Origin of the sequence: Paenibacillus oryzisoli, assembly GCF_050467285.1 — a bacterium.
Lineage (GTDB): Bacteria > Bacillota > Bacilli > Paenibacillales > NBRC-103111 > Paenibacillus_E > Paenibacillus_E oryzisoli_A.
This window is the reverse complement of record NZ_JBCMUN010000038.1, coordinates 1-57,671: the sequence shown is the minus strand read 5'-3', so window position 1 is coordinate 57,671 and position 57,671 is coordinate 1. Positions and strand designations below refer to the sequence as shown.

59 protein-coding genes and 1 pseudogene (1 of these 60 running past the window's edge) are annotated in these 57,671 nt (G+C 49.6%); 1 reads left to right on the top strand and 59 read right to left on the bottom strand.

The features are described from left to right. The 56 genes from ABE504_RS32620 to ABE504_RS32345 all read right to left on the bottom strand — a co-directional run. Positions 1-3,217: the 5' portion of a PolC-type DNA polymerase III gene (locus ABE504_RS32620; RefSeq protein ID WP_430096859.1), read on the bottom strand. 1,097 nt of this gene lie to the left of the window's left edge; the window shows 3,217 of its 4,314 coding nt (coding positions 1-3,217); it begins with the start codon at positions 3,215-3,217; the stop codon falls past the left edge of the window. 68 nt (positions 3,218-3,285) lie between these two features. Beyond that, positions 3,286-4,734 carry a proline--tRNA ligase gene (gene proS / locus ABE504_RS32615; protein ID WP_430096858.1) on the bottom strand — a complete coding sequence of 483 codons (1,449 nt, stop codon included), beginning with the start codon at positions 4,732-4,734 and terminating at the stop codon, positions 3,286-3,288. A 22-nt stretch (positions 4,735-4,756) separates the two neighbouring features. Further along, the gene (rseP, locus tag ABE504_RS32610; protein WP_430096857.1) at positions 4,757-6,016 is read right to left on the bottom strand and encodes an RIP metalloprotease RseP; all 1,260 of its coding nucleotides are present in this window, start codon (positions 6,014-6,016) and stop codon (positions 4,757-4,759) included. Between the two features lie 165 nt (positions 6,017-6,181). Further along, positions 6,182-7,327: a 1-deoxy-D-xylulose-5-phosphate reductoisomerase gene (locus tag ABE504_RS32605; RefSeq protein ID WP_430096855.1), complete on the bottom strand. Its 1,146-nt coding sequence runs from the start codon at positions 7,325-7,327 to the stop codon at positions 6,182-6,184. 25 nt (positions 7,328-7,352) lie between these two features. Continuing rightward, positions 7,353-8,153, bottom strand: coding sequence for a phosphatidate cytidylyltransferase (locus tag ABE504_RS32600; protein WP_430096853.1), 801 nt, complete (start codon positions 8,151-8,153; stop codon positions 7,353-7,355). Between the two features lie 29 nt (positions 8,154-8,182). Further along, positions 8,183-8,956 carry an isoprenyl transferase gene (locus ABE504_RS32595; protein ID WP_430096851.1) on the bottom strand — a complete coding sequence of 258 codons (774 nt, stop codon included), beginning with the start codon at positions 8,954-8,956 and terminating at the stop codon, positions 8,183-8,185. 70 nt (positions 8,957-9,026) lie between these two features. Further along, on the bottom strand, positions 9,027-9,581 hold the full coding sequence (gene frr / locus ABE504_RS32590; protein WP_126145009.1) for a ribosome recycling factor: 555 nt from the start codon (positions 9,579-9,581) through the stop codon (positions 9,027-9,029). 3 nt (positions 9,582-9,584) lie between these two features. Further along, positions 9,585-10,310 (bottom strand): UMP kinase, encoded by a 726-nt coding sequence (pyrH, locus tag ABE504_RS32585; protein WP_430096849.1) that lies wholly within the window; start codon positions 10,308-10,310, stop codon positions 9,585-9,587. An 89-nt stretch (positions 10,311-10,399) separates the two neighbouring features. Further along, a complete protein-coding gene (gene tsf, locus ABE504_RS32580) occupies positions 10,400-11,050 on the bottom strand; it encodes a translation elongation factor Ts (protein ID WP_430096847.1) in 651 nt (216 codons plus the stop codon). 113 nt (positions 11,051-11,163) lie between these two features. Then, positions 11,164-11,862: a 30S ribosomal protein S2 gene (rpsB, locus tag ABE504_RS32575; protein WP_126145006.1), complete on the bottom strand. Its 699-nt coding sequence runs from the start codon at positions 11,860-11,862 to the stop codon at positions 11,164-11,166. Positions 11,863-12,084: 222 nt separating this feature from the next. After that, complete coding sequence (locus ABE504_RS32570; RefSeq protein ID WP_430096846.1) at positions 12,085-12,612, bottom strand: hypothetical protein; 528 nt, start codon at positions 12,610-12,612, stop codon at positions 12,085-12,087. Next, complete coding sequence (locus ABE504_RS32565; RefSeq protein ID WP_430096845.1) at positions 12,605-13,204, bottom strand: DUF6115 domain-containing protein; 600 nt, start codon at positions 13,202-13,204, stop codon at positions 12,605-12,607. The genes ABE504_RS32570 and ABE504_RS32565 overlap by 8 nt, the downstream gene beginning before the upstream one ends. Before the next feature lie 32 nt (positions 13,205-13,236). After that, positions 13,237-13,566 carry a hypothetical protein gene (locus tag ABE504_RS32560; RefSeq protein WP_430096843.1) on the bottom strand — a complete coding sequence of 110 codons (330 nt, stop codon included), beginning with the start codon at positions 13,564-13,566 and terminating at the stop codon, positions 13,237-13,239. Between the two features lie 18 nt (positions 13,567-13,584). Next, positions 13,585-14,994: a DUF342 domain-containing protein gene (locus ABE504_RS32555; protein WP_430096841.1), complete on the bottom strand. Its 1,410-nt coding sequence runs from the start codon at positions 14,992-14,994 to the stop codon at positions 13,585-13,587. Positions 14,995-15,027: 33 nt separating this feature from the next. Continuing rightward, the gene (locus tag ABE504_RS32550; RefSeq protein WP_430096898.1) at positions 15,028-15,816 is read right to left on the bottom strand and encodes a FliA/WhiG family RNA polymerase sigma factor; all 789 of its coding nucleotides are present in this window, start codon (positions 15,814-15,816) and stop codon (positions 15,028-15,030) included. Between the two features lie 21 nt (positions 15,817-15,837). Then, positions 15,838-16,269 (bottom strand): hypothetical protein, encoded by a 432-nt coding sequence (locus ABE504_RS32545; protein ID WP_430096839.1) that lies wholly within the window; start codon positions 16,267-16,269, stop codon positions 15,838-15,840. A gap of 2 nt (positions 16,270-16,271) precedes the next feature. Beyond that, positions 16,272-16,766: a chemotaxis protein CheD gene (locus ABE504_RS32540; protein WP_430096838.1), complete on the bottom strand. Its 495-nt coding sequence runs from the start codon at positions 16,764-16,766 to the stop codon at positions 16,272-16,274. Continuing rightward, complete coding sequence (locus tag ABE504_RS32535; protein ID WP_430096837.1) at positions 16,753-17,385, bottom strand: chemotaxis protein CheC; 633 nt, start codon at positions 17,383-17,385, stop codon at positions 16,753-16,755. The genes ABE504_RS32540 and ABE504_RS32535 overlap by 14 nt, the downstream gene beginning before the upstream one ends. A gap of 4 nt (positions 17,386-17,389) precedes the next feature. Continuing rightward, positions 17,390-17,851, bottom strand: coding sequence for a chemotaxis protein CheW (locus ABE504_RS32530; RefSeq protein WP_430096835.1), 462 nt, complete (start codon positions 17,849-17,851; stop codon positions 17,390-17,392). 27 nt (positions 17,852-17,878) lie between these two features. Further along, complete coding sequence (locus tag ABE504_RS32525; RefSeq protein ID WP_430096834.1) at positions 17,879-19,954, bottom strand: chemotaxis protein CheA; 2,076 nt, start codon at positions 19,952-19,954, stop codon at positions 17,879-17,881. Positions 19,955-20,007: 53 nt separating this feature from the next. Then, positions 20,008-21,132, bottom strand: a complete 1,125-nt coding sequence (locus ABE504_RS32520) for a protein-glutamate methylesterase/protein-glutamine glutaminase (RefSeq protein WP_430096832.1) — start codon at positions 21,130-21,132, stop codon at positions 20,008-20,010. Positions 21,133-21,180: 48 nt separating this feature from the next. Further along, the gene (locus tag ABE504_RS32515; protein ID WP_430096830.1) at positions 21,181-22,050 is read right to left on the bottom strand and encodes a MinD/ParA family protein; all 870 of its coding nucleotides are present in this window, start codon (positions 22,048-22,050) and stop codon (positions 21,181-21,183) included. Continuing rightward, positions 22,047-23,405 carry a flagellar biosynthesis protein FlhF gene (gene flhF / locus ABE504_RS32510; RefSeq protein WP_430096828.1) on the bottom strand — a complete coding sequence of 453 codons (1,359 nt, stop codon included), beginning with the start codon at positions 23,403-23,405 and terminating at the stop codon, positions 22,047-22,049. Before flhF ends, ABE504_RS32515 begins: the two co-directional genes overlap by 4 nt. Then, entirely contained in the window at positions 23,402-25,435 is a 2,034-nt protein-coding gene (flhA, locus tag ABE504_RS32505) for a flagellar biosynthesis protein FlhA (protein WP_430096827.1), read from the bottom strand. Before flhA ends, flhF begins: the two co-directional genes overlap by 4 nt. A 22-nt stretch (positions 25,436-25,457) precedes the next feature. Beyond that, a complete protein-coding gene (gene flhB, locus ABE504_RS32500) occupies positions 25,458-26,552 on the bottom strand; it encodes a flagellar biosynthesis protein FlhB (RefSeq protein WP_430096825.1) in 1,095 nt (364 codons plus the stop codon). A gap of 14 nt (positions 26,553-26,566) precedes the next feature. Further along, entirely contained in the window at positions 26,567-27,364 is a 798-nt protein-coding gene (gene fliR / locus ABE504_RS32495; RefSeq protein WP_430096823.1) for a flagellar biosynthetic protein FliR, read from the bottom strand. A gap of 12 nt (positions 27,365-27,376) precedes the next feature. Then, the gene (fliQ, locus tag ABE504_RS32490) at positions 27,377-27,646 is read right to left on the bottom strand and encodes a flagellar biosynthesis protein FliQ (RefSeq protein WP_430096821.1); all 270 of its coding nucleotides are present in this window, start codon (positions 27,644-27,646) and stop codon (positions 27,377-27,379) included. A 26-nt stretch (positions 27,647-27,672) separates the two neighbouring features. Further along, the gene (fliP, locus tag ABE504_RS32485; protein WP_430096820.1) at positions 27,673-28,446 is read right to left on the bottom strand and encodes a flagellar type III secretion system pore protein FliP; all 774 of its coding nucleotides are present in this window, start codon (positions 28,444-28,446) and stop codon (positions 27,673-27,675) included. Beyond that, positions 28,443-29,075 (bottom strand): flagellar biosynthetic protein FliO, encoded by a 633-nt coding sequence (gene fliO / locus ABE504_RS32480; RefSeq protein WP_430096818.1) that lies wholly within the window; start codon positions 29,073-29,075, stop codon positions 28,443-28,445. The genes fliP and fliO overlap by 4 nt, the downstream gene beginning before the upstream one ends. 47 nt (positions 29,076-29,122) lie before the next feature. Continuing rightward, positions 29,123-29,485 (bottom strand): response regulator, encoded by a 363-nt coding sequence (locus ABE504_RS32475; RefSeq protein WP_126144987.1) that lies wholly within the window; start codon positions 29,483-29,485, stop codon positions 29,123-29,125. 20 nt (positions 29,486-29,505) lie between these two features. After that, the gene (gene fliY, locus ABE504_RS32470) at positions 29,506-30,783 is read right to left on the bottom strand and encodes a flagellar motor switch phosphatase FliY (protein ID WP_430096896.1); all 1,278 of its coding nucleotides are present in this window, start codon (positions 30,781-30,783) and stop codon (positions 29,506-29,508) included. Beyond that, complete coding sequence (fliM, locus tag ABE504_RS32465; RefSeq protein WP_430096816.1) at positions 30,776-31,774, bottom strand: flagellar motor switch protein FliM; 999 nt, start codon at positions 31,772-31,774, stop codon at positions 30,776-30,778. The genes fliY and fliM overlap by 8 nt, the downstream gene beginning before the upstream one ends. A gap of 34 nt (positions 31,775-31,808) precedes the next feature. Then, positions 31,809-32,294, bottom strand: coding sequence for a flagellar basal body-associated FliL family protein (locus tag ABE504_RS32460; protein WP_430096814.1), 486 nt, complete (start codon positions 32,292-32,294; stop codon positions 31,809-31,811). Further along, positions 32,295-32,516: a flagellar FlbD family protein gene (locus tag ABE504_RS32455; RefSeq protein WP_126144984.1), complete on the bottom strand. Its 222-nt coding sequence runs from the start codon at positions 32,514-32,516 to the stop codon at positions 32,295-32,297. A 56-nt stretch (positions 32,517-32,572) separates the two neighbouring features. Next, positions 32,573-33,394 (bottom strand): flagellar basal body rod protein FlgG, encoded by an 822-nt coding sequence (flgG, locus tag ABE504_RS32450; protein ID WP_430096812.1) that lies wholly within the window; start codon positions 33,392-33,394, stop codon positions 32,573-32,575. A 91-nt stretch (positions 33,395-33,485) separates the two neighbouring features. After that, positions 33,486-33,875, bottom strand: coding sequence for a TIGR02530 family flagellar biosynthesis protein (locus ABE504_RS32445; RefSeq protein WP_430096811.1), 390 nt, complete (start codon positions 33,873-33,875; stop codon positions 33,486-33,488). Beyond that, entirely contained in the window at positions 33,872-34,312 is a 441-nt protein-coding gene (locus ABE504_RS32440) for a flagellar hook capping FlgD N-terminal domain-containing protein (RefSeq protein ID WP_430096809.1), read from the bottom strand. The genes ABE504_RS32445 and ABE504_RS32440 overlap by 4 nt, the downstream gene beginning before the upstream one ends. Positions 34,313-34,347: 35 nt before the next feature. Next, entirely contained in the window at positions 34,348-35,823 is a 1,476-nt protein-coding gene (locus ABE504_RS32435; RefSeq protein WP_430096807.1) for a flagellar hook-length control protein FliK, read from the bottom strand. 31 nt (positions 35,824-35,854) lie between these two features. Then, the gene (locus ABE504_RS32430) at positions 35,855-36,772 is read right to left on the bottom strand and encodes a MotE family protein (RefSeq protein ID WP_430096805.1); all 918 of its coding nucleotides are present in this window, start codon (positions 36,770-36,772) and stop codon (positions 35,855-35,857) included. 22 nt (positions 36,773-36,794) lie between these two features. Continuing rightward, positions 36,795-37,238, bottom strand: a complete 444-nt coding sequence (gene fliJ, locus ABE504_RS32425; protein ID WP_430096803.1) for a flagellar export protein FliJ — start codon at positions 37,236-37,238, stop codon at positions 36,795-36,797. A gap of 9 nt (positions 37,239-37,247) precedes the next feature. Beyond that, a complete protein-coding gene (gene fliI / locus ABE504_RS32420) occupies positions 37,248-38,573 on the bottom strand; it encodes a flagellar protein export ATPase FliI (RefSeq protein WP_430096801.1) in 1,326 nt (441 codons plus the stop codon). A gap of 2 nt (positions 38,574-38,575) precedes the next feature. Then, positions 38,576-39,397: a FliH/SctL family protein gene (locus ABE504_RS32415; protein WP_430096799.1), complete on the bottom strand. Its 822-nt coding sequence runs from the start codon at positions 39,395-39,397 to the stop codon at positions 38,576-38,578. After that, the gene (gene fliG, locus ABE504_RS32410; protein WP_126144975.1) at positions 39,390-40,406 is read right to left on the bottom strand and encodes a flagellar motor switch protein FliG; all 1,017 of its coding nucleotides are present in this window, start codon (positions 40,404-40,406) and stop codon (positions 39,390-39,392) included. Before fliG ends, ABE504_RS32415 begins: the two co-directional genes overlap by 8 nt. Before the next feature lie 12 nt (positions 40,407-40,418). Beyond that, positions 40,419-42,005 (bottom strand): flagellar basal-body MS-ring/collar protein FliF, encoded by a 1,587-nt coding sequence (gene fliF, locus ABE504_RS32405; protein WP_430096797.1) that lies wholly within the window; start codon positions 42,003-42,005, stop codon positions 40,419-40,421. Positions 42,006-42,047: 42 nt separating this feature from the next. Then, entirely contained in the window at positions 42,048-42,356 is a 309-nt protein-coding gene (gene fliE, locus ABE504_RS32400; protein ID WP_430096795.1) for a flagellar hook-basal body complex protein FliE, read from the bottom strand. A gap of 21 nt (positions 42,357-42,377) precedes the next feature. Then, positions 42,378-42,827, bottom strand: a complete 450-nt coding sequence (gene flgC / locus ABE504_RS32395) for a flagellar basal body rod protein FlgC (protein WP_430076807.1) — start codon at positions 42,825-42,827, stop codon at positions 42,378-42,380. A 6-nt stretch (positions 42,828-42,833) separates the two neighbouring features. After that, positions 42,834-43,241 carry a flagellar basal body rod protein FlgB gene (gene flgB / locus ABE504_RS32390; protein WP_430096793.1) on the bottom strand — a complete coding sequence of 136 codons (408 nt, stop codon included), beginning with the start codon at positions 43,239-43,241 and terminating at the stop codon, positions 42,834-42,836. 233 nt (positions 43,242-43,474) lie between these two features. Continuing rightward, entirely contained in the window at positions 43,475-44,260 is a 786-nt protein-coding gene (gene codY / locus ABE504_RS32385) for a GTP-sensing pleiotropic transcriptional regulator CodY (protein WP_430096791.1), read from the bottom strand. 39 nt (positions 44,261-44,299) lie between these two features. Continuing rightward, positions 44,300-45,700, bottom strand: a complete 1,401-nt coding sequence (gene hslU / locus ABE504_RS32380) for an ATP-dependent protease ATPase subunit HslU (protein WP_430096789.1) — start codon at positions 45,698-45,700, stop codon at positions 44,300-44,302. A gap of 46 nt (positions 45,701-45,746) precedes the next feature. Then, complete coding sequence (gene hslV, locus ABE504_RS32375; protein ID WP_430076801.1) at positions 45,747-46,301, bottom strand: ATP-dependent protease subunit HslV; 555 nt, start codon at positions 46,299-46,301, stop codon at positions 45,747-45,749. 192 nt (positions 46,302-46,493) lie between these two features. Next, positions 46,494-47,810 (bottom strand): FADH(2)-oxidizing methylenetetrahydrofolate--tRNA-(uracil(54)-C(5))-methyltransferase TrmFO, encoded by a 1,317-nt coding sequence (gene trmFO / locus ABE504_RS32370; RefSeq protein ID WP_430096787.1) that lies wholly within the window; start codon positions 47,808-47,810, stop codon positions 46,494-46,496. A 12-nt stretch (positions 47,811-47,822) separates the two neighbouring features. Beyond that, the gene (gene topA, locus ABE504_RS32365) at positions 47,823-49,931 is read right to left on the bottom strand and encodes a type I DNA topoisomerase (RefSeq protein ID WP_430096785.1); all 2,109 of its coding nucleotides are present in this window, start codon (positions 49,929-49,931) and stop codon (positions 47,823-47,825) included. 72 nt (positions 49,932-50,003) lie between these two features. Then, complete coding sequence (gene dprA / locus ABE504_RS32360) at positions 50,004-51,095, bottom strand: DNA-processing protein DprA (RefSeq protein ID WP_430096783.1); 1,092 nt, start codon at positions 51,093-51,095, stop codon at positions 50,004-50,006. Positions 51,096-51,213: 118 nt separating this feature from the next. Then, positions 51,214-52,146, bottom strand: a complete 933-nt coding sequence (gene sucD / locus ABE504_RS32355; protein WP_126144964.1) for a succinate--CoA ligase subunit alpha — start codon at positions 52,144-52,146, stop codon at positions 51,214-51,216. A 51-nt stretch (positions 52,147-52,197) separates the two neighbouring features. Continuing rightward, positions 52,198-53,358, bottom strand: a complete 1,161-nt coding sequence (sucC, locus tag ABE504_RS32350) for an ADP-forming succinate--CoA ligase subunit beta (protein ID WP_430096781.1) — start codon at positions 53,356-53,358, stop codon at positions 52,198-52,200. A gap of 305 nt (positions 53,359-53,663) precedes the next feature. Then, positions 53,664-53,816: a hypothetical protein gene (locus ABE504_RS32345; protein WP_430096779.1), complete on the bottom strand. Its 153-nt coding sequence runs from the start codon at positions 53,814-53,816 to the stop codon at positions 53,664-53,666. A 297-nt stretch (positions 53,817-54,113) separates the two neighbouring features. On the opposite strand from ABE504_RS32345, the gene ABE504_RS32340 reads away from it, so the two are divergent. After that, entirely contained in the window at positions 54,114-55,691 is a 1,578-nt protein-coding gene (locus ABE504_RS32340) for a YifB family Mg chelatase-like AAA ATPase (protein ID WP_430096777.1), read from the top strand. A 490-nt stretch (positions 55,692-56,181) separates the two neighbouring features. On the opposite strand, the gene ABE504_RS32335 is transcribed toward ABE504_RS32340, so the two are convergent. From ABE504_RS32335 to ABE504_RS32325, 3 genes and pseudogenes are all read right to left on the bottom strand, one after another. Further along, positions 56,182-56,556, bottom strand: coding sequence for a YraN family protein (locus tag ABE504_RS32335; protein WP_430096894.1), 375 nt, complete (start codon positions 56,554-56,556; stop codon positions 56,182-56,184). Next, on the bottom strand, positions 56,553-56,876 hold the full coding sequence (locus ABE504_RS32330; protein WP_430096775.1) for an EscU/YscU/HrcU family type III secretion system export apparatus switch protein: 324 nt from the start codon (positions 56,874-56,876) through the stop codon (positions 56,553-56,555). Before ABE504_RS32330 ends, ABE504_RS32335 begins: the two co-directional genes overlap by 4 nt. Beyond that, positions 56,873-57,671 (bottom strand): annotated as a pseudogene (locus ABE504_RS32325) (hypothetical protein); the annotation flags it as partial. The pseudogene ABE504_RS32325 and the gene ABE504_RS32330, both read right to left, overlap by 4 nt.

Genomic DNA, 57,671 nt, shown 5'->3' with positions numbered 1-57,671 from the left:
TCATCCACTCGGAATTTTTATCATCAGCCGGAAATTGCACCGGTGTAATGTCGTCGACTTCCATATAGTCAGGTACGACGACGATCCCGCCGGGATGCTGGCCCGTACTCCGCTTAACGCCGGTACAGCCGCCGGCCAATCGATTAAGCTCAGCGCCGCGCCATTTTGCGCCGATTTCTTCTTCGTATTTTTTAACGAAGCCGAACGCCGTCTTCTCCGCTACCGTACCGATCGTTCCGGCACGGAATACGCTCTTCTCGCCGAACAGCACTTTCGTGTAGTTGTGCGCCACAGGCTGATATTCGCCCGAAAAGTTAAGGTCAATATCGGGAACCTTGTCCCCTTTAAAGCCAAGGAACGTTTCGAACGGAATATCATGCCCATCGCCTTTCATCGGCTCGCCGCAGTTCGGACAAATTTTGTTCGGCAAGTCGAAACCGCTCGGCACACTGCCGTCCAGGAACCATTCGCTGTGCTGGCAACTGTAGCAAATGTAATGGGGCGGCAGCGGATTAACTTCGGAGATGCCGAGCATCATCGCAACGACGGATGAACCTACGGATCCCCGGGACCCTACGAGGTAGCCGTCCGCATTCGATTTTTTTACGAGACGTTCGGAAATGAGATAGTTCGCGGAGAAGCCGTATTTGATGATCGGCACAAGCTCTTTTTCAAGCCGCGCCACGATCACTTCCGGCAGTTCTTCGCCGTAGATGCTTTTCGCCGTGTTGTAGCAGGTCGTCCGAATTTCATCGTCCGCGCCGTCAATAATCGGTGTAAACAGCTTGTCCGGGAACAGCTCGATCACTTCGAAGCGGTCCGCCAACTCGTTCGTGTTGCGAATGACAACTTCATGCGCTTTCTCTTGGCCAAGAAACTTAAACTCCTGGAGCATTTCCTTCGTCGTCCGAAAATGTGCATCAGGCTTTTTGGTGCCCTTGAGCGGACTAAAGCCGGTAATCCCGTTAATCGTAATGTCTCGGCACATTTTTTCTCGCGGATGCAAGTAGTGCACGTTGCCAGTCGCAATCACCGGCTTGCCGGTTTTGGCTCCGATTTCGCACACACGTCGAACGGCGTTTTCCAGATCTTCGGCACTGCCGACGAGCCCTTTCTCGACCAAATGCATGTTATAGCTGACTGGTTGAATCTCCAGAATATCGTAGAACTCGGAAACCTGTTCGGCCTCCTCGACCGATTTGTTGAGCACAGCCTCGAAAAACTCGCCTTTTTCGCAACCGGAGGTAATCAGCAGCCCCTCTCGGTGCTCGACGAGCACACTTTTCGGAATCGTTGCGGAACGCTGTAAATATGTTGTATGAGATAATGAGATCAGTCTGAATAAATTTTTCTTCCCCGTCGCGTTCAGTGCATAAATACAACAGTGGAACGGGCGCTGATTCGACAAATCCTTGCCGACATAATCGTTGAGTCTCGCCAAGGAGACGATTTGCCGATCGTAGGCTTCATTGATCAGATGGAATAAAACAAAACCCAGCGCGATCGAGTCGTCGATCGCACGGTGATGATTGTCAAGGCTTACCTTGAACTTGTCCGAGAGCGTGTTCAACCGGTGGTTTTTCATCGCCGGGAACAGGAAACGAGCAAGCTCCAGCGTATCGAGCACGGCATTATTCACTTCCGGCAGCCCCATGCGCTTCAGGTTCGCTTGCAGAAAGCCCATATCGAAGCGCGCGTTATGCGCAACTAAAATGCTGTCGCCGACAAAGTCAATGAACTTCGGCAGTTCTTCTTCAATATCCGGCGCATCCGCGACCATTTCATCCGTAATGTTTGTGAGCTGCTGAATGTTATATGGAATTCGCTCATGCGGATTAATAAACGTTGCAAACCGGTCGATTTCTTTCCCGTCCTGCATTTTGACGCCGGCGAGCTCGATAATTTTATTATTCGTCACCGAGAGCCCCGTCGTCTCCACGTCGAAAATGACATACGTGCCTTGCTTCATTTCGATATCAATTGGATTCATGACAATCGGTACCGCATCGTTCACGACATTGGCTTCTAAGCCATAGATAACTTTGATGCCATGTTTTTTTGCTGCTTTACCCGCATCCGGGTAGCATTGAATGTTGCTATGGTCGGTAATCGCAATCGCTTTATGGCCCCATTTGGCTGCCGTCTTCACGAGTTGGTCCACAGGCGTGAGCGCATCCATCGTGCTCATATTGGTATGCAAATGGAACTCGACCCGCTTCTCCTCGGCATCGTCCATGCGGTCCTTCGGTGCCATGACTTCCGTCAAGTCGTTCGGAATCATAACCAGCTCAGGGACTTGCATAAAGCGGTCATACTCGACCTTCCCTCTTGCGCGCACCCATGTCCCATTCGACAGAAGGCTGAGAATCTTGACGTCTTCCTTCGTCTTCGCGAACATCTTCATCGCCATGGAATCGGTAAAGTCGGTGAGGTTAAAGGAGAACAGCGTATTGCCGTTCCTCAGTTCCTTGACTTCCAGACCGAAAACCATTCCTTGCACGGTAATTTTCTTTTCTTCTTCCTGAATGTCTTTGAGCGGTGTCGGAACCTCCTTGATTTCGTAGCCCATGACCAGCTTCAGCTCGTCATCCGAAACAAGGGTATCCTCGTCTTCCATCTCAATCGACATCATGATCTCTTGCGTGAACGATTTTTCCCCTTCGGCACGCTGTTTGGCGAACTTCTCATATTCCGCTTCGGTTTCAGAAGCGGCGCCGAGCGAATATTTGACAGATAATTCCATTTGAAAATAGTTATGAAAAAAGTTCCTAACATACATGTCGATATTTTTCTTCCGGGCCAGCTCAAGCCCAATGTTGTCGAGCAAAATCAACGAAAGCTGCGTACCCTGCACGTCAACTCTCGCCTTGGCCATCCATCCGTTGATAGATGGGACCTCCCGCTGCAGCCACTCCATGAAGAGGCTCCAATATTCGGCGACCAAGGCGTCCGCACCTGCCTGCTCAAACTTCCAAATGAATCGGATTTTGGCAATGGACGCGAACTTCTCTTGAATCATTTTGCAAAACGAACGGTAAATCGGCTGAGGGACGAGTTCTTCCTTCACCAAATAAAACGTCCAGTCCCGATTCTTACGACTGATTTCTACTTGATCGATATAACCGTCCGTAAAATAGGTCCGCACCATATCGCCTGGAATCTCGGCTTGCTGCATCAAAAGCTCAAAGCGATTCCGTTTATCAGCCAGATTACTCATGAACAGCCTCCCCATAAAAAATACGAAGGGCAATGGAGCCTAGACTCCAAGTGCCCTGGATTTGACAATTAATAGCTTCGACCAAAAACAACCGTATGCTTCGCGGCTTCCCCGCAAATGAGACATGTCGACTTCGTTTCGGACGGTTCGAAAGGGATGTTGCGGCTTGTCGCCCCAGTCTCTTCTTTGACCTGCGCTTCGCACGCATCCGAGCCGCACCAACCGGCTAACGCGAAACCGCGCTTCGTCTCGAGGAACGTTTTGAACTCGTCGACTGTATCGACCGCAATGTAATGTTCATCGCGGAATTGCTTCGCTTTATCATACATCTGCTGATGAATCTCGGCAAGCAGATTTTGCACTTCTTCTACAAAATTCGCCTGCTGCACGACTTTCTTCTCACCGCTGACGCGGGAAACGAGAACAACTTGTCCGTTCTCCATGTCGCGGGGTCCAAGCTCAACACGAATCGGAACGCCGCGCATTTCGTATTCATTAAACTTCCAGCCCGGGCTTTGATCGGTGCGGTCATCCACTTTGACACGAACACCGGCTTTTTTCAGTTCCGCGTACAGCTCGTCCACACGTCCGATGACTTGTTCACGCGTTTTTGGCGGTCCAATCGGAATCATGATGACTTGCGTCGGTGCAACCTTCGGCGGCAGTACAAGACCACGGTCATCCCCATGAACCATGATCAAGGCGCCGATCAGACGAGTACTTACGCCCCAAGAGGTCGTATGCGCGAATTGATGCTGATTTTCACGGTCCAGAAATTTGATATCAAACGCGACTGCGAAATTAGTGCCCAGGTAGTGGGACGTTCCGGCTTGCACCGCTTTGCCATCCTTCATCATCGCTTCAATGGAGAATGTATCAACCGCCCCTGCGAACTTCTCGGAAGGTGTCTTCTGACCGACAATTACCGGAATCGCGAGGAACTCTTCGGCAAATTTGCGGTACACTTCCAGCATTTGCATCGTTTCGCGGCGTGCGTCCTGCTCGTCTTCGTGAGCGGTATGACCTTCCTGCCAGAGGAACTCGGTTGTGCGCAGGAACGGCAGCGTACGCTTTTCCCAGCGAACAACGTTTGCCCATTGGTTAATCAGCAGTGGAAGATCGCGGTAGGAGTTGATCCACTCGGCGTACATGTGGCCAATCATCGTCTCGGAAGTCGGACGAATCGCTAGGCGCTCTTCCAGTTTCTCTCCACCTGCTTCTGTCACCCAAGGCAATTCAGGGTTAAAGCCTTCAACGTGTTCTTTTTCTTTCTGGAAAAAGCTCTCCGGAATAAATAGTGGAAAGTACGCATTGCGGTGTCCCGTCGCTTTGAACATGCTGTCCAATTCGCGCTGAATATTCTCCCAGATTTCAAAGCCGTCCGGTTTGAACACGATACAGCCGCGAACCGGTGAGTAGCTCATCAGGTCCGCTTTCTTGATAACATCAATATACCAGCGGGAGAAGTCCTCTCCCTGCGGTGTAATTTCTCGGACAAATTGTTTATCGTTCGACATAAATCCTCCCACGATTCTCGGACTACCCTTTGATTAATCGTAAAATATCATTGTAGGTGACAGCCACCATTAACAGCATGAGCAGCGCGAAACCGACAAAGTGAACCAGACTTTCGCGGTTCGGATCGATCGGCTTGCCGCGAAGCGCCTCCAGCCCCATGAAGAGTAGACGGCTTCCATCTAGCGCCGGAATCGGCAGCAAATTAAAGATCCCCAAGTAGAGGCTCAGAGTAGCCGCCCAAGAGATCAGGTACGTAATCCCCATCTTGGCAAACTCCGCCGACACTTGCGCCGTTCGTACCGGTCCGCCGAGATCGTCGAGCTTGAACTGCAGCATGACAAGCTTCTGCAAGCCGGTCACAATGCTAATGGTTGTTCCTACGACTTGGTCATATGTACCGGTGATTACTTCTTTAAATGTTGCACTGCGGCGATCCCCACTGATGACGACACCTAATTTGCCTGTTCCTGCTTCGAGTTCAGGCGTCACTTGCAGCGTTAACGGCGCCCCCGCACGATCGATGACCCAAGTCATCGTTTTGCCAGCAGAGGATTGAATCGCCGTTACGAGTTTCTCACGATCGTCACCGATCACCTGATTATTGATGGAAATGATCACATCGCCTTTATGCAGTCCAGCTTTTTCACCAGCTCTGCCAGCCTGAACCGTATCCAACTTAACATTCGTGAAGACACCGGACATGATGACAACGATGAGGAACAACACGATGGCCAGCACAAAGTTCATCACAGGCCCCATCACAATGGCTAGCGCACGCTTGCCAACCGGCTTGGAACCGAATTGACGATCATAAGGCGCAATTTGCGTCTCTGTCCCTTTGGTCACCATCAGCGCTTGCGGATCGATTGGGAACGTTACTTTCTCTCCGTCAACTTCCAGGGCTACGCGGAGCTCGCGTTCCAAATCGATCGATTCAACAACACCGAGGATAACGTTAGAACGACGATCTAATTGATCGAGGTACAGATGCGTGACTTGATTCTGCTTATTCACCTTAACGGCAATCGTCTGACCGGGATTCACCTGAACGATTTCGGGATCCTCCCCTGCCATCCGCACAAAGCCGCCGATCGGCAAGATGCGCAGCGTATAGCGGGTCTCGCCTTTTTTATATGAGAAAATTTTCGGTCCAAATCCGATGGCAAACTCGCGCACCAAAATGCCCGCCCGCTTGGCAAAGTAAAAATGGCCCCATTCATGAATCGTCACAAGGACGAAAAACAGCAAAATCACCTTTAACGCAACTTCAATAGCCGACAAGTCGTATTTCCCCCTTCGGGTTATCTTAGAAACTGTCCTATGTAGAAAGGAGAGCGTATTCTTAGATTACCACTATTGAACCGCGGAATACAAGCTATGCGCACTCAGATCAGTATACGAACCAGGAGGACGAATTAGACGTTATTGCTAGCGCACCCGTTCCATTTAAAACGTCATCGCGGCTGCAACCTGTCTCGCCCATTGATCTTGTTCATGAATGAGTTCAATTGGAGGATTTGGATAGGATTCATGCTTTTGAAGCGTTGCTTCGATAATGGATTCGATCTGGAGAAACGTGATTTCGCCTTTTAAAAAGCGTGCAACCGCAACCTCGTTGGCTGCGTTGTACACCGTCGGCGTCGTGCCGCTCTGCCTGCCGCTTTCAAACGCCATGCGCAAGCACGGAAACCGCTCGTAATCCATTTCGCGGAAGTTAAGCTTGCCGATGGACGCTAAATTCAATCGCGTTGTCGGTGTCGGAATCCGATCCGGATACGTCAGCGCGTAGGAAATCGGAATCCGCATATCCGGATTGCCAAGCTGAGCGATGACACTATGATCGATGAACTCGACGTAGGAATGGATCACGCTTTCGGGATGAAGGATAACATCAATATGATCGTAATCCAGACCGAAAAGCCAATGTGCCTCAATCACTTCAAGCCCTTTGTTGACCATCGTCGCGGAATCGATTGTGATTTTGGCGCCCATGGACCAGTTGGGATGATTCAGCGCTTCCTTGACCGTCACGTCTTCGAGCTCCGCGCGTGTGCGATCCCGGAATGAGCCGCCTGATGCGGTCAATGTAATGCGCTCGATTTGCGAAGGTTTCTCACCGTTCAGGCATTGAAAAATCGCAGAATGCTCGCTGTCCACCGGTAAAAGGGCAACGCCTTTGCGCTTCGCCGCCTCCGTCACAATGTGACCGGCACTGACGAGCGTTTCTTTGTTGGCAAGCCCGATATGCTTGCCTGCTTCAATCGCAGCCAGCGTCGGTTTCAGGCCTTGGCTTCCGACCAACGCAGTCACAAGGATGTCCGCGCCGCTTTCCGTCGCGACCGCCATTAAACCCTCCTCGCCGTGAAGCACACGAGTGCCAGCAGGTACATGCTGGGCAATCCTGTCCGCGAGCTCCTTCGTTGCCACGGATACCAGTTGTGGGCGAAACCGCTGCGATTGTTCAATGATTAGTTCGCTGTTAAAACCACCTGAAATGGCGGTCACTTGGAACTGTTCGGGCGCGTGCGCCGCAATATCGAGCGTTTGCGTACCGATCGAGCCGGTGGAGCCGAGTATGGCTATTTTCTTCATGATTTGCACACCCCACAGGTAGTCATTATTGCGGAATTAAGCCAAGCAAATAAACAAAAGGAAACACGATCAACCAACTGTCCATGCGATCCAGCACACCGCCATGACCCGGAAGCAGCGTCCCTGTATCTTTAATTCCTTTTACCCGTTTATAAGCCGATTGGATGAGGTCTCCCACTTGTCCCACAACTGCGATGACAAGACCTAAAAGAAGCGCCTGTGGGATGCTCAATAGTTCCGGAGAAGCAATGGCAAAAATAATCGCTGCAATCACGGAAATAACGATGCCACCAATGGCGCCTTCAACGGATTTTTTAGGGCTGATTTGCGGCCATAACGGCGTTTTACCAAGCTTGGAGCCAACAAAATAGGCGCCTGAATCGGAAGCCCAGATGCAGACGAAAATCAAGAACGTCCAAAACAAACCGTGTTCTCCAAGCCTAGCTGCGATCATGTAATTGAAGCCAAGGCCAATGTAAACGACGCCAAGCAAAATGACCGATACTTGATCAATCGTGATTTTATTCTTCGACGCGACGGTAATAAATAGCAGCAGAAACATGCCGAGCCAGATGACAGCTGTAGTCGAGAGAGGGAACGAACCTCCGAACTGTTCTTGTTCCCAAGGAATCGTTAAAATGAGCAAAGCAATCAGTCCGATGCCCGCCGTCAGTTTGAAAGGCATGTACCCGTTCATTTGCAAGTATTCGCGATAGCCGATAATGGACACGAGCACGATCAGCCCTGCATACCAGTAGCCGCCTAATACGAGCAAGGTAAGGAACACAATAGCGGCGATAATGCCGGTTATTAATCTCTGTTTCAAGGTGAATCCCCCTAGATGACATCTAAGCTTTAAACTCCGCCGTATCTTCTGCCGCGGCGCTGATATTCCGCAATCGCTTGATTGAACAAGTCTTCCGTAAATTCAGGCCAGTATGCGTCCGTGAACCAAAGCTCGGAGTATGCCAGCTGCCACAGCAAAAAGTTGCTGAGCCGTTGTTCTCCGGAGGTTCGGATCAGGAGATCGGGATCTGGCAGATCTGACGTAAGCATATAGGATGAAATTTGCGTTTCGCTCAGTTCATCAGGATTAATCTTTCCTTCCTGGACGTCCTGAATCAAGTGCTGCACACCGGTAATAATTTCCTTGCGGCCGCCATAATTCAAAGCAAAATTCAAAATCAAACCTGTATTATGCTTCGTCCGTTCAATCGCACCTTCAATTGCGTTCAGCGTGTAGTCGGGCAGCCCCTCTTTCCAACCGGTCATCCGAATCCGCACGTTGTTCTGAATCAACTCTTCAATTTCCAAAGGAAAAAACTCCTGCGGAAGCTTCATGAGAAACTCCACTTCTTCCTTCGGTCGCTTCCAATTTTCCGTAGAAAATGCATACATAGTCAGCACTTTCACACCGATGTCATTGGCCGCCATCGTTATTTTTTTCACATTTTTCATGCCGGAATGGTGTCCCGCAACGCGAGGCAGCCCTCGTTGCTGCGCCCACCGCCCGTTGCCGTCCATAATGATCGCCACGTGCGCCGGGACTTTATCCAGCTCAATCTCCGGCAGGGATAAACGAGCAGGCTTGCGATTGTTACCGAACCAATTCTTGAATAGCTTAAGCACTGTTGTTCCTCCCAACTAGGGAAAGATGAAAAGCCCCCAGTGATTACTACCCGGGGGCGCATATCTATCGCTAAACTTCCATAATTTCCTTCTCTTTCGCTGCCAGCACTTTCTCAACCTCGGCTACGAATTTGTCGGTAAATTTCTGGATGTCCTCTTGATGTTTGCGGGACTCATCCTCCGAAATTCCGGACTTTTCGAGCTTCTTGATGTCGTCGTTCGCGTCGCGGCGAATGTTTCGGATCGCAACTTTCGCTTCTTCACCGAATTTCTTCGTCATTTTCACGAGTTCAGCACGACGCTCTTCCGTCAAAGCTGGGATGACGATTCGAATCACGGAACCGTCATTGGAAGGCGTTAAGCCAAGATCTGACTTCATGATCGCTTTTTCAATAGAAGACATTGAGCTCTTGTCCCACGGCTGGATCAGCAGCGTGCGGGAATCCGGTGTTGTCAAGTTCGCGAGCTGATTGACCGGTGTCATCGCACCATAATATTCGACTTGAATACGATCCAGCAGCGATGGCGTTGCGCGTCCGGCACGCAGCGTCAGCAAATCTCTCTTAAGCGCGCCGATCGCTTTCTCCATCCGGTCTTCTGCGTTCTTTTTCACTGATTGCGGCATCGATTATACACTCCCTTTAACAGTCGTACCGATTTTCTCACCAAGAACAACGCGTTTGATATTGCCTTTTTCCGTAATATTAAACACCACTAGCGGGATGTTGTTGTCCATACAGAGGGAAGAAGCCGTTGAGTCCATAACGCCAAGGTTATTGCTAATGACTTCCATATAAGTCAGTGTTTCGAATTTTTTAGCTGTCGGATCTTTGAATGGATCAGCGGAGTATACACCATCAACCTTGTTTTTGGCCATTAAAATAACTTCAGCTTCAATCTCTGCAGCTCGAAGCGCAGCCGTCGTATCTGTCGAGAAGTATGGATTGCCCGTACCCGCTGCGAAAATCACGACTCTTCCCTTCTCCAGATGGCGCATCGCTCTTCTGCGGATATACGGCTCAGCCACTTGCTGCATCGTAATCGAAGACTGAACGCGTGTCGGCACGCCGATATTCTCAAGCGCATCCTGCAGCGCCAATGAGTTCATAACCGTCGCAAGCATACCCATATAGTCTGCCGTTGCACGGTCCATCCCTTTTTCGCTGCCGGCAATGCCGCGCCAAATGTTGCCTCCGCCTACAACAACAGCCACTTCAACACTTAATTCTACTACATCTTTCACTTGCTGAGCAATGGAGGTAATAATTTCGGAATCAATGCCGTACCCTTGTTGTCCCGCCAAAGCTTCCCCGCTCAATTTCAGCACAATTCTTTTGTAAAAAGGTTGACCCAACTTGTATACCTCCGTTTCCTTGCAAACCGATCAAGTTAAGGGCTAAAAAAGAAGGAACACCAAGTGTTCCAACTTTTTGTCGCTGCTTATTATAGTTTCACTTGGGACATAACTTCTTCCGCAAAGTTTTCTTGTTTCTTCTCAAGACCTTCACCAAGACCAAAACGTACGAAACGACGAATGGAGATGTTCTCGCCGATCGTTGCAATTTTTTCGTTCAGCAATTGCTCGATCGTTTTGTCTGGGTCTTTCACGAAGGATTGCTCCATCAAGCAGTATTCTTCGTAGTATTTGCCGATTCGACCTTCAACCATTTTCTCAACGATTTTTTCAGGCTTGCCTTCGTTCAACGCTTGAGCTTTAAGGATTTCTTTTTCTTTCTCCAAAGCTTCCGTTGGCACTTCATCACGGCGCACGTACAGCGGACTAGCTGCTGCAATGTGCATTGCGATGTCGCGGCAGAATGCTTTGAATTGGTCCGTTTTACCTACGAAGTCAGTTTCGCAGTTGATTTCAACCAGAACGCCAACTTTACCGCCAGCGTGGATGTAAGATTCAACAGCACCTTCTGTTGCGATACGGCCCGCTTTGTTTGCTGCAGCGGAAAGACCTTTTTCACGAAGAATTTCAGAAGCTCTTCCTACGTCACCGTTTGCTTCTTCCAGCGCTTTTTTGCAGTCCAACATACCTGCGCCTGTTTTTTCACGTAGTTCTTTTACTTGTGCAGCTGTAATTGCCATGGAAAAGAAACCTCCTAATTGGATTAAGTAATATGTAACGCCAATGTTATTCTAAAAAAAGGGTGGTGACAGGCTGTTACACCTTCCAACCACCCTTTTCACATTCATATGGATTAAGCTGTTGTTTGCTCGCCTTGGTGTGCTTCGATAACTGCATCAGCAATTTTCGCTGTCAGCAATTTCACAGCGCGGATTGCATCGTCGTTACCTGGAATCACGTAATCGATTTCGTCCGGATCGCAGTTTGTATCAACGATACCAACGATTGGGATACCCAATTTGCGAGCTTCTGCGACAGCAATACGCTCTTTACGAGGGTCGATAATGAAAAGTGCGCTTGGCAGGCCTTTCATGTTCTTGATGCCGCCCAAGAATTTCTCAAGACGCTCTTTCTCTTTGCGGAGAATGATAACTTCTTTCTTAGGAAGAACTTGGAACGTGCCATCTTCTTCCCATCTTTCAAGAGTTTTCAAACGGTCGATACGTTTTTGAATGGTAGCGAAGTTTGTCAGTGTACCACCCAACCAACGTTGGTTGATGAAGTACATGCCGCAACGTTCTGCTTCTTCAGCAACGGAATCTTGCGCTTGTTTCTTAGTACCTACAAATAGCAGTGTACCGTTCTCTTCTGCAACGGATTTAACGAAGTTGTAAGCTTCCTCAACTTTTTTAACCGTTTTTTGCAAGTCGATGATGTAGATACCGTTTCTTTCAGTGAAAATGTACTTGTCCATTTTCGGGTTCCAACGACGTGTTTGGTGACCGAAATGTACGCCAGCTTCTAAAAGCTGTTTCATGGAGATTACTGCCATCCCCAATCCCTCCTCAAAATGGTTTATTTGGCATCCGCCGCCCCTCGCATCTTTGCATAAAACTTACATTTGTAAGCACCATTATGCAAATTGACGGGCGTGAGTTTTTAACACCGTGAATAAATATACCACAACTGAAAATCGGTTGCAACTTTTTCTCCCCAACGAAATTTGCCCGTTTCAACAAAAAAAGATCTTTCTATGAAGATCTTTTAGCGCACTTTATTTCGGCGGTTGTGTCAGCAAATTGGCCACGATTCCGGCCATATCTTGAACGCCCTCGAAGGCGTGGAAGCCGACCTGAATCTTGTAGTTGCCCCCCTGCTTGGCAAGCTCCGCTGCAAACGCGTTCCGATCCGTAATCACGCCGGATTGAACGAGGAGATCTGCAACCGCCGTCGCATCAAGGCTCGGCTGGACGTAAATCACGATTTTCTGCGGCGGTGCTTTGGTCGGCTGCTGCTCCGGCTTCGCTGCAGCTGCCGCTTTGTCTTCCTCTTCTTTGATTTTCTTCTGCACAGCTGCGTCAAGCTCGGCTTGGGTAAACATTTTCACATTCAAATCGTAGACTTGAAAATATTTAGAGGCTTCCTGCTTCAGCTTCTGCGGGTCCATCTCCTCCAACGAAATCGTGCCGGAAGGGTCAGTATTTGGTGCCGCACTCGGTCGAATAAGCATGATTTGCAACAAAATCGCCCCGACGATGACGCCGATGCCAAGACCTGAAACGAATATACGATTCTTAAACATGCGTACGCTCCTCCTGTCTGGAGAGTTGGAGGATTAAATTGACTTCGCCTTTGTTCATGTTCAGCTTTTTGGCAATGGCCTCAACGCTTTTGCCTTGATCATGCAAAGCAAACAGATCCGAATAGCGCGTTCGCATGCTTAACCCTGTGTAAGCGGGTTCTGGATCGGGCTGCGCCGCCTGGTCGGCCGCATCATGACTTTCCGCCGCATTCGGCATCGCGCTGCCTGCCTGCGCTTCTTGCGGACTGACAGAGACGGCCGTCTCCGCCATCGTGGTACGATCCGCTCCAAGTTCAGCTGCCGACTGCTTGGTCAGCTCGCGTGAAAGTTCTATTTTTTGGCGCTCCAGCGACTCCAATCGCCCTGCCAGCTTGGCTAGCTCCACTTCGTAGTCATGTTTCGTTTTGGTAAAGAGATCGAGCATGGCCTGATTTTGTTCATCCATTTCCGCCGCGAAATGTTCGATTGTTTCCTCGATCTCCTGAACGGCCGATTTCGCCTTCCCCGCTCCAGCTGAAACGGTTTTTGGAAGAAACCGCGCATAGACGATGAGCACTAGACCGAGCAAAATAACGTATGCAAATGGCGGCATTGCCATGAGTTTCACCTTTTTCTTATTACAAATTAAAGAGATAAATCAATATGATGCCCTTTGTAGGGATGCGCGGGAACACGCACGCCATCCTCTGGCGCGGCGGCCGATTGCCCGGAGATGGTGCCGCGTGCTTTGCGCTCTTGAGGAGCGCGCTTCTGCTCATGCTTGTCTTTGAGATCCGGGCGTGCGCTCTCCTCCAGCTTGGCGCTGCGATGACGATCATGATTCGTCTCCAGCAAGGCATGCTGCTCAAGCACGACTTCATCGTGCCGTGGCTTCTGCATCAGTTGGTTCTGCTTGATTCCGGCCTCATCGTTTTTGTGTACGGCGAACTGTAAATCGATGGCTTTAAAACTCATCGCTTACCCCACCTCCATTTACACATTAGCACTAAATGAAATATCTCCGTCGTGAAGACGATAAGTAACGCGATTCGCCTGATCTTTGACGAATTTGGTATTGCGGCCGATCACGAGTTTCGTCCCGCCATAGATCGTCGAGATGACTTGAACCTTGGCATTAGAGGAATCCTCGAGCGACTTCTCGATTTCAAGCATGCGATCTTTGAGCACGTTCTGCTCTTCAATCGCCTGCTTCTTCGTATGATTCAGCTTAACGCGCATGCCCACTTTATCAGGCGTCAATTGGCCTGCTGCGGCCAGTTGGTCCAGGATCGAAAGCGCTTTGGTCGTCTTGTCAAAATTGTCCATATGTGTGCGAAGCTGTGCGCGAAGTTGAACCAGTTCGTTGCGAAGCTCCGGCAGCACGCCGACTTCAATAACGGTCGTCGTTGACATGGAATTGCCGATCGTTCTCGCTGTCACCTGTTCGCCGGCTTGAATCGTTCCACCGACAATGAGTCCTTTGGAACCGGCACAGATCACATTTTTACCAGCGCGCACTGTCGAGTGCATAATACTTTGCGAAACCGTTAAATCTCCCCCCGCTTCAATGGTTGCATCTTGGATAAATGAGCTTTTCACATTGGAGCCGGCTTTAATATTCGCTTTATTTTGCCCGACAATGCCTGCCGTAATCTCGATTGACCCCTCAGCTTCCAATTCGGCCGCTTCGACGCCCCCAATGATACGAATATCACCGGCCGCGCGAACTTTAAAGCCTGGAAGAACATTGCCGCGGATGACAACTGTACCGATAAAATCAATATTTCCAACACGATAATCGACATCGCCGTTGACTTCATAAATCGGAAATACGTTGATTTTCTCTCTGTCGGTTTTGACCACCATGCCGTCAATTGTGGCATATAGCCCCGTAGCTTCGCTATCAGCCACGACGTTTTTCCCCATTTTGAAACGGGTTTCTTTCCCTTTTTTAAAAGGCAGCATTTCACCGGTTACTGCTCGGCCAGGCATACCTTCCGTCGCCAAGAAGCGCTGTCCGATTAACTGCCCTTTTTTCACATTATGCAAGGAGATGACTTCTTTGAAATTGACTCGTCCGTCTTCTTCCTCGATCGCTTTCTTATCGTCAGCGTCCATATCGAACAAGAGTTTCACATAACCATTTTTCCCGTCAACGGACGGTGTACCTGAAGCAATCTCCGTTTTCCTGTGCGCATACGACTGGGGATTGGCAGCAATGGCTGCCAAGACCGATTCATCTACGCCGTGAACGACTTGATGGGACTGAAGAAGACCTTTCAGCTGCCCCAGCGTTACCGTAAAATTGTCGTCCAGATTGGAAAGTAGTGCATGTGCCGACAGCTTATCATCCGACACTGAGATTTGAATGTAATACTCCAAAGGCATGTTCCCCTCGCTCATGGACATACCACCTTTCATTTCGTTCAGAATGTGTTAGCTATCTTGGAATAGTTGATTCTTAAAACGTCCCAGCACACCTTTCAACCTAAGAATCGCTTTAGAATGCAGTTGGGAAATGCGTGACGGCGATAAACACATCACCTCGGCAATTTCACTCAAGGACAACTCCTCAAAATAAAACAGCGAAACAACCGTTCTCTCCTTTTCAGTCAAGCGCTCGATCGCTTTCGCCAAAGATTCTTTTAAATAAAATTCATTCACCTGAACTTCAGGGTTTTTCGCTTTTTCGTCTACAAGTAAGGAAAGCCTTGTTTCAGACTCTTCTTCCCGAATCGGATCATCGATGGAGCAAACGGTCGTAATCGATATATCCTGGAGCATTTGTTGAAATTCCTGCTCGGTAATTTGCAAATACGCACTGATCTCCGAATCCGAGACGGAACGCAAGTACTGTTGTTCAAGCTTCTGATAAGCATCCTCGATCTTTCTAGCCTTCTCCCGAACGGATCTCGGCACCCAGTCACCTTGCCGCAGCCCATCAATGATGGCGCCGCGGATGCGCCAGGAGGCGTACGTTTCAAACTGCAGTCCTCGCTCATAATCAAACTTCTCTATCGCATCGATCAAGCCCATCACGCCAAAACTGGACAAGTCATCTTTCGAAACCGTTTTAGGGAGACCAATCGCCAGACGCCCGGAGACATAGTCGACAAGCGGCAAAAAACTCTCGATCAGCGCCTGTCTAGCGGAGATCTGGCCATGTTCCTTCCACTGCTTCCACAAGTCAATATTAGCAAGATGCGGTTGTTTTTGTTCAATCATGGTTCTAAACATTCACCATCCTTAATCTTCGGACATTCGCCTTAGTGCACCCGCCAGTTGTTCAGGGTCCAATTCTTTCTTGGTGACTAGCTTAGGTGGATTCAGTGGTGAAAATTGCATGTCTGACAGTGAAGCAGCATTCTGGTTTGAAAGATTCGGCTTCATAAGCTCAAGCGTTTCGCCGTCCTCGTTCGGAGTCACCATATCTAAATTCTGTCCCAGCTGCGCATTCTCCTGCATAGGATCGGCCGAGGTCTTGGCCGAGGCTTCTCCCGCTCCCGCAACCAGACCCAGCACCCAACGAAAACCGAAAGTAAGAACGAATAAAATAAGAAAAGCATACGCGCTTTTTAGCAAGGTCGACAGCAGCAAATTGTTGCCGATCGATAAGGCAAAAGTGAATAAGCCCGCTAGTGAAGCTACGATGACGTTAATTCGCATTGTACCAATCATGATTAAATTTCCTTTACGCCTAATTGAACGCTTCGGATGACCAAAATCCCCGTCTCACAGATAAACTCGATTGTGCGACCGTAATTGGCCCCCGTGTCCTCCGCTATAATCGGGATGCGATACTGACTAAGCATTTCTTTGCAGGATTCCACATTGCGCGGACCGATTCTCATGGTGTCGTTGTTACCGGCAAATGCAAACATTTGAGCACCGCCGGCAAGCTTAGCCTCAAGCTTGTGAACATTGGCGCCTAGCTGCGCCATTTTGGCAATTAATTCCGGAATAGCGGTATCCGCATATTTAGCGATATTGAGTGACCCTTCACGGGCGATTTCAGAAGAAGGCAGCATCACATGCGCCATTCCTCCGACCTTCGTCCGGCTGTCATAAAGTGTTACGCCTACACATGAACCCAGGCCTGTAGTTTTTAAGACACCACCGCGTTCTGCAACATTGAGGTCAGCCATGCCTACTTTTATTAGACTATCCTGCATCATCAGAGACTACCCCTAGTGCGGAAAATATTTTACCAAACGATTCCGGATCGGGGATCAAGAAGAAGTGCCCCTGCACTTCATTCTCCCCTTCCAAAAATTTGGTATCAATGAGAAGGGCCTGGTCTCCCATTTGACCAAATTGCAGTAAACCATAACTCAAAATTGCGCCGGACATATCGATCGCCAGAGATGGGACCGTCGGCTGCAAATTCAGGTTTGTAAAATCAGCAAGCGAAGACAAGTACGAGCCGGCCAGAATGTTGCCGATTTCATTCAGCGCAGACAATTCCAACTCGGAGTACTCCCCCTGCTCGTCCGAAATGTGAAGACCAATGAGATCGCGCAGCATATTTTTAGCCGCGTCCAAATTCAAGATGAAAAACATATTGCCCGGTGCATCCCCTTCCACTCGCAAGAAGATGGCCAGTACAACGGTTTCCGCGCCGCCGACGCTTTCGCAAATTTCTTCAAACGGCAGCATTCTTACTTTTGGCACGAGCATGTCGATCGGCTTATCCAGCAAAGTGGAAAGCGCAGTTGCAGCATGACCCGCTCCAATATTGCCGACTTCTTTGAGGACATCCAACTGAAACTCTTCCAATCGACCGAATACATCCACTAGCCTAGTCCTCGAGTCTTTCTAATTGCGAAATCTCGCTTTTATTGAGCACTTGCTCCAGGTTTAATAGAACGAGAAGTCGATTGTCCCCAACGCGTGCAATACCGTCCAAGTACTTCGCCTTAATACCGCCGACAATTTCAGGCGGTGTGTTGATGTTGTCCGTATCAACGTCGATCACGTCATTGGCGGAATCTACGATCAGCCCTACCTCAAAGTCGCCGGCCGAAACGATAATAATCCGTGTAGTATCCGTGCTTTCGTTCTCTTCCAGCCCAAATCTAGCACGCAGATGAATGACAGGAATGACAACGCCGCGCAAATTGATAACGCCTTTGATAAATTCCGGCGCCTTCGGCACACGCGTCATCGGCTGCATTCTTTCAATCGTTCTTACTTTCTCAACTTCAACCCCATACTCTTCCGATCCAAGCGTAAAGACAATGACCTTTTTTTCTTCTCCCATGGTGATAGCCTCCTTAGCGAATATGGTTTATTTAATCAGTGCGTTCGTATCAATAATCAGGGCCACTTGACCGTCGCCCAGAATCGTTGCGCCGGAAACCGCGAAAACGCCGGTTAAGTATTTGCCAAGCGGCTTCAGTACGATCTCCTGCTGGCCGATAAACTCGTCCACCATCAGCGCTACTTGCTTGTCGCCTTTGCGGACAACGACGATTTCAGTTTCGGTTTCCTTATCTTCATTGTAATCCGGCACCTCAAACAATGTGCTCAACGAGACAACCGGAATGATGCTGCCCCGATAATCGATCATCAGATTGCCGTGAATATTGCGGATTTGCGATTTCTGGATCGCCGACGTTTCGACGATGGAAGAAAGTGGAATCGCGTATTTCTCACTGCCTAGACGAACAAGCATGGCCGAAATGATCGACAGTGTCAGCGGCAATTGAACCGAGAATTTGCTGCCGAAACCAGGCTTGGAATCAACCTGCACGTGGCCACCCAGTGTTTGAATTTTCGTTTTTACAACGTCGAGACCAACACCGCGTCCGGAAATATCGGAAATTTTCTCCGCTGTGCTGAAGCCCGAAGCGAACAATAAGTTGTACACTTCGTGGTCGGTCAGTTTCGCAGCTTGCTCTTGCGTAACAAGCCCATTTTTCAGCGCCGTCTTTAGTACTTTGTCTCTGTAAATGCCGCGGCCGTCCTCTTCGATTTCGATGAACACATGGTTGCCGCTGTGGAACGCGCGAAGGTAAATCGTGCCGTGCTCGGGCTTACCCGCAGCCAAACGGTCGCTGATCGGCTCAATGCCGTGATCCACCGCATTGCGCAGCAAGTGAACTAACGGATCCCCAATCTCGTCAATGACCGTGCGGTCGAGTTCTGTTTCCGCACCTGTGATGACGAGTTCAACCTTTTTATCCAGCGATTTCGCCAGGTCTCGAATCATCCGCGGGAAGCGGTTGAACACAGAATCGACCGGCACCATGCGGAGTTTCAGCACGATGTTTTGCAAATCGCTGCTGACGCGCGACATATGCTCCACGGTTTCCGTCAAATCGTTGCGCTTCACTTCGCTCGCCAACTGCTCCAGACGCACGCGGTCGATCAGCAGCTCGCTGAATAAATTCATCAGCGTGTCCAGACGATCGATATCCACGCGAATCGTCCTGCTTGCGACAGGCGCTCCACCTGCGCTGGCGGCCGGCTTGGCAGCTGCCGCAGGGACAGGTGCCTCCGATTTTGCGGGAGCGGTCGGTGCTGGTGCAGCAGGAGCTGCTGTTGCTGCAATTTCTTTGCTGGCCGCATTCACTTCAGCTGCAGCGGGGCTCGACAATTCGGCCAATGATTCCGAATCGACCGTGATAATGACAGCGGATGCGATTTCGGAGACGTTCAGGATTTCCTTCTCCAACGTGGCTTGATCCACTTTGGAAATAAAATAGAGGGAGAAGGAACGATCAAATTTTTCTTGTTCGATTTCTTGAACAGATGGCGTCGATTTGACGATCTCGCCCATTCGTTCCATCGCATCAAATACCATGTAAGCACGCGCCGCTTTTAAAACACAGTTCTCGTTAACGGTGACTTCCACATAGAAAACGAGGAATCCGGATTCAATCGACTGTTGCAGGATAGAATATTGAAATTCATCCACTTCAATGCCGCGGGCTGGCGCTTTAGCCGGAGCGGCTGCAGCAGGCGCTTCCGTTTTCAGGTAATCACCGGAGACGATTGAACGCAGCGAAGCGACGATCGCAGAAACATCGGCGCTTCCGGTTCCGCCTTGGATGATGTCCTCAACCATCGTTTCCAGGGAATCCAAGCTTTTGAAAATGCAATCGAAGATGAACGGGTTCATTTCAATTTTACTGTTCCGAACGAGATCGAGCACGTTCTCCATATCGTGGGTCAGCGCTGCGATGTCTTCAAACCCCATCGTCGCCGCCATCCCTTTTAACGTGTGAGCGGACCGGAAAATGTTATGTACAATGCTAATATCCTGAGGATTCCCTTCCAAACTCAAAAGGTTTTCATTAAGGGCTTGCAAATGCTCTTTGGATTCATCGATAAACATTGATAAGTACTGACTAATGTCCATATTCAAACACCCCCATTAGAATCATCCTGCACCTGACATTGACTCGATTCTGCTCATCCATCCTGCAAAACGCACCGCGCAATCCTGCCTGCGATTTCTTGCTGCGGAAGCACCAGCATCGCGGCCTGACTTTCAACCGCCGCTCGCGGCATGCCGTAAACTACGCATGTTTCTTCCGCTTCGGCAATCGTCGTGGAACATCCGGACTGCTTGAGCGACAGCATGCCTTTCGCCCCGTCGCTGCCCATTCCCGTCATAATGACGGCGTGGCGTTTGAGCTCCGGTGCACCAAGCAAGGATTCAAACATTACATCCACGGAAGGTCGATGCCCTGACCGTGGTTCTTCCTTTGTCAAACGAATTTTATAAGTGCGATTTGGTTCTTTTTCAATCAACATATGCCAGCCGCCGGGCGCTACGTACGCTGTTGCGGTTTGGAGGATATCCCCTTCCGCGGCCTCGACGACTTTGATCTGCGAGATGTCATTCAAGCGCTGTGCGAGCGATTTCGTGAAATTCGGCGGCATATGCTGGACAATTAGTATTGGTGCAGGAAATCCCGCAGGTATATGGGAAATCACTTGGTGCAGCGCGCGCGGTCCGCCCGTTGAAGTGCCGATCGCTACGATATGTTCAAAATGCGATGACCCGGGATTAACCGATTTCACCGGTGCTGCCGGCTTTGGCGGCGGAACGGCGGGTGCGCTTTTGACTGCTGATGTTGCTGCCGTCTGCTGGACAGCTCCTTGCGCATTATCCGGCTGAAAACCTTTTAACTTTGTCCGAACAGCAATTTGCAGTTTTTCAAGCAGTAACTGTTTGACTTTGTATAAATCCAGCGAAATGGAACCCGAAGGCTTTCGAATAAAATCGACGGCTCCCCATTCCAATGCTTTAATCGTTTCGGCCGCGCCTTCCTGCGTGAGCGAGCTTACCATAATGACAGGTGTAGGCTGTTCGCGCATGATTCGCTGTAAAGCTTCCAAGCCGTTCATGACAGGCATTTCGATATCCATCGTAACCGCATCGGGACGCAGCAGCTTGACTTGCTCAATGGCCTCTTGCCCGTTTTTGGCTGTTCCAACCACCTTGAATTGCGGATTTTCCGAAATCAGGTCACTGATGATTTTTCTCATAAAGACGGAGTCATCGACAACAAGAATGTTATAAGATGCCATAGCTGTTCCCCCCTCTTTATGTGTTATTCGACATGATCTGCGAAATTCCTATTTCAAAAGTCTCATCATTTTATTTAGAAAGCTTTTGACGCCGGAAGACGGCGTGTGGCTTGTACGGTAGCCGCCTACGAAAGCTTCGGAGATCGCGCGAATGTTCACGGCCGCAGCCGAATTGGGAAAAGCGAGAGAGAACGGAACTTGCTTTCTTACTGCTTTCGACACCGCCGCGTCATCCTCAATGAACCCCAATGTCGGAATTTGAAGATCCAAAAATTGATGAGCAACCAATGATATTTTATCCGCCGTCTGCCTGCCTTCCTTCGCGTCGGTCACCCGATTGATGACCAATTTAAAGGATACCTGATGCCCCATAGACGTCACCATTTTAATAATCGCATAAGCATCCGTGATCGACGTCGGTTCCGGCGTAGTCACAACAATCGTTTCTTCCGAAGCGAGGATGAATTGCAGCGTTTCTTTGGAAAGCCCTGCGCCGGTATCGAAAATGATAAAATCCGCGTATCCGTGCAGCTCGCTGATCTGTTCGGAGAAATAATTCAGCTCTTCCTCTGTCAATCGAAGCAAATCCGTAAATCCAGAGCCGCCGGCGATAAATTCCAACCCATTGGCGCCTTTTTGAATGATTTCCCAGATCGTTTTTTCCCTTTTCAAAAGGTGGTACAAATTGTATGACGAGGGTACGCCCATCAACACGTCGATATTGGCAAGCCCGATGTCAGCGTCAAAAACAAGCACCTTGTAGCCCTGCGCTTGAAGCGATAAAGCGAAGTTAAGCGTAAAGTTCGATTTGCCGACCCCGCCTTTACCACTGGTCACGGTAATGATCCTGGTCTGTCGTATACTTCGATCTTGGTGAGTTTGAACCAGATGCCGTAACCCTTCTGCTTGATCCTTCATGTTTGCGGTTCCTCCAATAACAAATCGATGACTTGCCACTCATTCAATTCCACAATATCGTCCGGGACATTTTGACCGGTGGTCACGTAAGACAGCTGCAATGAGAATTCATTGACGACATTCACGATCGCCCCATAGGAATCGGTTTCATCCATTTTCGTAAACAACACTTTATCGAGCTTGAACTTGCTAAAATTGTTCGTAATCGCTTGAATGTCCCGATACTTGGTCGTCAAGCTGAGCACAAGAATGGTTTCGCTTTTGCCTTGTGTTTTCAGAAGAGAATTCAGTTCCGAAACGTACATTTCATTTCGGAAATTGCGACCGGCCGTATCCATAAAAATCACGTCGCAGTCCGCGAGATTCGTGAACGCTTTCGCTAGGTCTTGTGGGGAGAATACGACTTCAAGAGGGACATTTAAAATCGTCGCATACGTTTTAAGCTGCTCGATCGCAGCGATTCGGTAGGTGTCGGATGTAATGAAGCCTACCTTGCGGTGATACTTCAGCACTTGATCCGCTGCTAGCTTGGCGATCGTCGTCGTCTTGCCGACTCCCGTCGGACCGACGAAATGAACGACCCTCGTCTGATCGGAGATGTGCTTGCTTTGTTCGGAATGGAGTGTTTGCCCCAGCTTCGCGCGCACGAGCTGTCTCGCATTCTCTTCCGTAATCGGCTCGCCCGCGGCTTCCAAGTCGCTCTGGACATCCTCCATCATACGGCGGACGAATGAAGGGTCTACCTCCTGCGCGCAAAGCAGTTGTTCCAGCTTCTCCAGCGGTTCCGGCATGCGGTCCGGCTCAGCGGTTGCCGTCAGTCTCTTCATCATTTCTTTCATCTGCTTCAGCTCGTCCATCAGCTGATTTTCATTCAAAAGAGGCTTTGCAGGAGCTGACGTTGGAGCAGGCACAGTTGCCGTAGCCGTAGTTGCTGCCGGTGCCTGCACTTGTGCAGCGACAGGCGCGTAGGCTTGCTGTTGGCGTTGGCGAAGCGAACCCTCAACGACAGGCTGCGGCGTCGCAGCTTCTTGCTTCAGTGCAGACGGAGCCAATACGTCCGGCACCTCGGGAAAATCGGATTGATGCGCTCGTGCAGGCGCTTGCACATTCGGCATGATCGGCTTCTGTGCCTGCTGCGCAAACGACGGTGCCGGGCGGCTCGATGAGCCGCCGGAAGCGGCGGCAGCCCCATCGATCGCGGCGATTACTTCGATTTTCTTTTTGCCGAACATCCCTAGAAAGCCGCCGGTGCGGATCTCCTTCGTATTGAGAATGACCGCATCCTTGCCCAAATCCGTTCGGATCTTCTGCAAAGCGTCCGGCATGGAATCGACAACATATCGTTTTACTCTCATAAATTGACTACCCCCATGCTTTGAATTTCAACGCTCGGCTCAAGCTCGCTGTAAGATAGAACCGGAATGTCCTGCAACGTGCGTTCCAGCAATTGTCGTACATACATGCGAATCGTAGGTGATGTTAAAATAACCGGCTGCTGCCCCGATTGAATCAATTTGGACACTTGCTCCGTCACGCGGTGATGAATAATTTGGGAAGACGACGGGTCCAGGGCCAAATAGCTCCCTTGATCCGATTGTTGAACGGATTCCGCGATTTTTTTCTCTACGGAAGGACCGACCGTGATGACTTTCAACGAATCCCCGATGGACGTGTATTGCTGCGTGATTTGGCGAGACAGTGCTTGTCTCACGTATTCCGTCAATATTTCAGGATCCTTGGTATATGTCCCGTAATCCGCCAACGTCTCCAAAATGGTAACCAGATCGCGTACGGATATTTTTTCGCGAAGCAGCTTGGCGAGCACTTTCTGCACGTCCCCTACGTTCAGTACGGAAGGAATGAGATCGTCCACAAGCGCCGGGTATGTTTCGCGTACATTGTCAACGAGCGCTTTCGTTTCTTGACGTCCAAGCAGCTCATGAGCATGTTTCTTAATAATTTCCGTCAAATGCGTTGCGACGACAGACGGTGGATCGACCACGGTATACCCGGAGAGCTCGGCTCGCTCTTTGTTCATCTCGTCGATCCAGATGGCAGGAAGTCCGAACGCAGGTTCGGTTGTCTCGATACCGGAGATCGAATCGTCATCAATGCCCGGGCTCATGGCCAAGTAGTGATTGAGGAGCAATTCGCCGCGGGCGACCGTATTGCCTTTTATTTTGATGATATACTCGTTCGGCCGCAGTTGAATGTTGTCGCGGATCCGGATGACCGGCACGACAACCCCAAGCTCTAATGCGCATTGGCGCCGGATCAGAATGATCCGGTCCAGCAAGTCTCCGCCTTGCTGCGTGTCCGCGAGCGGGATGAGCCCATAACCGAACTCGAATTCGATCGGGTCCACCTGCAAAAGCGAAATGACGCTCTCCGGACTCCGCACTTCTTCGATCTGCTGCTCCTCGACCAGCTGTTCCTCTTTAATCGCCTCGCGATCCAGATTTTTCTGCATTCTGTAGGCTGCGTAAGAAAGCAGACCTGCAATCGGGAACGTTGTAAACCAGTGAATCGGTGTAAAAACTCCCAGAACCACCAACGTACCTGCGACGATATACAGCAGCTTTGGCTGAGCAGTCAATTGTTTCGTGACATCATGTCCCAGATTGCCTTCCGAAGATGCTCTGGTGACGATAATACCCGCAGCTGTCGAGATAAGCAGCGCCGGAATCTGGCTGACCAATCCGTCGCCAATCGTCAGAATGGAGAACGTTTGGAGCGCCTCGGAAAAATCCATCCCTTTCATCGACATGCCGATAATAAAACCGCCGATCAAATTGATGACCAGGATGATAATCCCTGCGATCGCATCCCCTTTTACGAACTTACTGGCACCGTCCATCGCTCCGTAAAAATCAGCTTCACGTTCAATCTTCTGCCGGCGCTCCCGCGCCTGGACTTCATTAATCATGCCGGCATTGAGGTCGGCGTCGATACTCATTTGCTTACCTGGCATTGCATCGAGCGTAAACCGTGCCGCAACTTCGGCCACGCGCTCAGAACCTTTGGTAATGACGATAAATTGTACGAGGACCAAGATCAGAAAGACGACGAATCCTACGACAATGTTGCCTGCGGCAACGAAAGAACCAAAAGTTCTGACCACGTCCCCTGCTTCCGCGTGAGACAAAATGTTGCGTGTAGTGGATACGTTGAGTGCCAACCGGAATAAGGTCGTAATGAGCAGCAAGGAAGGGAAAATCGAGAATTGCAGCGCTTCCTTTGTATTCATCGCGACCAGAATAACCATTAGGGCAATAGAGATATTGATAATGAGCAAGAAGTCGAGCAAAGGGATTGGAACAGGTACAATCATCATTAAAACGATGCAGATAATGCCCACAAGTACAAATAAATCTTTGACTTTCAACGGATTGCACCTCCCTCTTTCGTTAGTTCGTACGGCCTTTCATCTTATATACATACGCCAGTACTTCCGCAACAGCCTGGAACAATTCGGCAGGAATCGCTTCACCGATTTCCACTTGGGCATAAATCGCTCGAGCAAGCGGCTTGTTTTCCATCGTCATAACGCCGTGTTGTTTCGCTACTTCTTTAATTTTCAGGGCCATATAATCGGCGCCTTTGGCAATTACCGTCGGCGCTTGCATATTTTTCGAGTCATACTGCAAGGCTACGGCAAAGTGAGTTGGGTTCGTGATGATGACATCCGCTTTAGGAACTTCCTGCATCATGCGCTGCATAGCCATGGCCCGCTGTTTCGCCCGAATTTTCCCTTTAATTTGCGGGTCGCCTTCACTCTTCTTATACTCATCTTTGATGTCTTGCTTCGACATGCGAAGGCTTTTCTCGTATTCATACTTCTGGTAGATGTAGTCAAAAATCGCCAGCACGACCAGAATCGCGCCAATTTTAATCCCTAAGCTGAGCGTGACGGAGCCGATAAAAGAAAATGTGCTTTCCAGCGGAACGTGACCTAGCGCCAGTAGCTTCGTCTTTTGCCCCACTAACGTCGTGTATACGACGATGCCAATAATGAGTAATTTAAAGGTGGATTTCAGAAAATCCATTACCGTACGCAGTGAAAACATGCGCTTAAATCCCGCAAGCGGATTGATTTTATCGAATTTAGGCATCAGCGGCGCACCAATGAACATAAAGCCGATTTGCGCATAATTGCCGATGATCGCGATCAACATCACGAGAATGAACATCGGAGCCAGAATAATCAAGCCTTGCATCATCAGATCGTGAAACAGCGCTTGAACATTGCTGCTCGTTACATCCATAGAGAGCTGATTTTCATACACCTTCCGAAACATCAGCATAATCCGATCTTTCATAAAGGAGCCGAACATCATGAGCGTTACGAAAGAAAACAACAGAATTAGCGCCGCGGGCACATCCATGCTCTTGGCAACTTGTCCTTTCTTCCTGGCCTCCTGCCTCTTCTTCGGCGTCGCGCGTTCCGTCTTCTCTCCGGCAAACCATTGCAAATCGAGCTGCAAACGAAATCTTTGAGCCACGAGACTCCTCCTGCTTATGGGGCTGGCGAACTTCCACCGCCGATGAGCTGCAGCATTTTCCCCACATAATCAAAAGCTGTACCGAACAATTGCTGAAACTGAGATATCAATTCCGGGAACAAGAAAATCAGAATAAAAAATCCTAAAATCATTTTCAGCGGCGCCCCAACAACAAAAATGTTGAACTGCGGTGCCACTCGGGTCAGCAACCCCAGCCCCAAATCTGTCAGAAACAGCGCGGCGACTACAGGTGCAGCCAGTTGAAAGGAAAGATAAAACATTTTAGATAACGATTGAAAAAGAAAATCCGAGACCTGCCCGTTGTAGATCCGAGCAAACATCTGATTGTCGAGCGGCACCCATTTGTAACTGTCGATAATCGCTTTAATCAAGTAATGGTGTCCATCAAACGATAAAAACAAGAGCACAGCGACCATATACTTGAGATTCCCGAGCATCGGATTCGAGGTACCTGTCAACGGATCGATGACGCTTGCCATGCTGAATCCGATCTGCATGTCCATAAATGCGCCTGCAGTCTGAATGACCGTAAAGAAGATATAGACAACAAAGCCAAGCGCGACGCCAATCAGCATTTCACGAATGATCATGAGCACATAGACGCCATCCATCGGAATTGTCTGGTTCCAGCCCACTATCGCAATCGTGACCAGCGAGATGAACATGGAGATGCCGATTTTGAACATCGCGGGGATGTTTCGGGACGATAAGACAGGCACCACGACAAAAAACGAAGTGATTCGACAAAAAATAAGCAGAAAGACAGGAAGCGCTTGAAAAAAGATGGCCATTTCGTTCACAACCTATCCAACGAATTTATACAGATTGTTGAGCAGGCTGTACGTAAAATCAACCAATGTATTCATAATCCAAGGCCCAAAGATCAAGATGGACAGCAGCACCGCCACGATTTTCGGAACAAAGGCCAAGGTCTGCTCCTGAATCTGCGTCGTTGCCTGAAAAATGCTGATGATCAGTCCTACGACGAGCCCGATAACCAACATTGGCGCGCTGGCTTTAAGAACGGTGTATACCGCCTCTCCTGCAATTTTAATAACAAACTCCGAACCCATGAAGGTCTCCTCCGTTATGATCTTCGTCAACTATAGCTCAGAAGCAATGATCTCACGACAAGATACCACCCATCCACCAGGATAAATAGGAGAATCTTGAACGGCAGTGCAATCATAACCGGCGGGAGCATCATCATCCCCATGGCCATTAAGGTGCTCGAAACGACCATGTCGATAACCAGAAACGGTATGAATATCATGAACCCCATCTGAAACGCCGATTTCAGTTCACTGATCGCATAAGCCGGGACGAGCGAAGTAATGGGAATATCCGCAACGCCTGTCGGTGCTTTCGCTTTCGTGTAATCCAGAAACAGCTTTAGATCCTTTTGACGCGTATGCTTGAACATGAATTCTTTCATCGGCAGGGCCGCTTTCTCAAAAGCAACCGTTTGGTTGATTTCTCCTTTAAGATAAGGCTGAAGCGCCACATTATTAACTTCTCCTAAAGTTGGAGACATAATAAAAAAGGTTAAAAACAGAGCGAGTCCGATTAGAACCTGATTGGGCGGCATTTGTTGAGTTCCTAACGACGTTCGAACAAATCCAAGCACGATGACGATTCGTGTAAAGCTGGTCATCAAGATTAAAAAAGAAGGTGCCAAGCTAAGCACCGTGAGCAGCAACAGCAACGTAACTGTATTCGCTGATCCCCCGGTTGCCGTGCTTGTGCCAATGTTCACATTAAGTCCCGGAATCGGATTGTTCGGATCCGGCTCCGCTGCCGATGCCGTCATGGCAAACGCTAACAAGAAGATACTTACAATGACGAGCAGTAACGCAAATTTATTTCGTTTCATTCATCATTCAACCGATCTGTTTGTTTTTGATCCGAAAGCCATTGCTGCGCTTGCTTATTGCGCGTAGACACCTGTTGGATCTTATTGTGAAATACTTGTTGAAAAGAAGCCGTCAGTTCGACTTCCTCTTCTTCAACCGTCTTTTTACCTGACAACTTACCCATCCACTTGCTTACGGAAGCCAAGCCCATCCTATCTTCTTGCGACTGCTGCAACAAATCCGTAATGTACGCTATTTCTTCGGCGTCCGTAATTTTATCCAGCATCTGAATATTATCACCAACACCCACGACCAAAATCGAATGGCCGATCTCGACCAATTGAATGGATTTATTGGGACCAAGCGGCACGCCACCAAGCGAGCGAATGGAGCTTCCGAACATCGATCCCCTGTTCTTTCTTGCCAAATAGCGCATCAGCACATAGAAGAGCACAATGATCAGCACCAGAACAATAATCACCTTAACAATCATAAAGAAGGAGCTGGCTCCCGTTAGAGTTGAAGGAAAATCCGCTGGTGACTGATCGATTGTGTTGTCTGTTTCCGCCATCGCCAATTGGCCAGTTGTCAGTAATGAACTAAAGAATAATAACGTTGTCTTCCCTAACTTCGATTGAAGTCTTTTCATAAAAACAACCCTTTCGGCATATGTCGGACTCAACCGAAGGTTAACACTTAACCCAGAGTCTTTTTGATTGCTTCGATAACGCGGTCAGCTTGGAACGGCTTCACGATGAAGTCTTTCGCGCCCGCTTGAATCGCGTCGATAACCATCGCTTGCTGTCCCATCGCAGAACACATAATCACTTTAGCATTAGGCTCAATCTTCTTGATTTCTTTCAAAGCTTGAATGCCGTCCATCTCCGGCATCGTGATGTCCATGGTGATCAAGTCCGGTTTTAACTCTTTGTATTTCTCAATCGCTTGCGCGCCATCGTTCGCCTCGCCGCAAACCTCATATCCATTCTTTGTTAGAATGTCCCGAATCATCATTCTCATAAAAGCAGCATCGTCCACAATTAGAATACGGTTAGCCATTTCAAAAAATCCCCCTTAAGTTATTGTAGCTTTTGAATTCGTTCCCATTGATTGACAATGTCCGTTACACGAACGCCAAAGTTCTCGTCGATGACGACAACCTCGCCTTTAGCAATCAGTTTATTATTGATCAAAATATCCACGGGCTCACCTGCAAGCTTGTCCAATTCAATAATAGAACCTTGCGACAGTTCTAAAATGTCTTTGATCACTTTATGCGTTCTCCCGAGTTCTACCGTTACCTTGAGCGGTATATCCAACAGCAGGTTCAGGTTCGTATCGTCCGCATGTGTCATAGACCCCGACTGCAAGTTGCCGAATTGCACCGGCTGAACATTCACATTGCGATTAGGCATGCCGCCATACGCAGCCGGAGGCTGCTGATACATCGGTTGCTGCGGCGGGTACATCGGCGGCGGCTGTTGAGGCGGATACATCGGCATCCCCATTGGCGGTTGCTGATACATGGGCTGTTCGTAAGCAGCAGGCGGCTGTTGGTACATCGGCTGCTCGTAAGCAGGCGCAGCAGGTTGTGACTTAGGAGCCTCTTGCACGGGAGGCGCTACTGGAGCAGGCGCTTGTGCAGCAGGTGCCGCTTCCATAGCAGCATCGGAATCACCACCCATAAGGATTGATACCATTTCTTTCGCGAATGGAACCGGCAGCAATTGCATGATATTGGAATCAATCAGGTCGCCAATCGTGAGTCGGAACGATATTTTAATAAATACGTCCTCATCAGGCAGTTTTCCTTCTCCTTTCGACAAATTTAATATGTCGATTCCAGGAGGAGAGATATTGACAAACCGATTAAAGATGGTAGACATCGAAGTTGCCGACGATCCCATCATCTGATTCATGGCTTCCTGCACCGCGCTGATGTGAATTTCAGATAAGTTCTCATCGCCGCCCGTGCCGTCACCACCCATCATCAGGTCGGCAATGACTTGCGCATCGCGCGTCTTAATTACGAGCAAGTTAATGCCGTCGAAACCGTCGACATAGTTTACGTGAACCGCAACGTGCGGTTTAGGAAACTGCTCCTCCAGCTCTTCTTTGCCGATCACAGAAACTTTTGGTGTCGTAATATCGACTTTTTTACCAAGCAAGGTCGATAGTGCGGTTGCAGCGCTGCCAAATGTAATGTTTCCAATTTCGCCAAGCGCATCCTGCTCAAGCGGTGATAAAAAGTCTTCAACTTTTGGAGGCCCATGCAAAGAAGAGGCTGAACTTTCTTCCGAAGATTGTCTCAATAAAGCATCGATCTCTTCCTGTGACAAATAATCTCTGTTATTCATCATTTTCTTCTTCACCTTCATTCACGATTTCTGTGATTTGTACAGCCATCTTCCCTTTTACGGTACCAGGGCTTCCGAGATATTTCAGCTTCTCGCCGATTTTGACTTGAAGCGGATCTTCGACGGATTTTTGCAGCGGAATCACATCGCCGGCGGTTAAACCCAAGAAATCTCGAATCGAAATTTCCGATGTGCCCAATTCTGCAATGAGAGGTAGCTTGGTTTTTTCCAAGCGGGATTGAAGTGCTTCCACTTCCTCAGGAGCTCTCGTCTTCTTCTGCGACACAAACCAGTGATGCACAGAAAGGCGAGGCATGATTGGCTCGATGACGACGTGCGGGATACAGAGGTTGATCATCCCTGTCGTATCGCCGATTTTGGTACTTAACGAGATGAGCGCTATCGTTTCATTCGGGGAAACAATCTGCATAAACTGCGGATTCGTTTCCAGTGCCTCGAGTCTTGGCTGAATATCGATGACGGTTTTCCATGCTTCCTGCAAACTGTCGAAAGCTCTGCTGAAAATGCGTTCCATGACAATCGTTTCAATTTCCGTCAATGCGTTAATTTTCGTAGGCGTCGTACCTGCCCCGCCGAGCAAACGGTCGAGCATCGCGAACGCTACATTGGGATGAACCTCCAGCACCATTCGCCCCTCTAAAGGTTCCGCTTCAAAGATGTTCAAAATGGTCATTTTCGGGATCGATCGAATAAATTCGTCGTAGGGCAGCTGTTCGACCTGGACAACGCTGATTTGTACGAACGTACGCAGCTGTGCCGAAAAATACGTTGTTAAGTATCTCGCAAAGTTTTCATGAATCCGGGTCAAGCTTCGAATATGGTCTTTAGAAAAGCGGACTGCGCGCTTAAAGTCATACGCCCTTACCTTCTTTGTTGTCTCCTCTTTCTTCAGTTCATCGGCATCCATCTCCCCGGAGGATAACGCAGCGAGCAAGGCATCGATTTCATTCTGCGATAATACATCAACCATTCGAGTCACCTCCTTAAGCAAAATTTAGATTGAGTTACTGAAGTACTTTGTCGGTTATCCAAATTTGTTTGATCTTGCCTTCATGCAGTTGCTTATTCAGCTTGTTCATCAAAGTCGCAATCAAGTTGTCGGAGCCTTTGCTGCCTTCAATTTGATCCATGGTCAGATCGCCAAGCGTCTGCACGATAATGCCTTTCACCGCCGAGTCCAGCAAGCTATCAAATTCGGACTTGGCTTTCGAGTTTTCCATTTCAAAAGCAAAACTGATTTTGATGAAATTTTGGCTGCCGGAAAGGTTGGTCAGCACATCTTTCACGATAGACGTGTTCGCTTTGACGGTTTCAGCCGAAGGTGCTTTGGTCGGCTTGACATTCGCGACAGATTCTTGCGCTTGCACCGCTGGATCCGAGGATTTACTGCCTTTCTCCATGAAGTTCCAGAGAACAAAGGCAGCCGTCAAAATAAGCGTAATAGCAATCAGAATCGACACAATAAGCACAAAGATTTTATTCTTAAACACCTACGACTCCTCCGTTTCCTTAGACTTGATTACCGCCCGAACGGAGCCAATTTCTTGCATGTAGGTCCGAACTAAGCTTACCACAACCTCTGCCTTCTCGAGAACTGTGATTTTCTTGCCTGTCGTCAACGTGATCATCGTATCGGGCGTTTCTTCGATCAGCTCGATGAGTATGGCGTTTAGTATAATGGGTCTACCGTTTAAACGAGTAAGAGAAATCATCTTTCTCCTCCTGAATTAAGGTGTGGGGAGCGTAAGCTCCCCTAGTTACTTAACGATTAGCGTTTCAAGTTGACGACTTCCTGCAAGACTTCGTCGGATGTTGTAATAATACGGGAATTTGCTTGGAAACCACGCTGCGCGATGATCATTTCTGTGAATTCACCGGTCAAATCAACGTTCGACATTTCCAGTTGGCCGGAAATAATCGTGCCTGTTCCCGTCTCAGGATCTCCCGCGGACGTTACTTCAAACTCCCCGTCGGGATTCGCATTCGCAGTCATTTGATAAAGATTGCCGCCGAGCTTCTCAAGACCGGACGGATTGACGACTTTCACGACGCCGACCTTTTGTCCTGTGTCGACAGTCTCACCGTCGGCATTAACGCCGATAATCGAGCCGTTCTGGGAGATCGAAAAGGCGACGATGTCATCCGGAACGACGATCGGTCCCGCACCGTCAGCGCCCATCACATGCAAACCTTCGGCATTGACCAGATTGCGGTTCGCATCCAGCGTAAAGTTGCCGGCACGCGTCAAATAAGGAGCATCGACTTGGTCGGTCGTTCCGACAGCGAAGAAGCCGTCGCCGTTAATTCGCAGGTCCGTAGTGACGTTCGTCGTCATCGCGCTCCCTGCTGTATGTACAGTGTCGATAGCAGCCAAGCTTACTCCAAGGCCGACTTGCTGCGCATTGACACCGCCGCGGTTTTCATCCGCCGCACTGACGCCGGAAACCGTCTGACTCAAAATATCTTTAAACATCACGCGGCCACCTTTAAAACCGATCGTGTTCACGTTCGCGATGTTGTTCCCAATCACGTCTAACTTCGTTTGAAAGCCGCGCATACCGGAAACACCGGAATAGAGAGATCTTAACATGAATTGGCCTCCTATATGGATCGTTAAGTTTGGGGCGAGCTGCTTCCATCGTTCCACAGCTCCAGGCTTCCTGCTCGGTCGAGCCTGTGTATTACGAAATAATCATGGCACTGTCAATCTGGGTAAACACATGTTCGTTCATGGCATTTTCATCAAGCGCAGTAACTACAGTGCGGTTGGGGACGTTGACGATGTAGCCGTTGCCGGCCATAATCATCAAAGCATCTTTGGCTCCTTTCGAAGCCGCTTTATCAATGGCCGTGTTCAGCTTTTCCAGTTGCTCTGGCTTCAGCTGGATGCCGCGTTCGCGCAATCGGACTTCAGCGTGATGGCTAAAGTGCAGAATCTGCTTTTGAAGCAGCTGCTCAAAGCCTGAATTGCGAGGTACGCCAGCTTGAGGCTGATTGGCAATTCGTCTCGGTGATGCAGGAATCGTGCCTGCATTCGGATAAAGCTGGCCGATCGAGACCCGTTCGGTCATTGTGCCTCTCCGGCATCTTCAATCTTCGAAACTTTGTCAAGCGATACTTCTTTACCGCCGACGTTCGCATATTGGTTGCCGTCTTTAAATGTAATGGAATCTACGATACCGGACGTTTCAACAGAAGCACCAGAGGAATCTATATCGGTCCAAGTAATCGATTTGCCGATCAATCCGGAAACGAAACCAAGCGATTGCCGCATAAGCTTCATCTCGCTCGCCATATTCGTGAGCTGCTCAACCGATGTAAATTGGGCCATTTGCGCAATAAATTCTTTATCTTGCAAAGGCTGTGTGGGATCTTGATTTTGCAACTGGGTAATGAGAATTTTCAGAAAGTCATCTTTACCAAGTGTATTATTGTCTTTATCTTTCGTTTTCGTAGTCTGGCCTGCGTTAATTAAATCTGTAACGTTGCCAATCGGACTTGTAGCCATCCTTTCACCTCCAACTGAAGTGCGCGATAGAAGAGCTAGGCCGTAGCATTAAAAGAGTTGCCCTGCAACTGCGTACGAACTTCCGCCACCTGCTCCATTTCTGGGTTAAACTCCACAGAATCCGTTTCATAACCTTCGGATTTGTGCTTATTCTGCTGCTGGGACTGTTGGAAGGATTGCGGTTGACGCTGATCCTGGAACATACTCGAAGACATGTTCGGGCTTTGCGTAACTTCAATTTTCTCAACCTGAAGGCCTTGCGTCTGAAGCGCTTGTCGCAATTGTGGCAGCTGGCTTTCGAGCATTTGCTTGCCTGCCAACGTATCTGCGGCAAATTGTGCAATGACTTGTCCGTCGTGCATGGAAATTTTCACATCAATATGCCCCAGGTTTTTAGGGAACAAGCTCAGCTTGGCCTCGGAGAAGCCGTCTGTCATCGTAATCTTCATGTTTTTCAGCACATGAGACGCCATCTCTTCCGTAAAGTTCGCTGCGTTAATCACAGGTAATTGCGCTTTATCTACGCTTACAGGCGCTTGCAGCTGCTTTTGAAGTTCACCCACGGTCAGCGTTGGACTGACAACTGGCTGGTCATCTAGTGGAAAATCAACAAGTGGCAACGAGGTCTCCGTGCTTGCAGCTTGCTCTGCCGACGTACCTGCAAGCGGTAAGTGGCGAAGTGCAAAAGGCTCAGACTTCTGTACCCCTGTCTGGGAAGCGACGATACTAGCCGCAGCAGATGCTGCTGTGTCCCCGCTGCGGTTGCTGCCGAGATGCTTCGGATGCAGACCTTTGCCGGCCGGAAGCACGCTTTTCTTGTCCGTTTCCTTAGCGGCAGGTACGGCTGTCGCCTCTGCCTCGTTCGCAAGCGGGACTGGGTTGGCAGGATCCGTTACTGGCTTAAGCGCCGCCATAATTTCCGGCAAGATCGGTTGAATCGCAGCCGTCAGCTCTTGATTCAAGTGCTGAAGAATCGGATTTTGCGGATTTTGCTGCATCATGGTGGATAGCGTCAGCAAGGTGTTTTGTGCTTTTAGGCTGTCCACATTCGCGGAACTTTGCGTCAAGTTGAAAGGAAGCGCAGCGAAAACTTCTTGCGGGGTATTGCCAAGCACACTGAGCAAATCTTCGGCTTGTTCAAACCACGTTTTGACCTTCGGATTCTGCATCAGCGTTTGAGCGAAAGCAGGGTTGCTGTTCATCGCTTCCACAAGCAGTTCAGGAAGCTGCTGCTCTTTATTCGATGCATCTTCTGCATTAACCGGAATTGTGCTGCCCTGTACCGGGGAAATAATACTTTGCAGCATTTGCAGAAGCATCGACATCGACAATTGAATGTCCGAAGTATTCGAAGCATTCGTGCCGTCGGTCGCAGTCCCTCCTTGCGCCCCGCCTAAAATTTGCGCAAAGGCGTCTTTGGACGCTGTTCCTTTCGCCGTGCCTTTAGCCGCACTTCCGCCGTTAGCCGAAGGTTGACCAGCACCGGGAACAATCATCATTGGCATATCCATTTATGTATTCACCTCCTTTCAAATCCAAGCATTATGGAGCCAACTTTGTGGTAATTGCAGCGGCTGTTTCTTTATCGGCATCCGTTAACGCCGACATCACTTTCGAACGGGAAGCATTATCCATGCCGCTCAAAATGGCAAGCACTTTCGTTGGACTCGACTTGTACATCTCAATCAACACAGAAGCTGCGCTTTTCGGCACCATGTTCGCAAACGTCTGACCAAGGTCCGAAGAACTGACCGTTGTTGACGCTGTCGTATCCACTTTCGAACCGTTCGTAGCCAAGCGTTCTTGCAGTGCGGCGATTTCTTTATCCCGCAGCGGTGTAACGTCTTTGAGACCAATAGAGGCAACTGCAGCCTTGGACGCGTCCATTTTCTCCATAATCGCTCCGCGGCTGTCCGCCTTCATCATCGAGAAGATGAGCACCATTTCTTTAGGGGTCAACGCTTCGATAATCGGCGCCGCCTTGCTTGGCGTCATTTTCGCGTACATATTGGCCAGCTGCGTAATTTGATTCGCATATTCCTCGTCAGTTTGTGTCTTATCCTTCAACTTTTCCTCAAGATCGGCAGCTTTCGCTTCCGCTTCTTTAAGCGAAGAATCCTTCGCCGCGGCATCCGCTTGCGCTTTTTGCAAAGCCGCTTGCAAATCGTTCACCTTAGCGGTGAGCTTTGCAACATCGTCTTCTTTTTGCTTCAAGCTTTCTTCCGGCGTCTGCGCTTTGCCCGTTTCCGTTACAGTTGCCGTTTCCTTTGGAGCCGGAACGATCATGCCGATAACCGGTGTATTGTGCAGCGCTCTTTGAACGTTGCTCTTGATGTCGTAATCAAAAATCGAGAGCAGTACGAAGAGCAAAACAGCCGTAAACACAAAAGGGATGACAAACCATATGAGAAACCGCTCCATTGCACTATACGATGCGCCCTCAACGCCTGTATCAGCCATCTCCTTTTCCCTCCTTTAACCTTTAAAACGATGCCCGCTTGTAACGATTGGTCGCCATCTCGTCGAGCGCATCCTGCTCTTTTTTGGCCATCATCGCTTGAAAGTGATCGTATGCCTTTTCTCTTGCCTTAGTCCACACTTTTTCGTCCATCATCTTTTCCGAAAGATGCGCTTGCTTCTGCGTCACGACAACGCGCGCTTGCTGAACATCCTGATGTTTGCGTTCAATTTGTTTGTCTACATGATTCAAGTAGCTTTGCATCGTCAGCATACTTGAAATGGACACGGACTGCATGGAAGCTTTAACCATTTCCTGGTGCAACCGTTCTTTTCGCTCGAAAAGCCCGTGCAGATCCGTCTCCTCGTTCCTGAGCTGACCCATCGCTTCGGAAAGCACCCACTCCGCTTGCGTGCGTTCGTTATTTTTCAAATCAACAATTTGCTGAAAAGAATAGCGAAAACTCATCTAGAACCCTCATCCCTTATAAAATTCGTGAAGTAAACGTTCTTGAGCCTGCTCGTAGGTTAGTTTTTCTGATGTTTTTTGCTTCGTATAGGACCAAATACTTTCGATATGATCCATCGCTTCGTCAATATTGGGATTGGATCCCTTTTGGTACGCCCCGATATTGATCAGATCTTCCGAACTTTTGTAGATAGAGAGAAGCCTCTTCAATTGATCGGCTGCTTCCATATGCTCAGAAGGCACAATTTCCTTCATCACCCGGCTGACGCTGGCGAGAACATCGATGGCCGGATAATGCCCGCGGTTCGCGATGACACGGTTGAGCACGATGTGACCGTCCAAAATGCCTCGAACGGCATCCGCAATCGGTTCATTCATGTCATCCCCATCGACAAGCACGGTATAAAAAGCCGTGATCGAGCCCTTGGGCCCCGTTCCCGACCGTTCAAGCAGCCTTGGCAGCATCGCGAAGACAGACGGTGTGTAACCGCGTGTCGCTGGCGGTTCGCCAACGGCAAGTCCGACTTCCCGCTGCGCCATGGCAAAACGTGTAACCGAATCCATCATCATCATCACGTTGAGGCCGCGGTCACGGAAATATTCGGCGATGCTCGTAGCGATCATCGCGCCTTTAATCCGGACAAGCGCCGGCTGGTCGGAAGTTGCCACGATGACGACGGATCGAGCTAGTCCTTCCGGACCCAGATCCCGTTCGATAAAATCAAGGACCTCGCGTCCCCGCTCCCCGATGAGCGCAATTACGTTCACGTCAGCCGACGTATTTCTGGCGATCATACCCATCAAGGTGCTTTTCCCGACGCCGGACCCGGCAAAAATACCGATCCGCTGCCCTTTGCCAATCGTCAGCAAACCGTCAATGGCACGGACGCCAACGGAGATCGGATGTAAGACGCGCGGTCGCGTCAAGGGGTTGCCCGGTGCATTATTCGTAGAATACTGCGCCATCCGCGAAGGAAGAAACGAACCGTCGAGCGGCTGGCCCAACCCGTCGAGCACTTTGCCAAGGAGCTCATGACCGACTTGTACGGTCAGCGGCTTGCCTGTCCCGACAACATCACAGCCAGGCCCGATGGCATCTAGATCGCCAAGCGGCATCAGCACCACTTTGTTGCTGCGAAAACCGACGACTTCAGCTTTGAGCGGTTTCGTCGATTTATGTGGATAGATATAGCACAAATCACCGATACTAACGTCCGGTCCCTCCGATTCAACGGTAAGACCGATAACCTGTGTCACCTTGCCGTTAACCCGGATCGGGTCGAGGGTTTGTAAATGCTCTTTATATTTAGCAGCCTTCGGCAGTGGAATTGTCATCCCTATGCCTCCTCACTTTGCGTAGCAAGCTGCTGTAATGCCGTTTTGATTTCTTTCAGCTGCGTATCGATGCGAGCATCGATGCTTCCGAAGGAAGAACGAATCACGCATCCGTGATCTTGTACTGTTGAATCCGGAATGATCTCCAATTCCGCCTGTGAGTCAATCGAAGTCAGGAGTTCTTCTCTTGCGTCTTGAATGTACGCAAATTGGGATGGCGATACGCACAATGTAATAATGCCTTTCTCCCGTCTGCGCATAAGCACGCTCTGAATGAGCTCAATGACCCAAGCAGGCTCAAGCGAAAGCTGACGGCCAACGATTTTTTCAGCGATCGATGTGCTAAGTTCAATCAGAAATGGCTCGGATTCTTGAATAATCTGCTGTTTCAACTGATAGGACTGCTCCAGAATCGAACTCGCTTCAGCCAGCATATCGGCATAAGCCTGCTTCACCGACGTTTCTGCCTGAACCATGCCGGTCTGATAACCTTCCGCAAACCCAGCTTCCCTGGCTGCATCCGTAATGGCTGCGTCTTCCGTTCTACGAGTGTCCCACCATTTGGACATCTCTTCCTGGGTCTGCTCCCGAAGGGCTGCGCATTCCTGCATCGCCTGCTGAATTTGTTCATTGGCGAAAGCTTCCGCATCTTCGAGAATTTGATTTTTGAGTGTCGTCGCATCCGAAATTTCTTGATGCATTTCCGGTGTCCATGGATCTTCCGGCGTCAGATTTTCCGTCAAGTGCTTGAAGACCGCCGCGGTTTCTACAACTTTTGTCTCATCAACAGGGAAGTATGCGAATGATTTAATGACATTAGACAATAATATCGTCTCCTCCGCCGCGTGCGATGATGATTTCACCCGATTCCTCTAAGCGACGAATCGTGGCCACGATCCGAGTCTGTGCTTCTTCAACATCCCGTAAGCGGACAGGCCCCATAAATTCCATTTCTTCCTTGAATGTCTCCGCCATCCGTTTGGACATATTCTTGAAGAGGACATCGCGCACTTCTTCGCTAGCCACTTTGAGCGCAAGCTGCAAGTCGGCATTCTCGATGTCGCGAATAATCCGCTGAATGGAACGATTATCGATATTAACGATGTCTTCAAAGACAAACATTCGTTTCTTGATCTCTTCTGCAAGCTCTGGATCTTGAATCTCGAGAGAGTCTAAAATGGTACGTTCCGTACCGCGGTCGACCCCGTTCAAAATTTGAACGATCGACGTAATACCGCCGGCATTCGTGTAATCCTGTGTAACCGTGGAAGACAACTTCTGCTCCAGAACGCGTTCCACCTGCGAAATAACTTCCGGAGACGTGCTGTCCATCAACGCAATCCGCTTCGCCACATCCGCCTGTTTATCTTGCGGGAGCGAAGACAAAATGATGGAAGCTTGTTCCGCTTGCAAATAAGAGAGAACGAGTGCAATCGTCTGTGAGTTCTCGTTTTGGATAAAGTTCAGAATCTGCGCAGGATCGGCTTTACGTGCAAAATCGAACGGTCTCACTTGCAGCGTTGCTGTCAAGCGATTAATAATATCGAGCGCTTTTTGGGAACCGAGTGCTTTTTCCAGAATATCTTTGGCGTAAGCAATACCGCCCTGCGAAATAAATTCCTGTGCCAGACATATCTGATGGAATTCCTGCAAAATCGCATCTTTCTCCAGCGAATCCACTTTGCGGACATTCGCGATTTCCAGCGTTAGCTGCTCGATTTCCTCTTCACGCAAGTGCTTAAAAATTTGTGCTGACACTTCAGGGCCTAAACTGATCAAAAGAATGGCTGCCTTTTGTCGTCCGGTTAACCCGTTCATTGTAGCTCTGGCCATGCAGGCGCACCTCTATTCATCTACTAACCAAGTACGCAGCAGATTGACGAAATCTTCCGGACGTTTTTTCGCAAGTGTTTCGAGCTGCTTACGCACTTGATTGTCATTTGTTACATTTTCAATGTCAATTGTTGGAAGCTCCGCTTTGTTCGCCGAAATGCTGAGATCTTCTTCCAGCTTCGCTTGATTCGCTTTTCTGCGTCTGCGGATCGCGTAGCCTGCAATGCCACCGATCGCCAATGCTGCCAGAGCAAGACCGCCGTACAATAAGTAACTGGATGTATTAGAAGCCCCGCTGTCATTCGTTCTAGCAAAAGAATGTGCAAAAACTGTAACTTTTTTCTGCAATTCATCGTCTGTATAAGTGACCTTGTTATCCGCGAGTGCCGTCCTGACAATATTGACCAAAGCGTTTTGAATCGCAGTCTTCGTTTCAGCCGTCAATGAATTCGGATCGTCGCTGACAGGCGGCTCGATGCCGACATTAATGCTCAAATCTTTTACAACATAAGGCGTCGCAATAATATCGTTCGTAATGCGGTCCACTTCGTAGTTAACCGTTTTACTTGTTTTCTCGGAGTTGGAATTCCCGGAAGTCGAAGATCCCGGATACCCCGGCACATCCGTCTCCCCTGTTCCAGGCACACCGCCTGAGTCCGCCCCTTTATTCTGGTATGATTCACTGGCTTCCTGCAAAGAAATTTCCAGACCCTTCTGGTCCACCTGATTCGGTGCGCGTACAAGCTGCTCTTTCGTTTTTTTCTGATCGAAGTTCATCGTCGTAAACACGCTGACGCTGACTTTATCAGGCCCGAACATCCGACTGAGCATTGCGGAAATGTTCTTTTGCAAATCGCTTCGGAACTGGTTGTTAATCTCTGTTTGGCTCGTCGCAAAAGAGGACGACGTGTTGCCCGCCGCAAGTTGAGAAGAAACCAAACTTTGACCGTATTGGTCAGAAATCGTAATGTTTTCCAACGGTAAATTTTTCACGCTGTGGGAAACGAGATTGTAGACCGTATCAATTTTGGCTTGATCGAGCTTGTAGCCTGGCTTGACTTGCAGCACGACGGAAGCCGATGCTTTCTCTTCCTGCTGTTGAAGGAAAGGTCCCTCTTCCGGCAGGTTAATCAATACTTTTGAACTAGAGATTGCTTGGTTAGCATTAATGAGTTGTTGAAGTTCGCCCTGAATGGCGTTTAAATATTTCACTTTAAATTCGTTATCGGTAATACCAAACGAGCTTCCGCTGTCAAAAGCTCCGAATCCGAGCGAACCGTTTTTATTCAATCCTTGGGATTCGACTGCTAATTTGACGTTGGCGACCTCGCTGGTCGGCACTTCGATGCTCTTTCCGTCTGCGCTCAGCTTGTACGGAATTTTGGCTGTATCCAGGTAAGATTTAATCGAAGCGGCATCGCTCGGTTGTAAGTCGGTATAGGCGAGCGAATAATCCGTCTTGGATAAATTAATACTAATGATCGCTGCGGTCAGGATCAGGAGCAGCACGGTTGCGATAAATGTTATTTTGGTCGTTCGATTATAACGATTCCAGTATTGCTTCACCTTTTCCCAGTACTGGAGCAGGTTCTCGTTCACTCTGTCACCTCATTGAACCAAATTTAGCAGCATCTCTAGAAACTATAGCTGCATTCTCATCATTTCTTGATAAGCTTCCAGAACCTTGTTCCTGACTTGTACAGTCAGTTCCAGCCCCAGGGACGCTTTCTCAGAAGCAATGGTCAATTGATGTACATCAGAGAGTTCACCTTTGATGAAGCTTGTATTGAGTTGATCCACTTGCTGTTGCTGAACATTTAAATTCGTGATGGCGTTATTCAAAAAATCGCCAAACTTTTTACTTAAGTCCGCGGCACCTTCGCCGGAGTTGTCTTTCGGCTGAACGGAACTGAGCACATTCATCGGACTATAGCTGATTTTGTCAATCATTTAGGAAACCTCCCGGTCGGATTATCTGCCAATTTCAAGTGCTTTCGTAATCATCGATTTGCTGGCGTTCAGGGCCGTTACGTTAGCTTCGTACGATCTCGTCGCGGAGATCATATCCACCATTTCTTTCAGCACGTCCACGTTCGGCATGTAAACAAAGCCATTGCTGTCGGCATCCGGATGACTTGGGTTGTATACCTGCTTAAACGGAGAATTGTCTTCGAATATTTTATTAACACGAACCCCTTCACCCGTGCCGTCGGCCATCGCCGAATCCAGCGTCTGCGCAAAGCTCGGCTGTGACTTCGTTTCAAACGATACCAGTTTTCTGCTATAAGGCACCCATTTGCCGTCAACAAATTTCGCTCTCGTCGTATCCGCATTCGCAATATTGGAAGAAACAACGTCCATCCGCAGCCGCTGTGCCGTCAAAGCAGATGCACTAATATCAAATCCGTTAGTGAGTCTCATCGGTTATTACTTGCCCCCCAGCACTGTACGTAATTTTTTGAACTCACTGTTCATCTGTTGAATCATCGTGTTGTATTTCAATTGATTTTTCGCCATTAACGACATCTCGTAGTCCATATCTACGTTATTCATGTTATTGTTGATTGCCGTCGACTCATCGGTTTTAACCTCGGAATTCGGCAAACTGGTTGATTGGCCAATGACAAAATGACGCGGATCCGTTCGTCTTCCTTCTATAGAAGGCGTACTTCCATTCAATTGGTCCTGCAACAGTTCTTCAAACAAAACATCGGCGCGTTTATAGTTCGGGGTATCCACGTTGGCAATGTTATTCGCTACAACCTTTTGCCTGAGTGCGGATGCATCCAGCGAACGCTCCATCAAATTCCAACTGGGTTTGTCTAAAAATGACATCGCGAAATCCCCTCTTTTTTCGATTGCATTACTACTACTTCCACATAAAAAGCGCGATTCCTTCTTATTTCGACACATTCTACAAATTTCTGGCCAGATGTGAAAAATTGTAGAATTTTGTAACTACCGAATTCATATAACCTATCATCTAAGAAATTAGCCTACCTGACAATAAGAAAAAAGCCCTATCTTTTTTTCAAAGACAGGGCTTTACAAAAATCAAAAATATCCAATCAAAGCTTCGTTTTGAGCTGCTCAATGCTGTGAATTAGCTGTTCTTTGAGAATACGGATATAAGTGCCTTTCATCCCGAGCGACCGCGTTTCAATCACGCCTGCGCTTTCCAATTTCCTGAGCGCATTGACGATCACGGAACGGGTAATGCCTACGCGGTCCGCAATTTTGCTCGCGACAAGCAGCCCTTCCTTCCCTTCCAGTTCCTCGAAAATATGCTCAACCGCTTCCATTTCACTAAACGACAGCGACCCCATCGCCACTTGCACGACAGCTTTGCTGCGTGCTTCCTCTTCAATCTCTTCCGCACGCTCTCGTAAAATTTCCATCGCAATCACGGTAGACCCGTACTCAGCAAGCACTAGATCGTCATCGATGAAATGACCTTCGTTGCGACTTAAAATCAATGTGCCCAATCGGGAGCCCGCACCGATGATTGGTACTAAAGTAGTGTAGGTATAGGGAAACATATCCTTCATTTGTTCCGTGTAGTAAAAATACGGGCTATCCGGCTCTGAAGTCGATGCCGTCTCTTCAATTTTGAGCAGCAAATTGTTGGATTCTGTCGGAAACCGACCTTCAATTAGAATCGTTTGGTCCATTTCCGGGTTAACGGGATCATTCGTAACAGCGTAACCCAGAATCTTCCCTTTGCGACTCACTACGTAAATATTGGCGATAACGATATCCCGCAGTACTTCCGCCATATCCATAAAGCTAACGGCGTTGCCCGCTTCCTTCTGCAGCAAGCGATTCAGCCTTCTTGTCTTGTTCAATAAACTCATGTAACTGCCTCCTACTACCTTCACCTTGCAAGAATCTATTTATAGAATGTACTGGCTCAAGTCTTTGTTCTTCACGATGCTGTTCAGTTTCTCGCGCACATACTCCGGATTGATCACAAACGATTCCAGTGTAATTTCAGGTGCTTCATAAGACAAATCTTCCAGCAGTTTTTCTAAAATGGTGTGGAGTCTCCGCGCCCCGATGTTTTCGGTTTGCTGATTCACTTCCACGGCAATCCGAGCGATTTCTTGAATCGCTTCGTCAGAGAATGCAATCGATATCCCTTCCGTTTCCAGAAGCGCGGTATACTGCTTAGTCAGCGCATTCTTGGGCTCCGTCAAAATGGACACAAAATCCTCCAGCGACAAATCGCTGAGTTCGACCCGGATCGGGAACCGGCCTTGAAGCTCCGGAATCAGATCCGAAGGCTTTGCAATATGAAACGCTCCGGCGCCAATGAACAGTACATAATCCGTTTTGACCGGGCCGTATTTGGTCACAACCGTCGAACCTTCCACAATCGGCAAAATGTCGCGCTGCACGCCTTCGCGGGAAATATCCGGCCCGCTGCCGCCGCGGGAAGAACTCGCCACTTTATCAATCTCATCGATAAAAATAATGCCGCTTTGCTCCGCGCGCTGCACGGATTCCTGGATGACGTCGTCCATGTCGATCAGCTTTTGCGCCTCTTCCTGCGTCAGCACTTTTCTCGCTTCTTTCACCAACAGCTTGCGCTTCTTCATTCGCTTCGGCAACAGGCTGCCGAACATCTCCTGCATGTTCATGCCGGCCTGTTCATTGCCGCCCTGCCCGCCTAGCATATCCAGCATCGACGGCGCATTGTCCTCGACTTCGATCTCGACGGTTTCATTCTCGAGCTTACCGCTTGCCAACTGCTCAGCGATTTGCGAGCGTTTCGCGCTAATCGAAGGATCCGGCGCCGGCTCTTCCTGTTCAGCCTGATTTTGACCGCCGAAGAGCATTTCAAATGGATTCTTCTGCGACTTCGCGCGAACCGGATTCGGCGCTAGCAGCGCGACGAGCCGCTCGTCAGCCAGCTTCTCCGCGCGATCCTTCACCTTCTCCATCCGTTCTCCTTTGACCATGCGGACCGCAACTTCTACCAGGTCGCGAACCATCGATTCCACATCACGCCCGACATAACCGACCTCGGTAAACTTGGTCGCCTCCACTTTAACAAAGGGAGCGCCCACCAACTTGGCAAGGCGGCGCGCAATTTCGGTTTTCCCGACGCCCGTCGGCCCGATCATCAGGATATTCTTGGGGACGATTTCATCCCGTATCACTTCGTCGACGAGATTTCTCCGGTAGCGGTTGCGAAGTGCAATGGCTACCGACTTTTTCGCTTTCTTTTGACCTACAATATATCGATCCAGTTCCTGAACAATTTGCTTGGGAGTAAGGGAGCTAATCGCCATTTCGGTAACCTCCTTCATATGTTCAAAGACAAACGAATTCTGCGCACTACTCAATCTCTTCAACTATAATATTATGATTGGTAAAAACACAAATTTCAGCAGCCGTCGTCAAAGCGGCATGCGCAATCTCCTTCGCGCTGAGCTGAGGTGCGTGACGATGCAGCGCTCTGCCCGCCGCCAGTGCAAAGCTGCCGCCCGAACCGATCGCCAGGATGCCGTCGTCGGGCTCAATCACTTCACCATTACCGCTAAGCAGCAAAAGGCCGCTCGCATCCATCACGATCATCATCGCTTCCAACCGGCGAAGCACGCGATCCTGGCGCCAATCCTTCGTCAGCTCCACTGCGGCGCGCTGCAGGTTGCCGTGGTGCTCCTCCAGCTTACCCTCAAATTTCTCAAACAGCGTAATCGCATCGGAAACGGAGCCCGCAAATCCGGCAATCACTTTCCCTCTATATAAACGCCGCACTTTCTTGGCTGTGCTCTTCATGATCATGCTATTGCCGAACGTCACCTGACCGTCGCCTGCAATAGCCCCCTTACCCTGATGACGGATAGCAAAAATCGTTGTTGCATGGAACGTAGCTTGACTTGGATCCATCCCTATTCACTCCTTGATCAGATTTTTGCCGGGCTTATGTGCGCATACCTGAATGTGTCTTTAAAATGAGAGAAACCTCTAGCGAGGCCTTCGGAATCGAATGACCGCATCTAGAGGTAAATGTATGATCAAACCCATGAAAAATGCAACAAAACATAATTATATTAACACACGGACAATTACGTTGACAACTTATTCGGAAATTGTAGTCTTAAAATTCTGAATACTTTCCAGCGCGCGGTTAGCCAGCTTTTCGTACTTTTCTTTTTTGTTGCGAATACGTTCCGGCAATTGCGGCAGCAAACCGAAATTTGCATTCATCGGTTGAAAATGCTTAAAGTCCGCCGTCGTGATATAGTTCGCCATTGAGCCCAACGTTGTCTCCGGCGGCACAACCACACATGCGAGGCCTCTAGCCATGCGGCCAGCGTTCAAACCTGCAATCAAGCCCGATGCCGCCGATTCCACATACCCTTCGACGCCGGTCATTTGGCCTGCGAAGAAAAGATCCTCGAGCCGCTTGTATTGGTACGTCGCCTCTAGCAGCTTCGGCGAATTGATGAACGTGTTGCGGTGCATCACGCCATAACGTACAAATTCCGCATTCTCAAGCCCTGGAATGAGCGATAGCACGCGTTTCTGCTCGCCCCACTTGAGATGGGTCTGGAAGCCGACCAGATTGTACAGCGTGCCCGCAGCGTTGTCCTGGCGAAGCTGAACGACCGCATGTGGCATTTTGCCTGTGTGCGGGTTGAGCAGGCCAACTGGCTTCATCGGACCGAACAGCACCGTCTGCCGGCCGCGCTTGGCCATCACTTCGAGCGGCATGCAGCCTTCGAAATAAATTTCTTTCTCGAAGTCCTTGAGTTCCGCGACCTCGGCTGTAATCAACGCTTCGTAGAAGACGTTGAACTCTTCCTCCGTCATCGGACAGTTCAGGTAAGCGGCTTCTCCTTTATCATAGCGGGAAGCGAGGTACACCTTGCTCATGTCGATGGAGTCTTTCTCGACAATCGGCGCCGCAGCATCGTAGAAGTAAAGATACTCTTCGCCCATCAGGCCTTTAAGCGCCGCTGACAAATCCGGCGACGTCAGCGGGCCCGACGCGACGACCGTAATGCCCTCCGGCAGCGCCTGCACCTCTTCGTTGCGCACCTCGATCAGCGGGTGGTTCCGCAGACGGCTCGTGACCGCCTGCGAGAACCCTTCGCGATCTACCGCCAGTGCGCCGCCCGCAGGTACCGCATGCTCATCGGCGCACGAAAGGATCAGGGAATCCAGACGCCGCATTTCTTCCTTCAGAACGCCGACTGCGTTCGTCAACCCATTGGCTCGCAGCGAATTACTGCATACGAGCTCAGCGAATTGATCTGTAATGTGCGCAGGCGTCTTTCTGACATTGCGCATTTCGTATAACGTAACGGGCACGCCTTGACGCGCGATTTGCCAAGCAGCCTCACTGCCTGCCAGCCCTGCGCCGATAACCGTCACCCTTGTTGTTTCCGACAAAATCGTACACCTCTAATCTTCGATTTCAAACGACTGGTCTTCCGCTTCAGCCGCTTCCTCTTTATGGTCACACTTCGTACATTGGAGCGTCGCTCCGCTCTTCGTACGTTTCTCAATCATCAGCGAGCCGCATTCCGGACACGGACGGCTGGCCGGTTTATCCCAAGACACAAAGTCGCAGGTCGGATACTGATCGCATCCGTAGAAGACGCGGCCTTTCTTGCTTCTGCGCTCGACGATTTTACCAACATGACACGTTGGGCACGTCACACCGATATCTTTAATGATCGGCTTCGTGTTCCGGCAGTCCGGAAAGCCCGAGCAGGCCAGAAACTTGCCGAAACGCCCCATTTTATACACCATCGGCTTGCCGCATTTCTCGCACAATTCATCCGAGACTTCGTCTTGAATTTCAATCTCTTTCATTTCTTCTTCGGCAAAATGCAATCGTTTCTCAAACGACTCGTAGAACGAAGACAAGACTCGAACCCAGTCTTCCTTCCCTTCTTCCACCAAGTCCAGTTCTTCTTCCATATGCGCGGTGAACTCGATGTCCAAAATTTCCGGAAAAAATTCCTGCATCATCTGATTAACCAGCTCACCTAACTCCGTAGGCACGAATTTCTTCTCCTCGATTGCCACATAACCACGTTTCTGAATGGTCTCCAGCGTCGGCGCATACGTACTTGGACGGCCAATACCCATTTCCTCGAGCGCACGAACGAGACGGGCTTCTGTGTACCGTGGAGGCGGCTGAGTAAAGTGCTGCTTCGGCTCGACGCTTTGCTTCTGCAGCGAATCACCTTTAACGAGCGGAGGAAGCAGCTTGTCTTCTTCCGTCGTGCCATCGTCGTTACTTTCCACATACACCTTCATGAAACCGGGAAACTTTAATTTGGAGCCATTCGCGCGGAATACCGTATTGCCTGCCGTAAGATCAATCGTCATTGTGTCCAGAATCGCGGAGGACATTTGACTGGAGATAAAACGGTCCCAGATCAGCTTATACAATCGATACTGATCCTTGCTTAAAAACTCCTTCATCTGATCCGGCTCGCGAAGGACGGACGAAGGACGAATACCTTCGTGAGCGTCTTGCGCGTTGGCATTCTTACGAATATATTGGCGAGGCGTTTCCGGGTAATAAGTCGGACCGTACTTCATCATGATGAACTCTTTCGCTTCTTCTTGCGCAACCGGCGAAATTCGTGTCGAATCGGTACGCATATACGTAATCAAACCGACAGTTCCCTCTTTCCCAAGATCGATCCCTTCATAAAGCTGCTGAGCGACTGACATCGTTTTAGATGCGCGGAAATTTAGCTTTCTGGCCGCTTCCTGCTGCAAGGAGCTTGTAATAAAAGGCGGGGAAGGGTTACGCTGGCGCTCTTTCTCTTTTACTTCACTGACTGTAAAATTTTCCGAGCCCATCGCAGCAAGTACGTCATTGACATCATCCTGCGATTTTAACTCTTTTTTCTCACCGTTCAGGCTGTAATACTTCGCTTCAAACGAGGACTTGCCGGCGGCCAAAATTGCTGTAATTGACCAATATTCCTCCGGAACGAATGCGTCGATTTCATTCTCGCGATCTTGAATCAGTTTGACTGCCACAGATTGTACACGACCTGCGGATAAGCCCTTTTTCACTTTTTTCCACAGCAAAGGACTGATTTTATAACCGACAAGCCGATCCAGAATCCGACGAGCTTGCTGTGCATTTACCAGATCTTGATTAATGCGGCGAGGTGTCTTAAAGGCATCCTTAACGGCATCTTTCGTAATTTCATTAAACACAACACGACAAGCTTCATCCGACCCTACATCCAAATAGTGCGCCAAATGCCACGCGATCGCTTCCCCTTCGCGATCCGGGTCAGCCGCCAGATAAATGCGCTTCACTTTTTTGCTCGCGTCTTTGAGTTCTTTCAGAATGGACCCTTTTCCACGAATCGTTATGTATTTAGGCTCAAAGTTTCGTTCCACTTCTACGCCAGTTTGGCTTTTCGGAAGGTCGCGAATATGACCCATCGAGGCTTTCACGATGTATTTGCTGCCTAAATATTTTCCAATGGTTTTGGCTTTGGCGGGTGACTCTACAATAACTAATGAATCTGCCATGGTCCGTCCTTCCTCCCTTCATCATTTCAAAGGTTAAAGTTGCTTGGCGAGAAGAAAAACTTCGTGTTTTGCCTATGCTCGAATGTATGATGAACCCGGAAGCTGTTTAATCGCCTTTTTCAAAACTAAAGATAACAGAACTCCATGCAAATGTCCAAACGTAAATTGCGTTGCTTCTATTAAAGTGTCAATGGAGACCGGCTCCTCCGACACAATTCGGTAGATTTCGAGCTCGTCCGGCGTCAAGGACAAGACCGGATTTGCCTTGCCAATCACGCTAAAATCAGCCTTGCCAAGCAAGTGTTTATATTCTTCGACAATTTCTTCGACCCGCGTAACTAATTTAGCCCCGTCCTTTAAAAGCTTATGAACACCGCTGCTCTGCCTGGAATGAATCGGGCCCGGAATCGCAAACACATCGCGAGACGCGTCAAGCGCATGCTCTACGGTAATGAGCGATCCGCTGTCTTCTGCAGCTTCCACCACCGTTACCCCGATAGACAGTCCCGCAATAATGCGGTTGCGCTGCGGAAACATACCGGGATGCATCCCGCAGCCGATGGGATACTCCGAAATAATCACGCCTTCCTCTTCAATCCGGCGGTACAGCAGTGCATTTTCACGCGGATAGATTTGGTTAATTGCGCAACCCAGCACAGCCACCGTACGCGACGGCCCTTGCAGCGCGCCGACGTGCGCCCGACTGTCGATGCCTCTGGCGAGACCGCTTACAATGCCAAAGCCAACCCGCGAAAGCGCGCCTGCCCATTCTTCCGCGATCTTTTTGCCATACAACGTCGGCGTTCGGGTCCCCACCATGCCAAGCAGATGCTCCTTGAGCAGGGCAGTGCGTCCCTTCGCATACAACACCCATGGCGGCCCAGCGATTTCATTCAGTATAGCCGGAAATTCGGCATCCATACGTGTCACGATCTGTATGCCGTGCTTGTTATATAATTGAAGCTTCTCTTCAATGAACGATGGCGTCAGCTTCGCAGCAATTTGCTCCGCGACCGCGCCGCGCAGTCCAGCAGCCCGAAGATCGCCTGCGGAAAGCGTCAGCAGCACCCCAAGCTCAGGAAACTTCGTTACCACCTGATCAATCGTTTTCCAGCCAACACCCTCAAGCTCGTGTAGACCTAGTAGTACATCGCGATTATTCATAAGTATATACACTCCCTACTCGAATGACAAATTTGCCTGACATAGCTCAAAACAAAAAAACCTCCCAAAGCCCTGAAAATCAGGGCCATGGAAGGTTGCTTACCTTCTATAGCGTTACTTATTTTTTAGTGATCACTTTGTCCAGCAAACCTTTTTCTTCCAGAACGGCAACCAGTGTGGAGCCCATTTCGGAAGGTGTAGCCGCTACGCGGATACCGCATTTTTCAAGTGTCGCCACTTTTTCAGCTGCAGTCCCTTTACCACCGGAAATGATGGCGCCAGCATGGCCCATACGTTTTCCCGGAGGCGCCGTTTTACCGCCGATGAAGCCGACAACCGGTTTCGTCATGTTAGCTGCGATCCATTCTGCCGCTTCTTCTTCCGCAGTACCGCCAATTTCACCAATCATGATAACCGCGTAAGTGTCTGGATCTGCTTCAAAACGTTTGAGGATGTCGATAAACTCGGAGCCTTTAACTGGATCCCCGCCAATACCAACTGCGGAGGATTGTCCGATGCCGCGAGTTGTCAATTGGTGAACAGCCTCGTAAGTCAGGGTTCCGGAACGGGAAACAACGCCTACGTGACCTGGTGTATGGATGTAGCCTGGCATAATGCCGATTTTGCACTCGCCTGGTGTGATTACGCCTGGGCAGTTTGGCCCGATCAGCACGGTATTTTTGCCTTCCAGGTAACGTTTTACGCGCACCATGTCAAGGACTGGAATACCTTCTGTAATACAGATAACGAGTTCCAGCTCAGCTTCGATCGCTTCGATAATGGACTCAGCTGCGAAAGCCGGTGGTACGTAGATAACGGATGCTGTCGCACCAGTTGCGTTTTTCGCTTCAAGAACTGTGTTGAAAACCGGAAGCTTCACAAGCTCGCCGTTTTCCAAAGTGATATCAACAGTAGTACCGCCTTTACCTGGAGTTACACCGCCAACCATTTGTGTGCCGTAATCCAAGCCGCCTTTGGTATGGAACAAACCCGTAGCGCCGGTAATCCCTTGAGTAATGACTTTTGTATGTTTATTAACCAAAATACTCATGATCTATGGTTCACATCCCCTATATTAGTTGAAAAACCGTTCAAATCTTCCTTATTTCACAAGTGCAACGATTTTTTGCGCGCCGTCAGCCATGGAATCTGCTGCAACGATGTTCAGGCCGGATTCGTTCAGCAATTTTTTGCCGAGCTCAACGTTAGTGCCTTCCAAACGAACAACGAGCGGACGGGAAAGACCAAGCTCTCTAGCCGCAGCGATAACGCCTTCAGCGATAACGTCGCAACGCATGATGCCACCGAAGATGTTAACGAAAATACCTTTAACCTGCTCGTCCGACAAGATGATTTTGAAAGCTTCTGTAACTTTCTCTTTCGTAGCGCCGCCGCCTACGTCCAGGAAGTTCGCAGGGTCGCCGCCGTAGTGCTTGATGATGTCCATAGTTGCCATCGCAAGGCCCGCACCGTTAACCATGCAGCCAATGTTGCCGTCAAGGGCGATGTAGCTCAAATCATATTTGGAAGCTTCGATTTCTTTCGCGTCTTCCTCTTCCAGGTCGCGAAGCGCAACGATGTCTTTGTGACGGAAAAGTGCGTTGGAATCGAAGTTTAATTTCGCGTCAAGAGCCATTACATCACCAGCGCCAGTTACGACCAGCGGATTGATTTCTGCAATGGAGCAATCTTTGTCAACGAATGCTGTGTACAAAGCCAACATGAACTTCGCCGCTTTATTCACCAGTTCGTTAGGGATATTGATGTTGTAAGCAAGTCTGCGCGCTTGGAAAGCTTGAAGACCAATTGCAGGGTCTACGACTTCTTTGAAAATTTTCTCAGGCGAATGAGCCGCAACTTCTTCGATCTCCGTGCCGCCTTCTTCGGAAGCCATCATGACAACGCTGCCTGTCGCACGGTCTACGACAACGCCAACGTAGTACTCTTTCTTAATATCGCAGCCTTCTTCGATCAGAAGACGCTTCACTTCTTTACCTTCCGGGCCTGTTTGATGCGTCACAAGCACTTTACCCAGAATTTCGCTTGCATATGTACGAACTTCATCGAGGTTTTTAGCTACTTTAACGCCGCCCGCTTTACCGCGACCTCCGGCATGAATTTGCGCTTTAACCACGACGACGGACGAACCGAGTTCTTTCGCTGCTTCAACAGCCTCGTCTACGGTGAACGCAACCTTTCCGTTAGGAACGCTGACGCCGTACTGTCTCAGGACTTCTTTTCCTTGGTACTCATGGATATTCATTTCCTAAAATCCTCCTATCAGTATGGACTTTCTATACGTGCTATACAGGGAAAAGTGTAATTTCCAAATTGCGTTAGGCACGAAAATCGATCTTGCTACCGGAATTAGTATCACACTTCTTCGCAAGCCCTAACCATTGTATCACATTATTTTCGACAGTTTCCTTATTTTTTTCATGAAGCCCTTCAAACTTTCCTTTCACAGTGAAAAACTTTAGCTATCACCCCGAAAAATTCTAAAAAGACCTGCTTTGAAAAAAGGAGAAGCCGCATTTCCATTTCTGAAAATACGGCTCCTGCTTTCGATTAATATGGCGCCATCGTCCCGCTATCGCTGCGCGGTTCGCGTTCCGCCTGCTTGATAAAGCGCATTTCATTGCCGGAAAAAGAACAGATCAGACACTGAATGATCGGCTCCTGCTCCGCAATCATATTCGGATCTGTAAACTCCGTAATCATTCCAGAATGGGCATCCTTCAAAAAAGACTGCGCATAGCTGGTGATTACATTGAATTTAATCCGATTCGACCGGCAATTTGGACAAAAATACGGTTTTTCTTGCATACCTACCATCACCTCTTTTTTACATTATGGGCAACGCAAGGAATTTTAATTCGTTTTTGCAGGCTTGCATTGATTTCCCATTTTTTGCTATGATGTGGATACATATCGGAGGCATGAGGAAGCACCTCGACTCCTGTTGCACACAGGCCGCCAAGTCGGCTTGATTACCAACGGAGAAAGGGTGTTTTTGCAATGTACGGAAAAGTAATGAGCGCCTGCCTGCAAGGCATTGACGGACAATTAATCGAAGTCGAAGTCGATATTTCGAGCGGCTTGCCGCAGATCAATGTCGTCGGATTGCCTGACTCGGCGATCCGGGAATCGGTCGAACGCGTCAGGTCCGCGATCAAAAATTGCGGCTATACGTTCCCGATGGACCGCATTACCGTTAACTTGGCCCCTGCGGATTTGCGGAAGGAAGGATCGTCCTTCGATCTCGCCATAGCCATGGGGATCCTATTAACATCTGGTCAAATTGATCAGCAAATGTTGTCACAACAGACACTTTTTCTCGGTGAGCTCGCATTGGACGGTTCCCTCCGCCCTGTTCCCGGTGTACTGTCGATGGTCCATGCCGCCAAGAAACTGGGCATCTCGCATGTCTGTCTCTCCCGGCACAACGCTGCGGAGGCCGCCTTAATCGAGGGGCTGGCGGTATGCACGATTGCGAGTCTGGCGGATTTTAAAAGGAATCGTCCGTTACCTGAGTATTTTGCGGAAACCAGGGATAACGATGACAGCTCCGCTGAGAGTCCGGCTGCCGGGACTTCTAACGGATTTCAACTCATGGAAGATTACGCCGATGTCAGCGGGCAGCATCAGGTCAAACGCGCGATGATGATCAGCGCTGCGGGCATGCACAATATTGTTCTTCTGGGGCCGCCAGGAACAGGAAAAACGATGCTGATCAAGCGGCTCCCCTCCATTCTGCCGCCGATGTCGGACAAAGAATCGCTTGAAGTGACGAAAATCTACAGCGTATCCGGCAAGCTCGCAAGCCGTTCTTCTTTGATTCGCACGCGCGCCTTCCGCGCGCCTCATCACTCGATCTCGCCGGCCGGACTCGTTGGTGGCGGCTCCATCCCGAAGCCCGGAGAGGTCAGTCTCGCGCATCGAGGCGTCCTGTTTCTGGACGAGCTGCCTGAATTTACGCGCGGCGCGCTCGAGGTGCTCCGCCAGCCCTTGGAGGATCGCCATGTCGTCATTTCCAGAGCTCGGGCCTCGTATACGTTTCCTTCGCAATTTTTGCTTGCCGCCGCCATGAATCCATGCCCTTGCGGGTACTACGGAACGGCTACCCCAACCCACATCTGCACCTGCTCCCTCGCCAAAATCGTACACTACCGCTCCAAAATATCCGGTCCGCTCCTCGACCGCATCGACCTGCATGTGGAGGTGCCTAAGCCGGACTACGCACACCTGCGGGATAAATCCAATCAACTTTCCTCCCACGAAATGCGGGAGCGGGTTATGCGTGCCCATCGTCGTCAGCAGCTGCGCTACGCCGGAACGCCAATTAGCCATAATAACGAGCTAGGCGGGAAGCTGATGCGGCAGGTTTGCAAGCTGCCTTCCGAAAGCGATGATCTGCTTCGCGCTTCTTTTGAAGTTCTTGGCATGAGTGCGAGGGCTTATGACCGCATCCTCCGGTTGGCATTGACCATTGCGGATTTGGAGGAAAGCGATACGATCAAGCCTGAACATGTGGCGGAAGCGATTCAGTATCGGAATTTGGATCGGAAGCAGCGGTTGGAGGAGATGGGGGTTTGAGGGAATGAGCGTATGTTGTCAGGATACGCACGTAGGCGCTTAAACAAACGGGGTACTTTGGTAATTTGTCTTCGTAAACCAAAAGGTACTCAGTGAACATCAACGATTTGAAATACCAATGTCTCGTTCTTCCCACTCTCCTCCATCCGCCCCGAACTGGAATTTTCCCATTCATTTTCTCACTTTTGCCCAATTTGGGGAGCTGAACTGGAATTCTTCCAGTACATTTGCCCGTTTTGAAGCCTTTCTTCGAAGAAGACTGAAATGAACTGGAGCTTTTCCAGCCCAGCTGGCACGGGAGTCGCATCCAGGCGAAATGAGATGGGGGTTTTACCGTTCATAGAGGGAACTCGAACAAGTTGGCTAATATAACGCGATTGAATGTACGCCGCCGTTCTCCCTCTACTCCAACGTTGCTCCTCCGAGATGTATCCTTTGTGCCGCATACTTAAGAAGCCTTCCGACGCAAGAATGATAGACATTCTCGGCGTTAGAAGGCTCCTTTGATGTGAGTGAGCACCGGCTCTTCCCTGTCGGCGAAAAACTCAACCGTCACTACGTCGAACCGAACGGGACATTCGTATTGCCGTTTATAGTGGAGATACATTTGCGCAGTTTCGCGCACCTTTGCCTGTTTGCGGAAATCGACGGATTCGGCGGCGCTGCCAAATCTGCCGGTCGCGCGCCGCGTCCGCACTTCGACGAAAAGGAGGGTTTGCTGTTCTAGAGCAATAAGATCGATTTCACCCGAACGGCAGCGCCAGTTTGCAGCGACGATTTGACTGCCATGCTCTTGCAGATAGACGGCAGCCAATGCTTCTCCCTGCTTTCCTAACGTCTTGCGGTGATTCTTGGCATTCGTTATGGCTGTCCCCTCCCAACGATCGACCGCATACGCCCATCTGACCTATAGATGAAACTGAGCACCTCCGCTACAAGCTGATACAGCTCTGGTGGAATTTCCTGATCCAGCTCAAGCTTGGACAATACTTCGACCAGGGAAGAGTCCTCTTGAACCGGAATGCCGTTTTCTTTGGCTTTTTGCAAAATCGACTCCGCAACTTGCCCCTTGCCTTTCGCGACAAGGATCGGCGCTTTCGATTTTTCGGGCGCGTATTTCAAGGCTACAGCTTTTTTGATCGGCGTCGCGGGCTGCGACTGCGGCTTATCCGAGTTGGACTTCATGCGCGCACATCGACTCCTTTATACGTCAGCGGTTGATAGAGGGATTTCAAATCCGCACGCCCTGCCAAGTCGCCGTCCCCTGGAGCCGCTTCCGCTGCCACAGGCTTGGGATAAGGCGAGCATTTCAGCGAAATAAACTGATAGCCGACGCGGTTCAACGCCTCCGATATTTCCTTCTTTGATGTCTCCATGAGGGCGCCAATAGCCGGATGATCATTGTGAATCGTGAGCGAGACAATTTTATTGACGACCGCCACGTCCAGAAGCGTGTTGCCCATCGCTTTCATCTGCAAGTCGAACAAAAGGCGGCAGTTATTGGCATCCACTTGACCGCGGCTGCCCTTCCGCGACTGAATATGAATGGCAGCCGACTGCTCTCCGCTTCCGTTAACAAACGGGATGAACAACGTCATCTGTGTGAACATGGCCGTTTTATCGTTGGTCAGCATCAACTGCTGTCCCGTAATCTGTCCCAACGCCTGCTGCGCGGCTTCCTTGAGCGGCGCCGGCGTGTCATCTGAAGCCGTTAACTGCAGCAGCAGGCTCTTGAGCGTTTCCGCTGCGGCCGGTTTAACGGCTTCATTCGGTTGGTCGGACGCAGGGTTGGCAAGCGCGTTAGCGTTCAGATCAACCCCATTCTTGTCCGGCTGGCGGGCGGCGAGCCTGTCATCGAGCTTGGCGGCGAGATGATTCTCGTGCTCCACGCCGACGGCTTTGAGCAGCTTGCTGATCCAGTTCCCTTCGGGCGGATCAGCAGGCCCCGACAGAGGCGCTTGCCCGCGCGCCTCTGTCGGG

What these genes read in the sequence shown, in the direction of transcription:
- ABE504_RS32530 (WP_430096835.1), bottom strand. Translation starts at nt 17,851, where the DNA reads ATGGGAGAAGAAAAAAAGGTCATTGTCTTTACGCTTGGATCGGAAGAG.
- flgB (WP_430096793.1), bottom strand. Translation starts at nt 43,241, where the DNA reads ATGTCATTTTTAGACAAACCCAGTTGGAATTTGATGGAGCGTTCGCTG.
- ABE504_RS32345 (WP_430096779.1), bottom strand. Translation starts at nt 53,816, where the DNA reads ATGATTACGGAGTTTACAGATCCGAATATGATTGCGGAGCAGGAGCCG.
- ABE504_RS32565 (WP_430096845.1), bottom strand. Translation starts at nt 13,204, where the DNA reads ATGCCGCCATTTGCATACGTTATTTTGCTCGGTCTAGTGCTCATCGTC.
- fliM (WP_430096816.1), bottom strand. Translation starts at nt 31,774, where the DNA reads ATGGTTGATGTATTATCGCAGAATGAAATCGATGCCTTGCTCGCTGCG.
- dprA (WP_430096783.1), bottom strand. Translation starts at nt 51,095, where the DNA reads ATGAATAATCGCGATGTACTACTAGGTCTACACGAGCTTGAGGGTGTT.
- ABE504_RS32455 (WP_126144984.1), bottom strand. Translation starts at nt 32,516, where the DNA reads ATGATTTCTCTTACTCGTTTAAACGGTAGACCCATTATACTAAACGCC.
- ABE504_RS32545 (WP_430096839.1), bottom strand. Translation starts at nt 16,269, where the DNA reads ATGATTGGTACAATGCGAATTAACGTCATCGTAGCTTCACTAGCGGGC.
- topA (WP_430096785.1), bottom strand. Translation starts at nt 49,931, where the DNA reads ATGGCAGATTCATTAGTTATTGTAGAGTCACCCGCCAAAGCCAAAACC.
- ABE504_RS32340 (WP_430096777.1), top strand. Translation starts at nt 54,114, where the DNA reads ATGTACGGAAAAGTAATGAGCGCCTGCCTGCAAGGCATTGACGGACAA.
- ABE504_RS32550 (WP_430096898.1), bottom strand. Translation starts at nt 15,816, where the DNA reads ATGATTGAACAAAAACAACCGCATCTTGCTAATATTGACTTGTGGAAG.
- fliP (WP_430096820.1), bottom strand. Translation starts at nt 28,446, where the DNA reads ATGAAACGAAATAAATTTGCGTTACTGCTCGTCATTGTAAGTATCTTC.
- ABE504_RS32570 (WP_430096846.1), bottom strand. Translation starts at nt 12,612, where the DNA reads ATGTTTAAGAATCGTATATTCGTTTCAGGTCTTGGCATCGGCGTCATC.
- tsf (WP_430096847.1), bottom strand. Translation starts at nt 11,050, where the DNA reads ATGGCAATTACAGCTGCACAAGTAAAAGAACTACGTGAAAAAACAGGC.
- fliR (WP_430096823.1), bottom strand. Translation starts at nt 27,364, where the DNA reads ATGGCCATCTTTTTTCAAGCGCTTCCTGTCTTTCTGCTTATTTTTTGT.
- ABE504_RS32430 (WP_430096805.1), bottom strand. Translation starts at nt 36,772, where the DNA reads ATGGCTGATACAGGCGTTGAGGGCGCATCGTATAGTGCAATGGAGCGG.
- flhF (WP_430096828.1), bottom strand. Translation starts at nt 23,405, where the DNA reads ATGAGAGTAAAACGATATGTTGTCGATTCCATGCCGGACGCTTTGCAG.
- ABE504_RS32540 (WP_430096838.1), bottom strand. Translation starts at nt 16,766, where the DNA reads ATGATGCAGGATAGTCTAATAAAAGTAGGCATGGCTGACCTCAATGTT.
- sucD (WP_126144964.1), bottom strand. Translation starts at nt 52,146, where the DNA reads ATGAGTATTTTGGTTAATAAACATACAAAAGTCATTACTCAAGGGATT.
- ABE504_RS32475 (WP_126144987.1), bottom strand. Translation starts at nt 29,485, where the DNA reads ATGGCTAACCGTATTCTAATTGTGGACGATGCTGCTTTTATGAGAATG.
- ABE504_RS32520 (WP_430096832.1), bottom strand. Translation starts at nt 21,132, where the DNA reads ATGGCATCTTATAACATTCTTGTTGTCGATGACTCCGTCTTTATGAGA.
- ABE504_RS32330 (WP_430096775.1), bottom strand. Translation starts at nt 56,876, where the DNA reads ATGAAGTCCAACTCGGATAAGCCGCAGTCGCAGCCCGCGACGCCGATC.
- ABE504_RS32525 (WP_430096834.1), bottom strand. Translation starts at nt 19,954, where the DNA reads ATGGACATTAGTCAGTACTTATCAATGTTTATCGATGAATCCAAAGAG.
- hslU (WP_430096789.1), bottom strand. Translation starts at nt 45,700, where the DNA reads ATGGCGATTAGCTCCCTTACTCCCAAGCAAATTGTTCAGGAACTGGAT.
- flgG (WP_430096812.1), bottom strand. Translation starts at nt 33,394, where the DNA reads ATGTTAAGATCTCTCTATTCCGGTGTTTCCGGTATGCGCGGCTTTCAA.
- codY (WP_430096791.1), bottom strand. Translation starts at nt 44,260, where the DNA reads ATGAGTTTATTGAACAAGACAAGAAGGCTGAATCGCTTGCTGCAGAAG.
- fliI (WP_430096801.1), bottom strand. Translation starts at nt 38,573, where the DNA reads ATGACAATTCCACTGCCGAAGGCTGCTAAATATAAAGAGCATTTACAA.
- ABE504_RS32560 (WP_430096843.1), bottom strand. Translation starts at nt 13,566, where the DNA reads ATGAGTTTTAAAGCCATCGATTTACAGTTCGCCGTACACAAAAACGAT.
- ABE504_RS32435 (WP_430096807.1), bottom strand. Translation starts at nt 35,823, where the DNA reads ATGGATATGCCAATGATGATTGTTCCCGGTGCTGGTCAACCTTCGGCT.
- ABE504_RS32515 (WP_430096830.1), bottom strand. Translation starts at nt 22,050, where the DNA reads ATGAAGGATCAAGCAGAAGGGTTACGGCATCTGGTTCAAACTCACCAA.
- ABE504_RS32445 (WP_430096811.1), bottom strand. Translation starts at nt 33,875, where the DNA reads ATGACCGAACGGGTCTCGATCGGCCAGCTTTATCCGAATGCAGGCACG.
- ABE504_RS32440 (WP_430096809.1), bottom strand. Translation starts at nt 34,312, where the DNA reads ATGGCTACAAGTCCGATTGGCAACGTTACAGATTTAATTAACGCAGGC.
- ABE504_RS32555 (WP_430096841.1), bottom strand. Translation starts at nt 14,994, where the DNA reads ATGAGCGAGGGGAACATGCCTTTGGAGTATTACATTCAAATCTCAGTG.
- fliY (WP_430096896.1), bottom strand. Translation starts at nt 30,783, where the DNA reads ATGAATAACAGAGATTATTTGTCACAGGAAGAGATCGATGCTTTATTG.
- flgC (WP_430076807.1), bottom strand. Translation starts at nt 42,827, where the DNA reads ATGAGACTCACTAACGGATTTGATATTAGTGCATCTGCTTTGACGGCA.
- ABE504_RS32605 (WP_430096855.1), bottom strand. Translation starts at nt 7,327, where the DNA reads ATGAAGAAAATAGCCATACTCGGCTCCACCGGCTCGATCGGTACGCAA.
- hslV (WP_430076801.1), bottom strand. Translation starts at nt 46,301, where the DNA reads ATGGATCCAAGTCAAGCTACGTTCCATGCAACAACGATTTTTGCTATC.
- fliE (WP_430096795.1), bottom strand. Translation starts at nt 42,356, where the DNA reads ATGATTGACAAAATCAGCTATAGTCCGATGAATGTGCTCAGTTCCGTT.
- sucC (WP_430096781.1), bottom strand. Translation starts at nt 53,358, where the DNA reads ATGAATATCCATGAGTACCAAGGAAAAGAAGTCCTGAGACAGTACGGC.
- rpsB (WP_126145006.1), bottom strand. Translation starts at nt 11,862, where the DNA reads ATGGCAGTAATCTCCATGAAACAGCTTTTAGAAGCTGGCGTACATTTC.
- frr (WP_126145009.1), bottom strand. Translation starts at nt 9,581, where the DNA reads ATGCCGCAATCAGTGAAAAAGAACGCAGAAGACCGGATGGAGAAAGCG.
- fliO (WP_430096818.1), bottom strand. Translation starts at nt 29,075, where the DNA reads ATGAAAAGACTTCAATCGAAGTTAGGGAAGACAACGTTATTATTCTTT.
- fliQ (WP_430096821.1), bottom strand. Translation starts at nt 27,646, where the DNA reads ATGGGTTCGGAGTTTGTTATTAAAATTGCAGGAGAGGCGGTATACACC.
- fliG (WP_126144975.1), bottom strand. Translation starts at nt 40,406, where the DNA reads ATGGCCAGAGCTACAATGAACGGGTTAACCGGACGACAAAAGGCAGCC.
- proS (WP_430096858.1), bottom strand. Translation starts at nt 4,734, where the DNA reads ATGTCGAACGATAAACAATTTGTCCGAGAAATTACACCGCAGGGAGAG.
- fliJ (WP_430096803.1), bottom strand. Translation starts at nt 37,238, where the DNA reads ATGAGTTTTCGCTATTCTTTTCAGCAAATTGTTGATTTGAAAAATAAC.